Source organism: Nocardioides halotolerans DSM 19273, assembly GCF_000422805.1.
Classification (GTDB): domain Bacteria; phylum Actinomycetota; class Actinomycetes; order Propionibacteriales; family Nocardioidaceae; genus Nocardioides; species Nocardioides halotolerans.
This window is the reverse complement of the sequence record NZ_AUGT01000009.1, coordinates 1-57,185: the sequence shown is the minus strand read 5'-3', so window position 1 is coordinate 57,185 and position 57,185 is coordinate 1. Positions and strand designations below refer to the sequence as shown.

Sequence of the window (57,185 nt, the reverse complement as noted above, 5' to 3'; positions counted from 1 at the left end):
ACGCCGTGATGAACGACTGGGCGTCGTTCGAGGGGGCGATGCGCGCCAAGTCGGGGGCGCCGGCCGACTACGACCCGACCCAGTTCGGCGAGGGCAACGTCTACTACGGCCCTGCACTGATGTGGCACGAGCTGCGCAAGCGGATCGGCGACGACGCGTTCTGGACGCTCGTGCGCGACTGGCCGGCCCGCGCGCCGGAGACCAACGTGTCGCGCGAGGAGTACCTCGACTGGCTGGTCGACCGGACCCACGTCGACCGCTCGTTCTTCGACGACTGGCTGCTCAGCCCCACCACGCCGCCCCGCTCCTGACGCTCGCCGCGTTCTGCCCTCGGCTGATCGAGGCGCCGAAAGGTTGTGCTGACCCGTCCGAGGAGTGTGGGGTGGCTGGCATGCGACTCCTGGTGCTGGGTGGGACGGTCTTCCTGTCGAGGGCGGTGGCGGCCGACGCCGTCGCTCGGGGGCACGAGGTGACCTGTGCGGCGCGCGGGACCTCGGGCTCGGTGCCCGACGGTGCGCGCCTGGTCGCGCTCGACCGCACCCAGCCGCTGGACGCGTCCACCCTCGGCGAGTTCGACGCGGTCGTCGACGTGGCGCGGCACCCCTCGTGGGTGCGCAACGCCGTCGCGGCGTACGCCGACGCGCACTGGGTGTTCGTCTCGACCGTCAACGTGTACGCCGACGACACCACGCCGGGCGGCACGCCCGCGACGCTCCCGCTCGTGGACGCGATCGAGGAGGACGTCGACCTCAAGGAGACGCCGGAGGCGTACGGCCCGATGAAGGTGGCGTGCGAGCGTGCGGTGCTCGACGGGGCGGCGTCGGCGATGGTCATGCGGCCGGGGCTGATCGTCGGCCCGGGCGACCCGACCGGGCGGTTCAGCTACTGGCCGCGCCGGCTCGCGCACGGCGGTGAGCTGCTGGCGCCGGGCGACCCCGGCGACGTCATGCAGGTCGCCGACGTCCGCGACCTCGCCGCGTGGGCGGTGACGGCGTGCGAGCAGCGCACCACCGGTGTCTTCGACGGCGTGGGCACGCCGCTGCCGATGGCCGACCTGCTGGCCCAGTGCGCCGAGGGGGTCGAGCCCGAGGTGACGTGGACCTGGGTCGACCAGGGCTTCCTCGGCGAGCACGAGGTGGAGCCGTGGTCGGGTCCGGCGTCGATCCCGCTGTGGCTGCCGCGACCGGAGTACGACGGCCTGGGCTCACACGACGTGGGACCCTCCCTCGACGCCGGGCTCACGATCCGCCCGCTGGCCGACACCACCCGCGACACGCTCGCCTGGCTCGACGCCACCCCCGACGCCGTCGTCGGCGGCATCGGCCTCGACCGCGAGCAGGAGCTCCTGAGCGCCTGGCACGCTCAGGTCTCGGGATAGTCCCAGACGTTCCCGCCGCGAGGCACGCTCGGGCGACGTCGAGAACGTCTGGGACTATCCCGCCCCGGCTACCCGCCGAGGTCCGGGCCGCTCACGGCGGTCCCGAGGTCGACCTGGTGGGGCTGGGGACGAGCGCCGGGCTCGTCGTTCGGCGTCCCGACACCGACAGGTGGGCCTGCCTCCTGCGGGTGGGGGTTGGGCGGCTGCGCCTCCGGGCCGGGCTGCTCCGCCTCGACGTGGACGGCGGGAGCGCCGGGTGGTGGCTGCGCCTCGGCGCCGGGCTGCTCGGCCTCCACGTGGACGGCGGGGGCGCCGGGTGGCGGCTGACCGCTGTCCCCGCCGGAGACCGACGCCGCAACGGCCGGCACCGCCCCCAGCAGACCGAGCGCGAGCACCGCGCCCGCAACGGTGATGGGTCGAGGCCTCATGGTCAGCACACCACCACGAGGTGGAAGGCCCGGTTGGCCAGCGCGCCGGCGAAGTCGCGGGTGGTCACGAAGAACGCCTCCGCGTTGCCCGACCGGTCGGTGGCCGCGGTGACCGCGCCTCCGGCGCCACCGATCCCGGCCTCACCCTGGGTGACCACAGGGGTGCAGAACGAGACGTTCAGCCCGAAGTCGACCTCGTAGGTCCCCGTGCCCAGGGAGATGCTGCTGACGCCCCCGGAGCTGTTCGCGAGCGTGCCGTCCGCGTTCACCTGCGCGGTCAGCACCCCGATGTCCTGGTTTGTCAGGCCGAAGTCCACGATCTCACCGCTGTCGATCGAGCTGTCGGCGATCTCCGTGGCCGCCACACCGTCGGTCTGGATCTCAGCCTGGCCGACGGAGTTGCTCGCCAGGTCGGCGTCGGTCAGCGAGTCCGGGGCGACCTCGTCCGTGCCGACCGCGTTGGTGCCGATGTCGGCGGCGGTGATCGTCCCGTCCACGATCTTCGCCGACGTCACCGAATTGTCGCCCACGCCACCGCTGAAGATCCCGGGGGCGAGCTCGGCGGCACCGATGCTGCCGTCCTGGAGGTCGGCGCCCGTCAGGGCGCCGTCCTTGACGTCGACGCCCTTGATGGTGCTGTTCTTGATGTTCTTGCTGGTGATCTGCTTGGCGGCGTACGCCGACCCCGATCCCAGGACCAGCGCGACCGCGAGCACCGCGACGACATGGGCCAGGCTGAGCCTGTGGAGGATTCTCTTCACCTGTTGCTCCAGTGGTAGACCCCGGGGGTCCGACGCCCGGAGGGAGGATGATGTCTCTCGACGTTAGGGACCGGAGCGGGCCATATGGTATGGCCCCATGGAGCGATTGCTTTTGGTGGTCAACCTGTGCTTGGTGGTGGCCGTCCTCGGGGTGGGGCTCGTGGTCGTCAGGGCCGCGGACGAGGCCGACCGGGACCGCGCCGAGCTGGCCTGCCTGCAGCGGGCGCAGTCGACGGCGACCATCGCACTACTCGCTCCGGAGGCCAACGTCGACGCCCAGGGTCGGCTCGACGCCATCAAGACCCTCAGTGGCCAGGTCGACGACTGCTGAGGCGAGCGGCACCGGATCGCCGAACCGCGCGCCGAAGGCCAGGTCGGGCACGGGACGCCGGGTGCGCGGCACGAGGTCGGACTCGACGGCGAGGCCGACCGCGAGGCCCGTCGTGACCCGCCAGTGGGGCGGGACGCCGGCGAGCGCGGTCAGGCCGTCGTGGTCGAACGCCGCGAACTGGTGCACGCCCAGCCCGAGCGCAGCCGCCTGGACGGTCAGGTGCGCGACCGCCTGGCCGAGGTCGTACTGCGCGTAGTCGGAGTAGCCGAGCGCATCGTCCTCCGGTCCGGACGCGACCTGGTTGAGGGTGAAGACCAGCGCCGACGCCGCGGGCGCCCAGCGCCGCACCGAGGGCGCGAGCAGCTCGACGAACGCCGCGTGTGCGTCATCGCCGCGGCGGCCGACGAGGAACGCCCACGGCTGGGAGTTGCCGGCGGACGGCGCCCACCGGGCGGCCTCGAGGAGCACCGCGAGCTCGTCGTCGGCGAGCACGTGCGTGTCGTCGTACACGCGGATGCTGCGGCGCTCGCGCAGCAGCGGCAGGAGCTCGGCCATGCGGGGGCAACAGCCGGCGCGGCGGCGTTCATCCCGGACCTCGCGGTCAGACCAGGTTGGTGCGAGGAGCGTCCTTCCACACCCGCCGGCGCCAGCCGAAGAAGCCGAGCACGAACACCCACCAGAACGCCTCGATGAAGACCACCTGGGTCGCCCGCACCGACTGCACCAGCGCGTCGCCGGTCTCCTCGACCGCCCAGTGGGTGCCCCGCGAGCGGCAGCCAGACGGGTTGGGGTCCAGCGGGCTGCACACCGGCGTGAAGCCGGTCGCGTCGTCCGCGAGCAGCGCCGCCCTCGCGGGTTGCGCCTCCATGGGCTCGGCAGCGGGATCGTCGGCGTCCTCCTCGGGGGCGTCGACCGGCAGGGTGGGGTGCGCCGCCAGCCAGCGCTCGAACGTCTCGAGCATCGCCTGGTGGCCGCGCTCGTTGGGGTGCAGGCTGTTGTGCGACCAGTTCGCGGGGTTGAACCGCTGCTCCGCGAGCCCGGAGACCGAGCGCAGGCCGATGAAGTTCAGCCCCGGCCGGCCGTTGTTCGCGGGGTCGCACAGCTGCAGGCCGGCGTCCTTCAACGAGCTCTTCATCTCCTCGAGGTAGTAGAAGTGGTGCGCCACGGCGACCTCGCGGACCGTCTCGTTGAGCTGCTCGAGGAACCCCGCGACGAACGCCCGCTCCTCGGGACGCAGCGCGACCTGCGAGCAGCGCCGCAGCACGTCGTCGGCCGACGCCGGGGCGAGCTCGCCCTTGCCGCGGTAGATCGGGTCGGGGTAGGCCGTCACCACGACCGGCGTGCCCGGGAACGCGTCGCGCACCTGGGTGTACGTCGCGTCCAGCGACCTGCGCACGTCCGCGAGCCCGCCGGTCCACCAGTGGCCCTTCTCCGCGCAGTTGCCGGGCACCAGGCACATCACGCCGATCGTGGAGAACCCTGCGTCGTTCCCGCCGATGCTCAGCACCACCAGCTCGGGGGTGAACTTCTCCGACGCCGCGAGCTCCCGGTAGTGCGCGAGCTGCGTCGCCCCCTCGCCGTCCTGGACGAAGACCTTCGGCAGGTCCGAGCCGTCGGGGTTCGAGGTGCGGATGTTGGCGGACTTGGCGCCCGAGCAGGCGAGGAAGACCGTGCCGTCGAACGGTGCCAGCCGGCCGGCCTGCATCGCCCACGCCGAGGGCGCGCGGCGGCAGGTGTCCTCGCCGGCCGTGTCGGTGCCGTCGTAGAAGATCGAGGCACCCTCACCGGACATGTAGGAGTCGCCGAGCGCGACCAGCACGTGCTTCTTGCCCGCGACCGACGGCGGCGTCCCCCCGTCGCCGGGCGTGAACCCCATGACCGCGAGCGCGACGATGATCAGCACGATGTCGGCGCGGGTGCTCGACGCGACCGACGCGGTGAGGATGCCGAGCGCGACGACGAGGAACACCATGAACCTCGAGTGGCCGCTGTCGACCCACATCCACCAGCCGCACGCCAGGGCACCGACCAGCCCGACACCCATCACCACCCACAGCACCGTGCTCGACCCCCACGAGGCGAGGAACGTCGTGCCCCGCTCCGACAGGAACGCCACGGCGACCGGCCAGCAGACCGCGAGCCCCAGGCCCAGCAACCCGGCGCCGACCCACAGCTGGTGGGTGTCGGTGCGGTGCAGCACCCAGTAGCCGACGAGGACCAGCAGCACCGCCAGCCCCGCGAGGATCACGCCGACCCGGCCGACCCACGTGCCGTTCTCGCGCCACACCGCGAGCCCGCCGCCGATCGCGAAGTAGGTGAGCACGAGGGCGCCGAGGAGCAGGCCGCTGCTGGCGACGTCGTTCGCCAGCAGGATCTTGTAGATGACCCCCAGTGCGATCGCGAGGACGAGCACAGCCGCGTAGACCCACCACCGGTCGACGGCAGGGGTCCCGGAGAGGTAGCCGGTGTACTGCCCGCGCAGCCACAGGCCCGACGCGACGAGGAAGACCGACAGCGCCAGCCCGAAGCCCAGCGACGGCGCCCCGCTACGGGCCACGGTCAGCAGCAGCACCACCGAGGCCGCGAAGAACAGCGTCCGGCGCTTGGCGACGTGGTCGGCCCCGGTGCCGAACATGACTCCTCGGACGACGTCGGTGACAGCCATGGCGGTCCCTCCTCCTGGATCGGATTCTGATCCGGTGCTCGTCAGGGAGCCATGACCCGATCGGTCCATTGACGGCTGCCGGCCGCCCGGCTCGGCACCGGCTCGTAACCAGCTCGTCGGGCCCACCGTTGACCCGGCGTGCTCCGTCCTCGCCACGTGACCGCCACCGCCGCAGTCGCCGTCCTGGCGCTCGGGCTCGGCCTCCCCGCGCCCGGGGCGGCGGTGCCGATCCCGTCGCTGCCGACCGACCTCCTGGTGCCGCAGTTCGTCGGCGCGCCGGCGGTGCCGCAACCCGTCGAGCACCGCCGGGTGCCGCAGCTGCCGATGCTGTCGGCCAACGGCACGAGCTCCATGCACGACGACGCCTACGCCTCCGACGCCTACGAGGTCAGCGGCCCGCTCGGCCGCGACCTCCAGGTCACCAGCGCGACGTACGGCGTGCGCGAGTGCGCGACCATCGCCTTCGACTCGCACGGCCGCGTCGTGGGGCTGTGCGGCGGGCTCGAGGGCTTCGGCCTCATGGTGATCGACCCGGTCACCCTGCAGCCGATCAGCGAGCTGCGGACCTCGCAGCGCGACCTCGCGAGCGGCAAGAACCCGCTCACCGACATCTGCGGCGGCACGTACTTCTTCCTCGACCGCTCCGACCGCGCCTACCCGACGACCGCCGCCCGCGAGATCTGGAAGGTCGCCGTGCACGCCGACGGCTCGCTCGCCAAGGAGCACGTGTGGTCGGTCGCGTCCGTCGTGCCCGACGGCGACTGCCTGATCGCGACGATGCCCGACTGGCGGGGCCGGATCTGGTTCTTCACCGAGCAGGGCGTGGTCGGCACGATCGCGCCGAGCAGCGGACGGATCCGCACCACGCACCTGCCCGCAGGCGAGCGCGTGACGAACTCGGTGTCGACCGACGAGTCCGGCGGGATGTACGTCGTCTCGACCCACGCGCTCTACCGCCTCGACGCGCGGCGGCGCGGAGCGGCGAAGGGCACCCCGCACGTGACCTGGCGGCGTACCTACGACCGAGGCAGCCGCACCAAGCCCGGCAACCTCTCGCAGGGCTCGGGCACGACACCGACGCTGGTCGGCAAGCGGTGGGTGGCGATCAACGACAACGCCGACCCCCGCACCCGGATCGTCGTGCTCGACCGGCGCCGGAACGTGCCGGGCCACCGGCGGCTGCACTGCGCGGTGCCGGTGCTCGCCCACGACGCCGGCACCACCGACAACAGTCTGGTCGCGGCCGGGCGGTCACTCGTCATCGAGAACAACTACGGCTACGGCGGTCCGACCACCACCCTCGGCGGCAGGTCGAGCACGCCCGGCCTCGCCAGCGTCGAGATCCGCAAGCGCGGCTGTCGGCTCCAGTGGACCAGCGACGAGACCGCGCCGAGCTCGGTGGCGAAGGCCTCGCTCGGCAACGGCCTGCTCTACGCCTACACCAAGCCGCCCCGGGCCGACGGCCTCGACGCGTGGTACGTCACCGCCATCGACCTGCGCACCGGCCAGACCCGCTGGAGCCGGCTCACCGGCACCGGCGTCCAGTGGAACAACCACTACTCCTCGATCTACCTCGGCCCCGACGGCACCCTCTACGTCGCCACCCTCGCCGGCCTGGTCCGGATGCGCGACGGCGGCTGACGCGACCCCGCCCTCAGACGTAGCTGCAGACCGTGTTGTGGAAGGCCGTCTCCTTCCTGAGCTTCTTCTTCATCCTCTTGAGGTCCTTCTTCAGCTTCTTGATGGTCCCGGCGGCGGCGTGGTTGACGATCGCCTGCCGGAGGCGCTTCTTGGCCTGGGCGACGGACTTCTTGAACTGCTTGACCAGCTTCGCGCTGTCCGCGCAGTCCATCGCCGCGCCCGCGTCGACCACGTAGAGCGTGAAGGCACCCGGGACCGCGCTGGACACCCGGACCGTCCTCTCGCCTCTTCCGTTGAAGCTGTAGTAGCGCATCGCCCCGCTGCCCCCGGGGCACTTCACCGCGGACAGGTCCCGGTAGAGCGGCGCGTTCACGGCCGGCGTGATCTCGACCCCCGGGGCGCCCAGGACCTGGACGGAGGGGCCGCTGAAGGGCTCGGCAACGGCGCCCACGGCGGACTCGACGCAGATGCCGGCGTACATGGTCCGGAGAGCGGTGACGCGGTACCAGACGGTGCCGGGGTTGGCGGACGCCGGCTCGCCCGGCTCGGTCGTCGCCTCCACGGTCGTGCCGCTCACCGGTCCGGTCGGGATGGTGTGCGCGGCCGCGGCGGCGAAGTCGTCGTTGCTCGGCGGGGCGGCCGCCGCGACGTCGGGCAGCAGGAGAGAGCTCGCGATCACCGCCGCAGCCAAGCCGCAGGCCGTGCGGGTACGTCGGACGGTGCGCTGGTGCATCGGGACTCCTTCGGTCGGGTCCCTCCCGCCCGTCAACCTAGCTCTCACGCCCCTCGAGCGCAGGCGAACGCGCTCAGCGGCCGCCGCCGTTCGAGCCGCCGAGCTGCAGCAGCGACCAGACGAGGAGGGCGACGCCGGCGACGGCGCTGAGGAGGTAGAGGAGCTCGACGCCGCGCTCGCGGGTGACGCCTGGTGAGGCCGACGCTGCGCCAGAAGCGGGCGGAGAAGCGCTGCGACCTCTGGAAGGCGGCGTACTCGACAGCGGCGACCACCACGCAGCCGGCGACCCAGCCCCAGTCACCCCAGAACAGCAGGGCGGCGACGACCGGTGCCGCGAGGAGGAGCAGGGCGACGAGCACGGTGACGAGGTACCCACGCCGAGACCGCACCGGCGGCCGCCTGCGACCCCTCTAGGGTGCGTGCGTGGACACGCGCACCTACGTCGTCAGCGGGGCCGCCTCGGGTATCGGCGCGGCGACCGCCGCGCTGCTGCGCGAGCAGGGCCACCGCGTGGTCACGGTCGACCTCCGCGACGCCGACGTGGTCGCCGACCTCTCGACGGCGCAGGGTCGGGGTGCCGCGGTCGCGGGGGTGCGCGAGCAGACCGACGTCGTGCACGGGGTGGTGCCGGCCGCCGGCATCGGCGGGTTCACTGGGACCGACCCGGCGCTGGTCGTGTCGGTCAACTTCTTCGGCGCTATCGCCCTGGTGGAGGGCCTGCGCGACCTGATGGCCGCCGCGGACGGCGCCGCCGTCGTGCTGCTGGCGTCGAACTCGATCACCGGCCAGCCCGGCTGGGCCGGTGACGTCGCGGTCGCGTGCCTGCGCGGCGACGAGGAGGCGGCCCGCGCGGCGGCCTCCGCGCACGAGGCGGTGATGGTCTACCCCGCCAGCAAGGCCGCGCTGGCGTGGTGGGCGCGGCGCGAGGGCGTCACCGAGGCGTGGATCGGCGCGGGCATCCGGCTCAACTCCGTGGCGCCCGGCAAGATCGCGACGGCCATGACCGAGCAGCTCGCCGCCGACCCGGTCTTCGGCCCGCTGTCGGAGGCCTACCCCTCAGCGGTAGGCCGCGACGGCCGGGCCGAGGAGATCGCCGCGCCGATCGCGTTCCTGCTCTCCGACGCCGCCTCGCTGGTCGTCGGCTCGGTGCTGTACGTCGACGGCGGGACCGACGCGATCCTCCACCCACTCGCACCAGAGGGATGGGAGGTCGGGCCACTCTAGTGGGGCACTGGGTGTGACCCGAGCGGGCCATGGGCGGGGGTGCGTTCACCCTTTAGGGTGGCGGCCGTGTCCGTCCGAGACCTCAGCGACCTCGAGCTCAAGGCGCTCGCCTTCGTCGACGAGCGGGAGCTCGTGCGCGACCTGGTGGGCCTGGTCGGCGTGCCGTCGGTCAGCGGCTCCGACGCGGAGTGCGAGGTGCAGCACCTGCTGGCCAAGCAGCTCAGCCACCTCGACCTCGACCTCGACCTGTGGCCGCTCGACCTGGCCGAGCTGACCGCCGACCCGGCGTTCCCGGGTTGGGAGGCCGAGCGCACCGAGGCGTGGGGCCTGGTCGCCAGCACGTCGTCCGGCGAGGAGGCCGGTCTGGTGCTCCAGGGCCACGTCGACGTCGTGCCACCCGGCGACCCGGCGCGCTGGTCGGGCGCGCCGTTCGTGCCGCGCGTGGTCGGCGGCCGGGTGCACGGCCGCGGCACCGTCGACATGAAGGCCGGCGTCGTCGCCAACCTCGCGGCGCTGCGCGCGGTGCGCGAGGCCGGCATCCCGCTGGCGCGGCCGGTCGCCCTGCACCTCGTCGTCGGCGAGGAGGACGGCGGGCTGGGCGCGTTCGCCACGCTCCGCCGCGGCCACCGCGGCGCCGCCTGCGTGATCTCAGAGCCGACCAGCGGCACCATCACGACCGCGAACGCCGGCGCCCTCACCTTCGAGATCGCGGTGCCCGGCGTGGCGACCCACGGCAGCACGTCGTACGCCGGCGTCAGCGCGATCGACGGCTACCTGCCCCTGCACGCCGCCCTGGCCGGCCTCGAGCTGGAACGCAACGCGGTGGTCGACCCGCTGATGGCCGAGTACCCGGTCGCCTACCCGCTCTCGGTCGGCAAGCTGCGCTGCGGCGACTGGGCCAGCAGCGTGCCCGACCTGCTCGTGGCCGAGGGGCGCCTCGGGGTCGCCGTCGGCGAGGACCCCGCCGACGCGCGCGTCGCGCTCGAGCAGGCCGTCGCCGCGGCGGCGGGCCGGGACGCGTTCCTCCGCGACCACCCGCCGGTGGTGACGTGGTCGGGTGGCCAGTTCGGCAGCGGGCGCTACGCCGGCGACGGCGGCGCGCTGCGCGACCTCGTGGGCGCGGCGCACGCCGACGTCACGGGTGGCCCGGCGCCGCGCGAGCGCGGTGCGCCGTACGGCAGCGACCTGAGGCTGTACGCCGAGGCCGGCATCCCGACCCTGCACTACGGCCCCGGCGACGTCCGCCTCGCGCACGGGCCCGACGAATCGGTGCCGGTCGACGAGCTGGTCACCGTGACTGAGGCGCTGGTGCTGACCATCCTGCGCACCTGCATCTGAGCGGGGGCCGGTCGGTCTGCGTCGAGTGACCCATCTGGCAGGTTTGGGAGCGCTCCACACCTGCGGATCAGGTCACTCGACGCGGAAAGGCGAGCTCAGAACAGCAGCGACGACGCAGGGTCCTCCACCATGCCGGCGACGTCGGCGAGGAAGCGCGAGCCGGACTCGCCGTCGATGTGCCGGTGGTCGAATGACAGGGCCAGCGTGGTCACGTGGCGCACCACGATCTCGTCGGTGCCACCCTCGGAGACCACCCACGGCTGCTTCCGGATCGCGCCGAAGCACAGGATCGCGGACTCGCCGGGGTTGATGATCGGCGTGCCGGCGTCGACGCCGAAGACGCCGACATTGGTGATCGTGAACGTGCCGCCGCTCATCTCGGCCGGCTGCGTCTTCCCCTCCCGGGCCACCGCAGTGAGGTCGCCGAGCGCGGCCGCCAGCTCGAGCAGGGAGAGGTCCTGGGCGTCCTTGATGTTGGGCACGACCAGGCCGCGCGGGGTGGCCGCGGCGATGCCGAGGTTGACGTAGCGCTTGAGCACGACCTCCTGGGCGGACTCGTCCCAGAACGAGTTGACCACCGGCGTGCGGCGCATCGCGAGCATCGCCGCCCGCGCGAGCACCAGCAACGGCGAGACCTTCACGTCGCGGAACTCGCGGCGGGTGCGCAGCCGCTCCACGAACTCCACGGTGCGGGTCGCGTCGACGGTCACCCACTCGGTGACGTGGGGCGCGCTGAACGCCGACTGCACCATCGCGCCGGCCATCATCTTGCGCACGCCCTTGATCGGCTCGCGCACCTCGCGCTCACCGGTCGAGGTCGACACCCCCGGGATCGAGTGGGCCGACGACGAGGTCTCCTCGACGTAGACGCCGGGGTAGGCCGCCTCGACGTCGCCGCGGGTGATCGTGCCGTTGGGACCGGTCGCCGTGATCGTCGCGAGGTCGACGCCGAGGTCCTTCGCGAGCTTGCGCACCGGCGGCTTGGCCAGCACGCGCAGCGCGGCCGGCTCGAGCGGCGCGGCGGACGACGCAGGCACCGCGGGCTCGGGCTCGGCGGCCTCGACCATGGGTGAGGCGAGACCGGTCTCGAACGACGCCTGCGCCTGGATGTGGGTGGCGAGCGTGCCGGACGACACCTTGCGCGGGCGGCGGGTCGGGCCGCGGTCGGCCTTCATGCGGCCGACCAGGCTCTCGCCCTCGCCCGACCCGGACGCCGCGGGGTTGGAGAGGTCGATCTCCATCTCGGGCTCGGGAGCGGCGGGAGCCGGCGCACCGGCGCCGGCCTCGGCGGGCGCGTCGGCTCCGATCGCGATGATCGGGGTGCCGACCGGGATCGTCTCGCCCTCAGGCGCGAGGATCGCCGAGACCACGCCGGCGTAGGGAGACGGCAGCTCGACGATCGACTTCGCGGTCTCGATCTCGCAGACGATGTCGTTGATCGCGACGGTGTCGCCGACCTTGACCTTCCAGGACACGATCTCGGCCTCGGTCAGGCCCTCGCCGACGTCGGGGAGGAGGTACTCAGGCATCTGTCAGGGCTCCTAGAAGGACAGGGTCCGGTCGACGGCGTCGAGCACCCGGTCGAGGTCGGGCAGCCACTCCTCCTCGATGCGCGAGGCGGGGTAGGGGGTGTCGAACCCGCCCACCCGCAGCACCGGCGCCTCGAGGTTGTAGAAGCACTGCTCGGTGATCCGGGCGGCGAGCTCGGCGCCCATGCCGAGGTTGACGTGCGCCTCGTGGACGACGACCGCGCGGCCGGTGCGCCGCACCGAGTCGAGCACCGGGCCCATGTCGAGCGGCGAGAGCGTGCGCAGGTCGATGACCTCGAGCGAGCGTCCCTCGCCGGAGGCCGCCTCGGCGGCCTTCATCGCGGTCTTCACCGTCGGGCCGTAGGCGAGCAGCGTGACGTCCTGGCCGGGGCGGACGACGCGCGAGGTGAACAGCGGCTCGGGCGTCGCGGTCTCGTCGAGCTCGGCCTTGTCGGCGTGGTACTGGCGCTTGGGCTCGAGGAAGATCACCGGGTCGTCGCACGCGATGGCCTGCTGGATCATCCAGTAGCCGTCGACGGGGTTGGAGCACGCGACCACCTTGAGGCCCGGGGTGTGCGCGAACTGCGCCTCCGGCGACTCGCTGTGGTGCTCGACCGCGCCGATGCCGCCGCCGAAGGGAATCCGGATGACGATCGGCATCTTGATCCGGCCCTTGGACCGGAAGTGGATCTTCGCGACCTGGCAGACGATCTGGTCGTAGGCCGGGTAGACGAAGCCGTCGAACTGGATCTCGACGACCGGACGGTAGCCGCGCATCGCCATGCCGACCGCGGTGCCGACGATGCCGGATTCCGCGAGCGGGCTGTCGATGACGCGGTCCTCGCCGAAGTCCTTCTGCAGGCCGTCGGTGATGCGGAAGACGCCGCCGAGCTTGCCGACGTCCTCGCCCATGACCAGCACCTTGGAGTCGGCCTCCATCGCCTGGCGCAGGCCCATGTTGAGGCCCTTGGCGAGGGTGATCTTCTGGGACTGCTCGCTCATGCGTGGCTCCCCTCAAAGCTGTCGAGGTACGCCGCGAACTCGTCGTGCTGCTCGCGCAGCTCGTCGGTGGTCTCGTCGTAGACGGCGTCGAAGATGTCGAGCGGCCGGGGGTCGGGCAGCGCCTTCACCCCGTCGCGCAGCCGGGCACCGAGGTCGTCGGCCTCGCCGGCGACCTCCCCGAAGAACGCCGAGTCGGCCAGGCCGTTGCGGCGCAGGTAGGCCTCGACCCGCGAGATCGGGTCCTTCAGCTTCCACGACTCGACGTCGCCGGAGAGCCGGTAGCGGGTCGGGTCGTCGGTCGTGGTGTGCGCGCCCATGCGGTAGGTGTAGGCCTCGACGAACGTCGGGCCCTGGCCGTCGCGGGCCCGCTGGAGCGCGGCCTGCGTCACGGCGTACGTCGCGAGCACGTCGTTGCCGTCGACGCGCACGCCCGGGAAGCCGAAGCCGAGCGCGCGCTGGTAGAGCGGGATGCGGGTCTGCCGCTCGATCGGCTCGGAGATCGCCCACTGGTTGTTCTGGCAGAAGAACACGACCGGGGCGTTGTAGGACGCCGCGAAGATGAACGCCTCGTTGACGTCGCCCTGGCTGGAGGCGCCGTCACCGAAGTGCGCGATCACCGCCGCGTCGCGCTCGGGGTCGCCGGTGCCGACCGCGCCGTCGCGCTGCATGCCCATGGCGTAGCCGGTGGCGTGCAGGGTCTGGGCGCCGATGACGATCGTGTAGAGGCCGAAGTTGTACTCCTCGGGGTCCCAGTCGCCGTGGTCGACGCCGCGGAACAGGCCGAGCAGCTTGAGCGGGTCGAGCCCGCGGCACCACGCGACGCCGTGCTCGCGGTAGGTCGGGAACACGAAGTCCTGGGGCCGCAGCGCGCGGCCGGCGCCGACCTGGGCCGCCTCCTGGCCGAGCAGCTGGGCCCAGATGCCGAGCTCGCCGTGGCGCTGCAGCGCGGTCGACTCGGTGTCGATGCGGCGCACCATGACCATGTCGCGGTAGAAGCCGCGCAGCTGCTCCGGCGTGAACTCCATGTCGAAGTCCGGGTGGTGGACCCGCTCGCCCTCGGGCGTGAGCAGCTGGATGAGCTCGGGGCCGCCGTCCTGCTGCGAGGGACCGAACACCTCCGCGAGATCGGGGCCGAAGCCACTGCCGGTCTGAGGGGGTGCGGGGGCAGCTGCGCTGTCCGTTGGGTCGCTCACGGGTCTCCTCGGGAGGTCACGGCCGGGTCGGGGTCTCCGCCACGGTGGGAGGTGTCCTGGTCACCGCGTCGCGGGGGTGGTGCGGGCTGTGAGCCGGGTCACGATCGTGCAGCGCCAATGTATCGGTGCAGGTCGGGAGTGCCCAACCCGGCGTTCGCACAGGGCGAGGCCCGCGCCCTGTCGGACGCGGGCCTCTGGTGTGCACCCTCGCGGGCGGGCGCTACAGCGCGGCTCCGATCGCGACGAACGCGGTGCAGAGCACGAGCAGGATCCCGATCAGCGGCAGCACGAACTTGAGGTACTGGTCGTAGCGGACCTTCGCCAGCGCGAGCCCGCCCATCACGACCGCCGAGGTGGGCGTGATCAGGTTCACGATGCCCGACGCCGACTGGTACGCCGTGATGACCATGGCCCGGGGGACGCCGGCGAAGTCGGCCAGCGGCGCGAGGATGGGCATCGCCAGCGCGGCGTGGCCCGAGGTCGACGGCACCAGGAACGCCAGCGGGATGTTCACCAGGAACATCGCGGCGCCGAACATGCCGTTCGAGGTGTCGCTGACGACGTTCTCCATCGAGTGGAGGATCGTCCCGGTGATCTCGGAGTTGTTCATGATCACGGTGACCCCGCGGGCCAGGACGATGATCAGGCCCACGCCGATGAAGTCGCCGGCGCCCCTGACCAGGGTGTCGGTCATGCCCTTCTCCCCCAGGCCGCCGACGAGGCCGACGACGAGGGCCATCACGACGAACAGCGCCGCGAGCTCGGGGAAGTACCAGTCGATCTGCCAGCCGTAGCTCGCCGCGTCCGGGCCGTTGACGACCTGCGCCCACGGCACGATCGCGAAGATCATGAACGCGAAGGTGACGCCGACGATCGACAGGACGGTCTTCTCCCGACCTGTGAGCGCGGCGGCCTCACGCAGTCCCTGGGCCCGCAGCTGGTCGTCGCCCTCGACGTCGCCGACCCGCGAGGCGGAGGGGTCGGCGTGCACCTTGCGGGCGTAGCGCAGCACCCACCAGACCCCCACCGGCACCAGGACGAGGTACATCAGGAAGCGGAAGCCGATGCCGTCACCGATGGAGACGCCGGCGGCGTCCGACGCGACGCCCGTGGCGAACGGGTTGACCGTCGAGGCGAGGACGCCGACGCCCGCGCCGATGAGGATGGTCGCCGCGGCGACGAGCCGGTCGTAGCCGAGCGCGAGCATCAGCGGGATGAGCAGCGCGTAGAAGCCGAGGGTCTCCTCGGCCATGCCCTCGGTGGTGCCGCCGACGGAGAAGAGCACCATCAAAACGGCGATGAGGACGGTGCCCCGCCCGCTCATCCGGGTGGCGATCCGGGCGACGCCGTTGTCGATGGCGCCGGTCTTCATGGCCATGGTGATGAACGCGCCGATGGCGAGCACGAACAGGAAGACGCCGGCGGCGCCGTAGAGCTCGCCGGACTCGTAGGGACCGATGAACCCGTCGGTGTTCATCACGCCGTAGAGCCCGTTGATCGGGGCCAGGAACAGGTCCATGAGCCGGTCGCCGAACGAGAGCGCGCTGTCGGTGCCCTCGTAGCTGCCCGGCACGGGCGCGCCCGACTCCGGGTCGGTGGCGTACTTGCCGGTCGGGACGACGAACGCGAGGACCCAGACGGCGATCGTCACCGCGAACAGGACGGTGAAGGCGCTGGGGAACCGGAACGAGCGCGGGGTCCTGGACGGCCGGGTTGCGGCGTCGCGCCGACCCTGCGGCGGCGAGGTGGTGGTGTGAGCGGCCATGACGGCCCCCTTCTGACGAGTTGGTTCTGCTGCTTCCAAGCAACCAGTTGCGGGGTGCCGCGAGAGGTGCCCCGAGCCACCTCTCGGGAGGACCTTCGGCCCTCCGCTGCGCCGGGCAGCGGGGCAAGGCTGGAGCCAACTCCGAACAGAGCGAGGAAACATGACACTGCACGTGGACTCGGAGGTCGGCCGCCTGCGGCAGGCGATCCTCCACCGGCCCGATCTCGAGCTGAAGCGGCTCACGCCGACCAACCACGACGAGTACCTCTTCGACGACGTGCTCTGGGTCAAGCACGCGAAGCAGGAGCACGACGCGTTCGCCGAGACGCTGCGCGACCAGGGCGTGCGCGTGCACCTGCTGCACGAGCTGCTCGCCGAGACCGTCACCATCCCCGAGGCGCGCCAGTACGTCCTCGACAAGACCTTCGACGAGCGCGTCTACGGCCCGATGGCCCTCGATGCCCTCCACGCCGTCTTCAGCGGTCTCCCCGACGACGACCTCGCGACCTACCTCATCGGCGGCATGACCAAGCGCGAGCTGCTCGAGCGGGCGCCCGAGCCCGCGTCGGTGGTCGTCCAAGCGCTCGCGCTCGACGACCTGCTGCTGCCCCCGCTGCCCAACCACCTGTTCACGCGCGACACCTCCGCCTGGATCTTCGACGGGGTGTCGGTCAACTCGATGCGCAAGCGCGCCCGGATGCGCGAGACGATCCACTACGAGGCGATCTACCGCTGGCACCCCGCCTTCGCCGATGCCGACTTCCGCCGCTGGTCCGACGGATCCGCGAGCGGGATGGCGACGACCGAGGGCGGCGACATGCTCGTCCTCGGTCGCGGCTCCGTGCTCGTCGGCATGAGCGAGCGCACCACCCCGCAGGGGGTCGAGCGGCTCGCGCGCCGGCTCTTCGACGCCGGCAGCGCACAGCGGATCGTGGCGCTGTCGATGCCGCAGAAGCGCGCGTTCATGCACCTCGACACCGTGATGACCATGGTCGACGAGGAGACCTTCACCAAGTACGTCGGCCTCGGGATGCTGCCGTCGTACACGATCGAGCCGGGCGACACCGAGAAGGAGCTCAAGGTCACGCCCCACCCGGCCGAGCGGATGCACGACGCGATCGCCGCCGCCCTCGGGCTGTCGTCGATCAAGGTCCTCACCGCCACCCAGGACGTGCACGCGGCCGAGCGTGAGCAGTGGGACGACGGCTGCAACGTGCTCGCCGTGCGGCCCGGCGTCGTCGTGGCCTACGAGCGCAACGTCACCACCAACACCTACCTCCGCCGGAACGGCGTCGAGGTGATCACCATCCAGGGCAACGAGCTCGGACGGGGCCGCGGCGGTCCGCGGTGCATGACCTGCCCGATCGAGCGAGAAGGGATCTGACCGGCATGGCCTTCAACCTGCGCAACCGCAGCTTCGTCAAGGAGCTCGACTTCTCCCCGAAGGAGTGGCGCTTCCTCCTCGACCTCGCCGCCGACCTCAAGGCGGCGAAGTACGCCGGCTCCGAGCAGCCGCGGCTGACCGGCAAGAACATCGCGCTGATCTTCGAGAAGACCTCGACCCGCACCCGGTGTGCCTTCGAGGTCGCGGCGTTCGACCAGGGCGCCCGGGTGACCTACCTCGACCCGAGCGGGTCGCAGATCGGCCACAAGGAGTCGATGGCGGACACCGCGCGCGTGCTCGGCCGGATGTACGACGGCATCGAGTACCGCGGATCCGCACAGGCCAACGTCGAGACGCTCGCGGAGCACGCCGGCGTGCCGGTGTGGAACGGGCTGACCGACGAGTGGCACCCGACCCAGATGCTCTGCGACATGCTGACGATGCGCGAGCACTGCGACAAGCACGACGGCGAGATCGCGTTCGCCTACCTCGGCGACGCCCGCAACAACGTCGGCAACTCGCTCCTGGTCGCGGGCGCGATGATGGGGATGGACGTCCGCATCGTGGCGCCGAGGTCGCTCTGGAACCACGCCGACGTGATCACGAAGGCGCTCGAGATCGCCACCGCGACGGGCGCCCGGATCACGCACACCGAGGACCTCGAGGAGGGTGTGCGCGGCGTGGACTTCCTCTACACCGACGTCTGGGTGTCGATGGGCGAGCCCGCCGAGACGTGGGACCAGCGCATCGAGCTGCTCGCGCCGTACCAGGTGAACATGAGCGTGGTGAAGGCGACCGGGAACCCCACGGTCAAGTTCATGCACTGCCTGCCGGCCTTCCACGACCGCCACACGAAGGTCGGGGAGGACCTGTTCCAGAGGACTGGGATGGATGCCCTCGAGGTCACCGACGAGGTCTTCGAGTCACCGCACTCGATCGTCTTCGACCAGGCCGAGAACCGCATGCACACCATCAAGGCCGTGCTCGTCGCCACCCTGGGCGCCTGAGGTGCGCGTCGTCGTCGCGCTGGGCGGCAACGCCCTGCTGCAGCGCGGCCAGAAGCCGGACGCCGAGGTCCAGGAGGCCAACGTCGCCCGCGCGGTCGCCGCGCTCGCGCCCATCGCGCACGAGCACGAGCTCGTGGTCACGCACGGCAACGGCCCGCAGGTCGGTGTGCTGGCGCTGCAGAGCGCCTCCGACCCGCACCTGAGCACGCCGTACCCGTTCGACGTGCTGGGCGCCCAGACCCAGGGCATGATCGGCTACTGGCTGCTGCAGGCGATGCAGAACAACCTGCCCCACCGCCAGGTCGCCGCGATCATCAACCAGACGCTGGTCGAGGCCGCCGACCCCGCGTTCGACGACCCCACGAAGTTCGTCGGTGAGGTCTACACGCAGGACGAGGCCACCCGGCTGGCGGCGGAGCGGGGCTGGGTGGTCAAGCCGGACGGCGCCGGCTGGCGCCGGGTCGTCGGGTCACCCCGCCCGCAGCGCGTGGTCGAGACGCGGCTGATCCGGCTGCTCCTGGAGAGCGGCGCGGTGGTCGTGTGCGCCGGCGGCGGCGGAGTCCCCGTCATCCGCGACCCCGCGGGCCGGTTGCGCGGCGTCGAGGCCGTCGTCGACAAGGACCTCACCAGCGCCGTGCTGGCCGAGGCGCTGGACGCCGACGTGCTCATGGTGCTCACCGACGTCCCGGCGGTCATGGAGGGCTTCGGCACCCCGGAGCAGCGGCCGGTGCGCGCCGCGACGCCCGCCGGACTCAGGGCCCTCGAGCCACCGGCGGGGTCGATGGGGCCGAAGGTCGATGCGGTGTGCCGCTTCGTCGAGCTCACCGGCGGTGTCGCGGCCATCGGCTCGCTGGACGACGCCGCCGCGATCCTGCACGGCCAGGCCGGGACGATCATCACGCCGGACGGGCACTTCGACGGCGGGGCCGCTCGGCGGTCGGTGCGGCCGCGGTCGCTCAGCGCGTAGCCGGCGCGGCGGCGCCGCTCGCGTCGCTCGACGCGACGATCGAGGTGACCACGCCCGGGAACGCCTCTTCGAGGTCGGCCAGCCGCAGGCGCTGGTGGGTCTGGCCGCCGACCGTGAGGCGCTCGGTCACGCCGGCCTCGCGCAGCACCTTGAAGTGGTGGCTAGCGGTGGACTTGCTGACGGAGTCGTAGAGGTCGGCGCAGGCGACCGGCGCGCCCTCGGCGGCGAGCCGGCGCACCATCTCGAGGCGCACCGGGTCGGACAGCGCCTCCAGCACCTCGCGCAGGGTGCCCATCGGGCTGATAGCGGGCAGCTGCTCCACGCCCTCTCCTCTCCTCCTCCGGGATCGCTGTGGCGGGGATCACCGGAAAACAAGTTCGACATCCATCGAACCGAGCGTACTGTGGCACAGGTTCGATGCACTTCGAACTTAGCACGCAGGAGGAACCATGAGCACCGTCACCAGCCAGCTCGCCAGCCGATTCGCCAGCCAGGCCCCCGCCACCCGAGCCGGCACCGCGACCACGTCGCGGGCGTCCGAGACCTCCGGGCAGACGTGGGCCTACCCGCTGCTCATCACCCTCCTCGCGGTCTCCCTCGGCGTCTCGAGCGCACCAGCACCGCTCTACGGCCTGTACGCCGAGCGCTGGGGCCTCGCCCCGATCACCACGACCCTGGTGTTCGCGGCCTACGTCCTCGGCGCGCTCGGCGCGGTGCTGGTCGCTGGCCAGGTCTCCGACCGCTTCGGTCGCAAGCCGCTGCTCGTGGGTGCGGCGGTCGGGATGCTCGTCGGGCTCGTGGCGTTCATGACCGCCTCGGGGCTGCCCGCGCTCTTCGTCGGCCGGACGATCCACGGCGCCGCGGTCGGCACCGCCGTTGTGGTCGGCAGCGCCGCGCTGCTGGACCTGCGACCCGAGCACGGAGCGCGCACCGGCCACCTGACCGGCGTGGTGTTCAACGTCGGCATCGCCGCGACGATCCTCGGCGCCGCCCTGCTCGCGCAGTTCGGGCCCGACCCGCTCGTGACGCCGTACGCCGTCGTCGCCGCGCTTGTGCTCGCCCTGCTGCTCGGGGTCCTGGCGATGGCCGAGCCGCACGCCGCGCGCGGCAGCACGCCGCTGCGCATCGCCCGGCCGTCGGTGCCGTCGTCGGTGAGCGCGGACTTCCGCTTCGCCGTGCTGGGCGTGATGGCGTCGTGGTCGGTGCTCGGTGTCTACCTGTCGCTGTTCCCGAGCTTCGCCGGCCAGTCGACCCACATCCACAGCCTGGTCTTCGGCGGGGTCGTCGTCGCCTCGATGGCGGGCTCGGCCGCGGTGAGCCAGTGGTTCGGCGGCCGGATCGCGGCCCGGCGCGCCGCGGTCGTCGGCGACTTCGGCACCGCCGCCGCCCTGCTGCTGAGCGTGGCGGCTCTCGACACCGGCCACGCCTCGGTCGTGCTCGGCGCCGCGGTGTTCATGGGGCTGACGTTCGGGCTCGCGTTCGGCGGCTCCCTGCGCCACCTGGGCCAGGCGGTGCCCGCCGGGCACCGCGGCGAGGTGATGTCGGCGTTCTACCTGCTCGCCTACAGCGCGATGGCGGTGCCCACGATCCTGGCCGGGTGGGCGGCCACCGAGTGGAGCCTGGCCGCGATCTTCCCGTGGTTCTCGCTCGCGACCGCGCTCGCCTGCCTCACCGCCGGGGTCCTCGGCGTGCGCTCGTCGGCAGCAGTCCCCGCCGTCGCCTAGTGGACCTCGCCGAGGTCCTCGTGCTCGCGGTGGGTGACGGGCTCGACCTGGAACGTCGCGTGGTGCACGTCGAAGTGCTCGGCCACGCACCTGCTCAGCTCGTCGAGCGTGGCGCCGACGCCGCGCTCGGCGAGGCAGGCGTCGGTCACGGTGACGTGGGCCGACAGTGACGGGATGCCGCTGGTGATCGTCCACGCGTGCAGGTCGTGGACGTCGGTGACGCCGGGCACCCCCAGGAGGTGCTCGCGCACGTCGTCGAGGTCGATGCCGCGCGGCGCGATCTCGAGCAGCACCACGGTCGCGTCGCGCGCGAGCGCGAACGACCTCGGCAGGATCAGCACGGCGATGAGCAGCGTCGCGACGGGGTCGGCGCGCGTGAACCCCGTGGTCCAGATGACGACGCCGGCGACCACCGCGAGCAGTGACCCGAGCAGGTCGGCGAGCACCTCGTTGACGGCGCCGCGCATGTTGAGCGAGCCGTGCTCGGCGCGCGACAGGACCCCCATCGAGATGCCGTTGGCGACCAGGCCGACGGCTGCGAACGCGACCATCGGCCCGGCGTCCACGTGCTCCGGCGACGACAGCCGGGTGACGCCGGCGTAGACCAGGTAGCCGCACACGACGAGCAGGACCACCGCGTTGACCAGCGCGGCGAGCACCTCGGCGCGGTGCAGGCCGAACGTCGACCGCGGCCCGCCCTTCAGCGTGGCGACGTACGACGCCCCGAGCGCGAGCACGACCGCGGCTGCGTCGGTGGCCAGGTGCCCCGCGTCGGCCAGCAGCGCGAGGGAACCGGTGACCCGCCACCCGACCACCTCGAGCACGAGCACGCAGACGGTGACACCGAGCACGATCCGCAGCCGGCCGCGGTCCTGCGCGCGACCCGCGGCGTGCCCGTGGTCGTGTCCCATGGCCTCAAGGCTAGGGCTGGTGCCTCCCCATCGCCCCGGGCCGGGGTAGTCCGTGACGAACGGGCCCCTGTCGTCCACAAGCAGGGGCCCGAACGTCACGGACTACCCCCCGCCCGGCACCGCCACCGGCTCGGTCCAGCCGGACAGGTCCGGGCCGCGCGGGACGATCCCGGTGGGGTTGATGCCGCTGTGCACGAGGTAGTAGTGCTGCTTGATCTGGTCGAAGTCGACGGTGTCGCCGAAGCCGGCGAGCTGGAACACCTCACGCGCGTAGCGCCACAGTGACGGCAGCTCCGTCAGCTTCTGGCGGTTGCACTTGAAGTGGCCGTGGTAGACCGCGTCGAAGCGCACCAGCGTGGTGAACAACCGGACGTCGGCCTCGGTCACCGCCTCGCCCATGAGGAACCGTCGCGTGCCCAGTCGCTCCTCGAGCCAGTCGAGTGCCACCCACAGCCGGTCGTACGCCGCGTCGTAGGCCTCCTGCGAGCTGGCGAAGCCGCAGCGGTAGACGCCGTTGTTGACCTCGGTGTAGACGCGCTCCATGACCTCCTCCATCTCCTCGCGGAGGTCGGTCGGCCACAGGTCCGGCGCGTCGGGGCGGTGGTGCTCGCGCCACTCGTGGAACAGGTCGTGGGTGATCCACGGGAAGTCGTTGGTGACCACCTGGCCGGTCGGGACGTCGACCATGGCCGGGACGGTGATGCCCTTGTCGTAGGCGGGGAAGCGCGCGAAGTAGGCCTGCTGGAGCCGCTCGATGCCGAGCACGGGGTCGACGCCGCCGGGGTCGAGGTCGAAGGTCCAGCTCCGCACGTCGTGGGTCGGGCCGCACAGGCCGAGCGAGATCACGTCCTGAAGCCCGAGCAGCTCGCGCACGACGATCGCCCGGCTGGCCCAGGGGCACGCGCGCGCCGCCACGAGCCGGTAACGACCGGGCTCGACGGGCCACAGCCGGACGTCGGCCGGCCCGTGCTCGGGCGTCCGGCCGCCGGCGGTGATCCGGTCGGAGACGTAGTCGGTGTCGCGCTGGAACTCGCCGCCGGTCTCCTTGCTGTCGTCCTCGTTCACGGGGCGGCGGTACCCCGAGCCCCGACGCCGGCGTCGCGGCACGCGAGCGCCCTGCGGGAAATCAATCGCAAAGACCTGTTTGCAAACGGTCCTTTGCAGTCGTAGCGTGTCCTCCGTGGACACCACCTCGATCACCCCGAGCCCGCAGCAGCTGAAGGCCCTGACCCATCCCACCCGGTTGCGCATGCTCGGCATGCTGCGCGTCGACGGCCCGGCCACGGCCACGGCGCTCGCCGCCCGGCTCGGCCTCAACACCGGTGCGACGTCCTACCACCTGCGCCAGCTCGCCCAGCACGGCTTCGTCGTCGACGACCCGTCGCAGGGCAACGGCCGCGAGCGGTGGTGGAAGGCCGCCCACCGCTCGACGACCACCGAGGTGAGCGCCATCGAGGACCCCGAGGCGCGCGAGACCACCGAGGCCTATCTCCAGTCCGTCGCGGTGGTCATGACCGAGCTGCTGCAGCGGGCCATCGAGGAGCTGCCACTGGTCCCGCCGGAGTGGGGTGACGCCTCGACCTTCAGCGACTGGGTCGTCAAGCTGACCCCCGGGCGGGCCAGGGCCCTGGTCGACGCCGTGGTGGCGGCGATCGAGTCCGAGGATCCCGACGAGGAGTCGCCGGACGCCGAGGACTTCGTGATCCAGGTGGCGGCCTACCCCTACCCCGGCCGCGTGGGCGGTGCGTCGTGAGGCGGTCGCTCTACGGCTGGCTCGCCGCCGCGGGCATCTCGCTGGTCGGCACCCGCGTCTCGATGATCGCGCTGCCGTTCTTCGTGCTCACCACGACGGGCAGTCCGGAGAAGACCGGCCTGGTCGCCGTCGCGGAGATGCTGCCCCTGGTGGTGCTCAAGGTCCTCGGCGGACCGATCATCGACCGGCTCGGCCCGCGCCGGGTCGCCCTCACCTGCGACTGGGCGTCGCTCTTCGTGGTGGGCCTGATCCCGCTGTGCCACGAGGCGGGCCACCTGTCCTTCGCCGGCTTCCTCGCGCTCGTCGCGGTCGCCGGGGCGCTCCGCGGCCCGGGCGACGCCGCGAAGCACGCCATGACGCCGGCACTGGCCGCCTCGGCCGGGGTCTCGCTCGAGCGCGCCACCGGCCTGAGCTCGACCGTCGAGCGGACCGCCTCGATGATGGGCGCCGCCCTCGCGGGCGCGCTCGTGGCGGTGATCGGGCCGGCCAACGCCCTGGTCGTCGACGCGGCGTCGTTCGGCCTCGCGGCGCTGCTGCTGGGCTGGGCCGTCCCGCGCCAGTCCGCCACCCGCACGGTGTCCCCCACGTCCGGGGGCGAGCCCGACGCGGACGCGGGGGACGACGACGCCGAGCCCGGGTCCTACCTCGACCAGCTCCGCGAGGGCTGGCGGTTCCTCCGCGGCGACCGGATCCTCGTCGGCATCACGGTGATGGTCGCGCTCACGAACCTCCTCGACCTGGCGTGGTCGGCGGTGCTGGTCCCCGTCTGGGGCGTCGAGCAGGGTGGCGGCGCGGCGGCGGTCGGGCTGCTGTTCGCGACGTTCTCGGGCGCCTCGGCGATCGGCTCGCTGCTCGCCGCGGCGTACGCCGAGCGGCTGCCGCGCTACGCGACCTACCTCGTCTGCTTCCTCGTGACCGGCCTCCCCCGCTACGCGGTGATGGCGTTCGACACCCCGCTCTGGGGCGTCCTCGCGCTCGCGGTCGGCGCCGGCTTCGCGTCGGGCTTCCTCAACCCGATCCTGGGCGCGGTGATCTACGAGCGGGTGCCCGCGCACCTGCTGGGCCGGGTCAGCTCGCTGTCAGACGCGGCGTGCTTCGCCCTGATGCCGCTGGGCGGCCTGGTCGGCGGGTTCCTCGTCGGCGGCGCCGGGCTGGGCGTGGCGATGATGTCGTGCGGCGTGGCGTACTTCTTCGTGACCATGTTCCCCGCGGTCGACCGCCGGTGGCGCGAGATCGACCGCCGGCCGGACCCAACCGACCAGCGACACGCCCCGTCCTACAGCTGAAGTGTTCAGCGCACGACCGGAGGACCCGATGAAGCCACGTTCTGCCTTCGCGACCCTGACTGCGCTCGCCGCGGCCACCGCGAGTCTCCTCGCCGCCGCACCCGCCGAGGCCGCCGGCCCGGCAGCTGCGCGAACCACGATCACGCTGCTGCACAGCGGCAAGTTCCGCGTGGTCTCGGCCGGGGAGGCGCCACGCGGCGCCGCGGTCTACCTCCAGGACCGCTTCAACCGGCACCAGGTCTGGTCGACGGTGAAGGTCGGCCGCGCGTCGAAGCGCGGGACGTTCCGGCTGGTCACGACCACGCGCCGCAGCGGCGGAAGCTACCGCACCTGCGTCGCCCGCCCCGGCCGCGACGCGTGCACCCGCGGCGCCCGACCCGCAGTGGTCAAGCGGACGGGGAAGGTCACGCTGCTGACCACGCCGTCCGTCTTGACGCCGCTGGGCCAGCAGGTCGTCGGCGGCGAGGTCACCGGGTGGCTGCGCGACCAGCCGCTCCACCTGCAGTACCGCCACCCGGCGACACACAAGTGGACCTCGGTCGACGAGCAGAGCGTCGTGCTCCAGCGCCTCGCCGGCCCGAGCGGCTTCACGAGCCAGCCGTTCTCCGGCATCGGCGTCGGCGCGCTCGGGCTTCGGCTGCGGGTCACCACCGAGGGCGACAGGTTCCACGCGGAGGGGCGCTCGGCGCCGTTCACCGCGGACTCCTACCGCGACATCCCCTTGTCCGAGCTGCCGGTCGTGTCAGGTTCGCTCGACCACAAGGACAACGTCGTGGTCGAGCCGAGCTTCTACGTCAGCACCTACTCGCAGGGCACGGCTCCGTCCGGGTCCGGCCCGACCAACACCGCGGTCCTCTCGCTCGGCGAACACTGCTCGGCCGTGGTGGGTGGCGTGACCAACGATCACGGCATCTTCCAGTACCCCACTGCCGACTTCACGGCGTCCGTCGCGCTCGACGGCGTCACGGTCTTCTCGCACGCGTCGATGAGCGACCCGTTCGAGTTCAACCTCCCGGTGACGACGCAGCACCAGCTCTCGCTCACCGCTTCCTACGACCCCGCGACGCACTGGCTACGGCCCTGGTTCGTCAGGAACCTGAGCCCCAACGGCATCCCGGCGGCCGACCACGCGTCCGCTGTCTGTGCCCACTGACCGCACTCAACGCGGCCCGGCCACCCGGTCAGCCAGCGCGTCCAGCCGCGACAGCTCGTCGTCGGTGAGGCTGACGTCGAGCGCGCCGACGTTCTGCTCGAGGTAAGCGACCCGCTTGGTGCCGGGGATCGGTACGACGTCCGGTCCCTGCGCGTGCACCCAGGCCAGCGCCACCTGGCCGGGGAGGGCGTCCTGCGCCCGCGCGACCTCCGCGACCTCGTCGACGAGAGCCTCGTTGGCCGAGCGGTTGTCGCCGGTGAAGCGCGCGAGCGTCCCGCGGACGTCGCCCTCGGCGAAGGTGTGGCCGGCGAGGGCTCCGGTCAGGAAGCCGCGACCCAGCGGCGAGAACGGCACCAGCCCGATGCCGAGCCGCCGCGCCGTCGGGACCACGTCGGCCTCGAGCCCGCGGGTCCACAGCGACCACTCGCTCTGCAGGGCGGTGACCGGGTGCGTCGCGTGCGCGCGCTCGAGCTCGTCGGCCGTCACCTCCGAGACCCCGACGTGGCGGACCTTCCCGGCCTCGACGAGCCCGGCCATCGCGCCGATCGACTCCTCGATCGGCGTCTCCGGGTCGACGCGGTGCAGGTAGTAGAGGTCGATGCGGTCGGTGCCGAGCCTGGCCAGCGACTCGTCGCAGCGGCGGCGCACCTCGTCGGGCTTCGCGCTGAGGGTGAACCTCCGGGCCGAGGTCGCGGGCGCGGTGACGTCGATGCCGCCGATGCCCATCTTGGTGGCCAGGGTGACCTCGTCGCGGTGCTCGGCGAGCACCCTCGCGAGCAGCGTCTCGTTGGCGCCGAAGCCTCCCGCCCCGGTGGCGCCGTAGACGTTCGCGGTGTCCCAGAACGTCACGCCGAGCTCGAGGGCCCGGTGCAGCGTCGCGATCGACGAGGCCTCGTCGGCCTCGCCGTACGACTGGCTCATGCCCATGCAGCCGAGGCCCTGCACCGAGACGGTGAGGCCCTGTCCTCCGCGGGTCGTCCCGAGTGTCCGTGTCTCCATCCCGCCAACCTAGGAACTGGAGTGCGCTCCAGCGCAAGGAAGTAAAGGATGGGCCGCATGCCCGATGCCTCGACCCTCCTGCTGTTCGCCGGCGCCAGCCTGGCGCTGCTCGTGATCCCCGGCCCCGCCGTGCTGTTCCTCGTCACGCGCAGCGTCGACCAGGGCCGCCGCGCGGGCCTGGTCTCGATGCTCGGGGTCGAGACCGGCACCTTCGCCTACGCGGTGGCGGCCGCCGTCGGGCTGACCGGGCTCATCGCCGCCTCCGAGCTCGGCTTCACGGTGGTGAAGTACGCCGGCGCGGCGTACCTCTGCTACCTCGGCGTCCGCAAGCTGCTCGAGCCCGCCGACGCCGCGGTCCCGACCGGGCCGGCCCGGCGCTCGCGACTCTTCCTCGACGGCCTGCTGGTGCAGCTGCTGAACCCGAAGATCGCGGTGTTCTTCCTGGCCTTCCTGCCCCAGTTCGTGGACCCGTCGCGAGGGCACGTGGTCGTCCAGACGCTGCTGCTCGGCACGGTGTTCACGCTGCTGGCCGTGCTGAGCGACGGCGCCTGCGCGCTGCTGGCCGGCACGCTCGGCGGCTGGCTCCGCAGCCCGGGCCGGCGCCGCAGGCTCAACCGGGTCAGCGGCACCATCTACCTCGGCCTCGGCGTCACCGCCGCGCTCACGGGCCGGCCGGCCAGGGCCTGACCCCGGTCAGCGCGGGAAGGAGGCGGCCAGCCGGAGGAGCCGGTCGTTGGCCTCGTCCTCGCCGACCGACACGCGTGCGCCCTCGCCCGCGAACGGCCGCACGACGATGCCGAGCTCGTCGGCGGCCGCGGCGAACTCCGCGGTCCGCTCCCCCAGCTCGAACCACACGAAGTTGCCCTGTGGCTCGGGGACGTCCCAGCCCGCCTCGCGCAGGCCGGCGGTGACGCGCGCCCGCTCGGCGACCAGCGCGTCCACCCTCTCGAGCAGCGCGGGCTCGGCCTCGAGCGAGGCGATGGCCGCGGCCTGGGCGACCCCGGAGACGCCGAACGGCAGCGACACCGCACGCAGCGCCGTCGCGACGGCCTCGTGCGCCACGGCGTACCCCACCCGGAAGCCCGCGAGGCCATAGGCCTTCGAGAACGTGCGGAACAGCACGACGTTGGGGTGCGCCCGGTAGGTCGCGACGCCGTCGACCCTGTCGTCCATGCGGACGAACTCGACGTACGCCTCGTCGACGACGACGAGGACCTCCTCGGGCACCCGCGCGATCAGCGCGTCGAGCTCGGTCTGGGTGACCGAGGGCCCGGTCGGGTTGTTGGGGGTGCAGACCATGACGCAGCGCGTGCGCGGGCCGATCGCCGCGACCATCGCGTCGAGGTCGTGGCGCCCGTCCGCGGTGACAGGCACCGGCACCGAGGTGGCGGCCGCGGCGGCGATCGCGATCGGGTAGGCCTCGAACGAGCGCCACGCGTGCACGACCTCGTCGCCGGGCTCGCAGAACGCGTTGAGCAGCTGGTAGATCAGCGCGACCGAACCGGTCGCCACCGCGAGGTCGCCGACCGGCACCCGGAGCCGGGCGGACAGGGCGTCGTAGAGGGCGGCGCTGCCCATGTCGGGGTAGCGGTTCATCACCTCGACCGCGCGGTGCGCGGCCTCGACCACGCCCGGCAACGGCGGGTAGGGGTTCTCGTTGGAGGAGAGCTTGTACGACGTCATCCCCGGGCGCACCGTGGGCGGCTTGCCGGCGACGTAGGCGGGGATCGCCGCGACGTTGCGGCGAGGCTGCGGACCGGTCACCGACCCAACCTAGTCGTGCGTCTCCCCGACCGGTTCGGAGACCTCACGTCACACCGTGACGCCCCACGTCACGCCTCCCGGGTGACAGCACCACCACCTACCCGAGGAGGAACCGATGCCCAGTGCATCCCGCTCGACCACCCCGGTCGGGATCGACATGGACGTGATCGAGGGCCGCTACGCCGAGCTCGACGACCACACCGTCTCGTTCGAGACCTTCAAGCAGGACCTCGACGTGGCGCCGTACTTCCGCGGCCTGCCCGGCGACGCCTGCACGTGCCTGCACCTCGGCTACGTCACCGCCGGTCAGATCACCTTCCGCTGGCCCGACCACGAGGAGACCTACGTCGAGGGCGACGCGTACGTCGCGCCCCCCGGCCACCGGCCACTGATCGCCGCCGGCACCTCCACTGTCGAGTTCAGCCCGACCGCCGACCTCCAGGAGGTCATGGCGACGATCGGCCGCAACATCGAGGCGATGGCGGCGACCTCGTGACCGCGGTCCACGAGGCGGCCGGCGTCGGTGCAGTCGAGGGCGGCATGGCCGACCTCGCCGACGCGCTCGTCGCCTGGCTGGAGACCGGCGTACGTCCCGACGCGATGTTCGCCGAGGACGTCTTCGCCGACCTCACCGTCCCGCACTGGCGGCTCCAGGCCGAGGGCGTCGAGGGCGCGTTCGGCCTGCGGGAGGACAACCACCCGCAGCGAGGAGCCGTCCGGGTCGAGGCGTTCGACCGCACCTCGCGCGGGTTCCTGGTCCAGCTCGAGGAGCGGTGGGAGGCCGAGGGCCAGCAGTGGTACTGCCGCGAGCTGATGCACTGCGTCGTCACCGACGGCTGGATCAGCGAGCTCGTCATCTACTGCACGGGCGACTGGGACGAGGCCGTCCAGCGCCGGCACGCGGAGCAGGTGCGGCTGGTCCGGCCCTGACCGTAGCCTCACGACGATGGCGAACGACGCGGCCTCGGCGTCGTCGCTGCTGGCCCGGGCCGAGGTGGCCTGGGCCGGCGGCGACGGCGAGGCCGCCATGGCCTTCTACGGTCGCGCAGCCGACCTCGCCGAGGCCGACGGCGACCTCGGCACCCGCGTCGCCGCGGTGCTCGGTCTCGCCCGTGGCCAGGCCTTCAACCTCACCCCCGGGCTGCTCCCGGTGCGGCTGCACACGGCGTACGACGCAACGACCGAGCCCGCCCCACGCGCCCGGCTGGCCGCCGCCCTGGCGCGGTGCTGGTCCTACGCCAACGAGCCGGTCCGGGCGCGGCCCTTCGCGCTCGAGGCGCTGGACCTCGCCGACGGGCTCGACGACCCGCTGCTGGTCGCCGACGCGCTCGACGCCGCGCTGGCGGCGCACTGGGGGCCGGACGAGCTGGCCAGGCGGCGCGACTGGGCCGTGCGCCTCGACGACGCCGCCGCCCACCTGCGCGACCCCGACGCCCGGCTGCAGGCCCAGCTGTGGGGACTGACCGTGGCCTGGGAGGTCCTCGACCTGCCCCGGATGCACCGGTGCATGCGGGCCGTCGAGCTGCTGGCCGAGGAGTCGCCGAAGGCGCGGTTCTTCGCCGCGAGCCGCCGGCTGCCGCTCGAGCTGCTGCGCGGCAACCTCGGCGTCGCGCCGCTGCTCGTCGACTCCGCCGAGCGCGCCGCCGCGGAGGCGGTGATCCCCGACGTGGAGGGCGTGCTGCACAGCATGCGCGGCTACTCGGCCCTCACCGCCGGCGACGTGGCCACCTGCGCCGAGGAGGCCGGGGCCTTCGAGGCGTACGCCACGACCCACGGCGTGAGCACGGTCCGCGCCGAGGCCGCGACGATGTGGCTCGGCGCCCAGCGGCTCGACAAGGTGGCCGAGATGATCGGCGCATTCACGCGCGACGTCCTCGCGGGCCTGCCTCGCGACGCCGACTGGCTGCTCACGATGCAGTGCCTGCTGGAGGGCGCGCTGGGGGTGGGTGACCGCGACCTGGCTGCGGCGCTGGTCGAGCAGCTCGCGCCGTACGCCGGGCGCTCGGTCGTGAACGCCGGAGCGGTGATGTGGCACGGCGTCACCGACGACACGCTGGCCCGAGCCCACGCGCTGCTGGGCGACGCCGACGCGGCGGCCCGGCACCGCGCGGCGGCGCTCGCGACCTACGAACGGGTCGGCGCCCGCTGGTGGCGCGACCGGCTGGCCGGCGCCCTCGCCTCGCCGGCGGAGGACCGCAGCGAGCCCGTCGTGCACCTGCACGAGCAGCCCGGCGGCCTCTGGCTGGTCGGGCGCGAGGGCGCGACGTTCGTGCTGCCGCGCATGCGCGGCCTCGCGCACCTGCACCGGCTGCTCAGCGAGCCCGGACGCGACGTGCCGGCGACGGCGCTCGTCGGCGCCGAGGTGGTGGAGCAGCCGGGTCTCGAGCACCTCGACGAGGCGGCCCGGCACGCCTACCGCGCCCGGCTCGAACAGCTCGACCCGGACCGCCCCGCCGACGACGAGGAGCGCACCTGGCTGCTGGAGCAGCTCGGTGCGGCCACCGGGCTGGCCGGCCGCCGTCGCACCACCGGCTCGACCGACGAGCGCGCCCGGGTGGCGGTCCGCAAGGCGATCGTCGGCGCGCTGGCGCGGGTCGCCGAGACCGACCCGTGGCTGGGCCGCCACCTCCACGACCGGGTGCACACCGGCCTGGAGTGCCGCTACGAGCCCGACCCGGACCACCCGGTGCGCTGGCTGCTCAGGGGCTAGCGCGCAGCCGCCACGGCCGCACGACCGGCAGCAGCGCGATGCCGACCAGCGCACCGATCACCGCGCCGGTGACGTTGTCGATGATGTCGGTGACGTCGCACGCGCGGTCGATGCGCGCCGCCGCGAGCTGGGTGAGCTCGATGAGCGTGGAGTACGCCGCGAGCGCCGCCAGGCCGACCGGAACCGTGGCCCAGGCCCAGCGGCAGCGGGCCGCCACGAGCACCAGCAGCGCACCCGAGGGCGCGAACACCACGCCGTTGAGCAGCCGCTGCCCGCCGGGGAAGATCCAGAAGCCGTCGGGCGCCGGCCCGCCGATGTCCCACGAGCAGGTGGTCAGCCGGCCCTCGGCGGACACGATCCCGGGTGCGCCGTTCGCGGGGATCAGCGTGAGCACCGCGATGACCACGAGCGACCACAGCAGCAGCCCCGCGAGCACCGACCACATCCAGCCGAAGCGCCGCGCCAGGCCGGCCGTCACGACCGCGCAGACCAGCCCGGCGACCGCGATCAGGGCGAGCATGAAGCCCACGCCGCCGTAGGGGAACATGGCTCAGACGCTACGGCGGCGCCCCACCCGACGCCCCATCCGCGACGCGGCTCGGACCGGCTCGGACCGGCTCAGACCGGCGGGAGCACCACCGCGCCGCGCGGCACCTCGGGGACGTCGCGACCGACCTGGATGTCCACCGGGTTGGTCAGGCAGCGGATCGAGCCGCCGCCCTTGTGGAACTCCGAGACGTCGACGAGCTCGACGGCGAAGCCCCACTGCTCGAGCCGCTCGCGGACGTGGTCGGGTGCGGCCGGCATCACCACCGTCGCCGGACCCCCGGTGGCGGACGGCACGACGATCGAGTTGGCCGCGAACGTCGTGAGCGCCTCTTCCTCGGTCAGCACGAGCGGCTCCGGCACCAGGCTCATGAGCGCGTCGGCGGACGGGGCGTCGAGCGCGTCGGGGCAGACGATCGCGCGCCGGTCGTCGAGCGGGCAGAAGGCCAGGTCGAGGTGGTACATGCCCGGGTGGGTGATCCGCAGGCCGCGCACCCGCACGCCGAGGTCGAGGGCGAGGTGCTTGAGCCCGAGCTCCTCCGAGCGCGGCCCGTAGCCCGCGACCAGCGCGTCGCCGAACGGGAAGACGTCGCCCGCCTCGAGGTGCGCACCGACGCCGTGGCGACCGACGTAGGAGGTGGTGAAGCCGTGGTCGGAGAACCACGGCTGCGCGGACGCGGTCTCCATCCGCCGCTCCGCGAAGCGCATGTGCGACATGACGACGTGCGGCTCGAGGCCGCCGTCGCCGCGGCGGCGGGCGACCGCGAGGCCGAGGTTCATCGCGTAGACCATGTCGGGCGCGTCGGGCCGCTGCGGGATCACGTCGACGGTGCCGCCGAGGCGCTCGATGGTCTCGACGAGGTTGCGCCACTGCACCATCGCCAGGTCGCGGTCGGGCTGCTCGCTGGGATCCATGAAGGGGTTGATCACGTAGTCGATCCGGAAGTGGGTCGGCTCGACCATCACGTAGTGGCGGCCCCAGGCCAGCGACATGTCCCCTCCTCAGGGTGAGCAGGGGCCCTGGCCGCGTCGGCGACCAAGGCCCGAAGATTGTCAGACAATCTGACAGACCGCTAGTGTGACGCACGAGCGCGAGCCCGGCAAGCCGAATCATCAGGAGCGAGCCATGACCGAGCTGAAGCACGAGCCGTTCCGCACCCTGCACCTCGAGCACGCCTCGACCGTCGACCGGGTCGCCGACGAGCTGCGCCGGGCCGTGTTCGACGGCGAGCTCGAGTCGGGCACGCCGCTGCGCGAGCTCGCGATCGCCGCCTCGCTCGGCGTCTCGCGGCCCACGGTCCGCGAGGCGCTCACGGTGCTCGTCGCCGAGGGCCTGGCGATGCGCGAGCCCAACCGCGGGGTCTCGGTGGCGACACCGGAGGCCGACTCGGTGCGCGACGTGTGCGCGGCCCGCCTCGTGCTCGAGGGCGCCGGCATCCGCCAGTGGCGCTCCGCGACCGAGGAGCAGCAGGCGCTCGTCCGCAGCACCCTGGCCGCCTACATCGCGGCGATCGAGTCCGACGCTTCCTACCAGGAGCTCAACGAGCGCCACCTCGCGTTCCACGTCTCGCTGGTCGGCCTGACCGGCTCGCCCCGGCTGGTCGCGATGCAGGAGAACCTCGTCGTGGAGCTCAAGCTCGCGCTCGCCCAGGTCGACCGGATCCGGCGCAACGCCCACGACCAGGCCGACTCGCACGCGGCGCTGGTCAGGCTCCTCGAGCGCGACGACCTCGACGCCGCCTACGACTTCCTGGTGCGTCACCTGGCGGACGCCCAGGGCGAGATCGTCGAGGCGCTGGACCTCACCTGACAGACTCCATCGCGTGATGAGGTTCCTCAGCTGGCTGGTCACCACCGCCCTGGCGGTCGCGGCCGCCACGCTGCTCGTCGACGGCATCTACTTCGAGGGCCCGGTGCACGGCCAGGAGGAGATCGAGCACAAGCTGGTGCCGCTCCTGCTCGTGGCCCTGCTGCTCGGCGTCGTCACGTCGTTCGTGAAGCCGATCCTCACGATCCTGTCGATCCCGTTCATCGTGATCACGCTCGGGCTGTTCCTGCTCGTCATCAACGCCGCGATGCTCAAGCTCACCAGCTGGCTCGCCGACAAGCTCGACATCGGCTTCCACGTCGAACGGTTCTGGCCGGCGGTCGCCGGCGCCATCGTCATCACGGTCGTCACCTGGATCGTCGACGGCGTGATCGGCGAGGCCTAGACAGCACGATGGCTCCCCCGCTGCCGGCGCCCCGCGCACCCGGGCGCTACGCGATCGCGATGGTGTGCCTGGGCAACATCTGCCGCTCGCCGATGGCCGACGTCGTGCTGACGCAGCGGGTCGACGACGCCGGACTGGCCGGCCGGGTCGCGGTGGCCAGCTGTGGCACCGGCGACTGGCACGTCGGCAGCCCGATGGACGAGCGGGCGGCCGCCGTCCTGCGCGCCCACGACTACGACCCGTCGGCCCACCGCGCCCAGCAGCTGTCGGCCTCGTGGCTCTCGGCCAACGACCTCGTGCTCGCCATGGACGCCACGAACCTGGCCGACGTACGCCGCCTGGAGGCCGAGCCGGGCGAGGGAGCCGAGCCCGGCCGGGTGCGGTTGTTCGGCGACTTCGACCCCGTGCGACCCGGTGGCGAGGTGCCCGACCCGTACTACGGTGGGGAGCAAGGCTTCCAGGAGGTGCTCGCGATGGTGGAACGGACCTGCGCAGCGCTGGTCTCCGCCCTCCAGCAGCTCCCCGGCCTCCGCGAGCCGCACCCGTGACCCGCCAGCCGGTCATCGCCAGGCACGCCGAGGAGCTGCTCGGCTCTGCCGTCGTGGCCACGGCGCCGCTCGCCGGGGGCGACACCTCGTCGGCGACCAAGCTGCGCCTCTCCGACGGCACCACAGCGATCATGAAGACCCACGCCCGCCCCCCGGCCGGGTTCTTCGCGGCCGAGGCGCACGGGCTGCGCTGGCTCCGCGAGGCCGCGGACACCGGCGGTGTCGACGTGCCCGACGTGCTCGGTGTCGACGACGAGTGCCTGATCCTGCGTTGGGTCGAGCCCGGCAAGGCCTCGCCCGACGCGGCGACCGGCTTCGGTGCTGCCCTGGCCGCCACCCACGCGGCGGGGGCGGCGACGTTCGGCGGCGACGCGGACGGGTTCATCAGCAAGCTGCCGCTGCCCAACAGCCCGTGCGACACGTGGCCGGAGTTCTACGCCGTCCGCCGGGTGCTGCCCTACCTCAAGCTGGCCCGTGACCGCGGCGCCGTGAGCGACACCGAGGCCGTGCTCGTGGAGCGGGTGATCGGCCGGCTCGCCGCGCTGCTGCCGCAGGAGCCGCCCGCCCGGCTGCACGGCGACCTCTGGAACGGCAACGTGCTGTGGGGCCAGGAGAGCAGGGTCTGGCTGATCGACCCGGCGGCGTACGGCGGCCACCGCGAGCTCGACCTCGCCATGCTCGCGCTGTTCGGGCTGCCGCACCTGCCGCGGGTGCTCGAGGCCTACCAGGAGCGCACCCCGCTCGCGGAGGGCTGGGAGGAGCGCGTCGCGCTCCACCAGCTGTTCCCGCTGCTCGTGCACGCCGCGCTGTTCGGCGGCGGCTACGGCACCCGGGCGGCCGAGGCCGCCGCGCGCTACTCCTGAGCGCCTGAGCCGGTCAGCGTCGCCGCAGGCGGTGGTAGACCGCCTTGACCACCACGTCGTCCGCGCCGATGGTCAGGGTCAGCCTCGGCCGCTTGCGTGCCTTGCCCTTGACGCCCTTGACGCCCTTCCACTTCGCGAAGACGTAGCGGACGCCGTTCTTCTTGAACTGCTTCGGGGCCACCAGCTTCACCTTCGTGCCCGGGTCGAAAGACGTGCGGTAGGGCGCGCGGTGCCGCTTCCCGTCGACCTTGATCTTCACCTTCTTCGGCGTCGACCGCACGGTCAGGTCGGTGGCGCCGAGGTAGTCGATCCGGTGCAGGCCGCCGGAACCCGCGACGTAGTCGCCGCCCGCGAAGCTGCCGTAGTCGACGTAGAAGAGGTCGCCACCCGGGCCGTTGAGCAGGTCGGCCGGTGCACCGGCGGTCTGCGCGAAGACGCTCACCCTGCTCGGGTCGGGCTGCCCGTTGCCGTCCTTGGCGAGGCGCCAGATGCAGCCGCGGAGGAAGTCGGAGAAGAACAGCGCGTCCTGGTAGGCGGCCGGCCAGTCGGTGCCGAGCGGGGTGAACTCCACGCCGGAGAGCGACGACGACTTGACCGGGCAGCTCTCGCCCGGCGTGATCGGGGTGGCGCCGGTGCGGGTGCGGTAGGCGTAGTAGGGCGCGTCGACGGCGCCCGGCCCGGCTGTGTAGAGGCCGTCGCAGATCGGCTTGTGCAGCGCGAACCACTGGTCGTTGACCTCGGAGTGGCCGGTCGTGCCCTCGTAGCAGGGCCACCCGCGGTTCTTCAGGCTCGTGCTCGGCGCGTCGGCGAGGACGTTGATCTCCTCCCAGTTGCTCGAGCCGACGTCGACGCTCCAGAGCTGCTCCTTGCCCTGGCGGAAGGTGAGCCGCCACGGGTTCCGCTGACCCATGGCGACCAGCCACTGGCCCGGGTCGTCGGTCGCGGGGTTCAGCCCGGTGTCGGGGTTCATCCGGAAGATCGTCCCGTCGATCCCGAGCGGGTCGCCGGGCCCAGACGTCCGCTGGTCCTGCGCGCGGAGCGAGCCTCCCTCGTTGACGGGGTCGCCGGGGCAGGCCGCACCCTGCGGGTAGCCCGCGTTGTTCGCCTGGCCGTAGTCCTGGCCGAGGAAGCTGGCTCCGTCGCCGGCCGACGCGTAGAGCTTGCCGTCGGGCCCGAACAGGACGTCGCCCGAGGAGTGGCTGGAGAACTGTGCGCACCCGTCCTGCACGAGCACGTGCTCCCCGCCGGGTGCGAGCACCCAGCCGAGCGCGGTGTGCGTCGCCGTGAGCCGCGAGACGCGGTCCATGACCGGGCAGCCGCGCTTCGGCGGCGCGAGGGTCGCCTCGTCGGCGTCGTTCGGTCCGCAGTTGTCGTAGACCTGCCCCGGCGTGCCCCAGGCCGGGAACGTGTCGGGGTGCTGCGGGTCGGCGTTGTAGGTGTAGTTGACGTAGACGAAGGGCCGGGCCGGGAACTGCGGGTCGACCGCGATGCCGGTCAGTCCCCGGTCGCCGTAGTTGCTCACCTGGACCGAGAGGTCCGCGAAGTCGGTGGCTGTCGCCGCCCCTTCGAAGCGCCCGCTCGCGGCGTTGTAGTCGAAGGACTTGATGATCCCGGTCTGCAGCCCGATGAACGCCGTGCCGTCCGGAGCGAAGGCAGCGGCGACCGGCTGGGACAGCCCGGCGATCGCGGTGCCGTCGTCGAAGCCGGCCGGCATGGTGGCCTTCGGCGCGATCGGGGACATCGCCGGCTGCTCGCCCGCCGCTGCGCTGCCGCCGTGCGGGGCGAGCCCGAGCGAGGAGGCGACGAGCGCGACGCCCGCCACCAGCACCGCATGCCTACGACGTGCCATCAGAGATCCCCCGTGCCTGCTCGTGGACAGTGAATCCTAGTGCCCCGCGGCGCGGGCTGCGGCCGAACGCTCGCGCCGGTCAACGGTGCCTCCGGGCCTTGCGGTAGACCGCCTTGACCGTCGTCGCGGGGTTCCACGCGGTGAGGTCGTGGACGCGGGCGCCGCCGTCTGACCAGCGCACGAACACCCAGCGCGCGCCGTGGCGGCGCTGCGACCGGGGCGCGACCAGCCGGACCGTCGAGCCCATCACGAGCTGCCGGCTCCACGTCCCCGGCGTCGAGGCGCCGGCGACCGTCAGCCGCAGGCGCTTGGTCGCCCTCACGGTCAGCGACACGGGACGGGGGTCGATGCGGACCTCGCTGCGGTCGCTCGCGCCGTGGACGTCGGTGGCCGTCGCGACGAGGAAGAGGTGCGAGGGGTAGGGCATCGGCGGCACGACGAACTGCCCGCTGGCGACGCCGGTCCAGGTCTGCACCGGCACCCGTGGGCAGCCGGAGGCGCAGTCCTGGCGCTCCATGGTGAACGAGAACGCCGTTGGGGGGACGACCTGCTCGGGATCGGTCGCCGCCGCGTCGAAGCCGAGCGCCTGGCCGACGTAGTAGCCACCCGAGGGATAGGTCGTCACCCGGGTGATCGTCGGCGGGGTGTTGGGCGCGGCGACGGCGACGGTGACCGACGCTGCGTCGGTCGCCCCACGCGCGTCGGTCGCGAGGACCTTCACGACCGGCGACCCGGCCGAGGCGTAGGAGCGGGTCTGGGTCGTGCCGGTGCCGTCGTCGTACTGCCCGTCGCCGTCGAGGTCCCACGCGAAGGCGAAGCCCCCGCTGGCGCCGGGTGCGTTGGTCGCGCCGGCGGTGTAGGTGACCTGGAGCGGAGCGGTGCCGGAGGTCGGGCTGGCCGAGAGCGACGCGGTCGGCCGCGTGTACGACGCCGTGAGGGTCGTCGGCGTCGCGGGCGGGGTGATCGTGTGCGACCGCGCCCCGCCGTCCGACCAGCTGCTGAACGCCGCGATGCTGGCGCCGGTGCCCGTCGTCGCCGCCGCCGTGACGGTGACCGGAGCGCCCTGGATGAACGTCTCGGTGTCGGGCGTCACCGTGTCGACCTCGCCGATCGTCACGCCGGCGCCGGAGGGCGAGCTGGCGAAGGTCAGGTCGACCGTCTTCGGGTCGAGCTGGACCGTGCGACTGTCGGTGAGCCCGCCGCTGTCGGTGACGGTCACGGTGAGCAGGAGGTGCGAGGGGTACTCGTGCGGCGGCGCGGTGAAGCTGCCGGTCGCGCCCGCGAAGGTGCCGAACGGGTGGGTGTGGCAGATGCCGCTCGGGCAGTGCCGGATCTCGAGCTGCCAGCTGAAGGCGCTGGACGGCATCGCGCCCTGCTGCTGGTCGGTCGCCGTGGCGGCGTAGCCGATCTGGTCGCCCGCCGCCCACGTGAGGGACGCGCCCGGGGTCACCGTGCCGAGGACCGGTGCGGTGTTGCCGGCCTGGATCTGCTGCGTGGCGGTCGCCGTGTGCCCGTGACCGTCGTTGACCTCGAGCCTCGCCGTCCAGGTGCCGGTGGCGTAGGTGTGGGTCGTCGTCACCCCGCTGGGCTGGTCCCAGGTGCCGTTGTTGTCGAAGTCCCACCGGTAGGTCAGCGGGTCACCGTCGGGATCGGTCGAGGTGGCCCCGCTGAAGCTGACCGCGAGGGGCGCGGCGCCGGACGCCGGGGTGGCGGTGATCCGGGCGGTCGGGACGCCGTTGCTGCCGGTGTAGACGATCCGGTGCACACCGGCGATGCCCTGACCCACGGTGCCGTCGGGCTTGATGCCGTAGTCGACGTAGTAGAGGTCGCCTCCGGGCCCGGTGAGCAGGTCGACCGGTGTCGCGGCCGCCTGCACGAACGTCTGGATGAGGGCGGGGTTCGGTTCGCCGTCGGCCTTCTTCCCGAGCGACCAGATGCAGGAGCGGGCGAAGTCGGAGAAGAACAGCGCGCCCTTGTACGCCGCCGGGTAGTTGCTCTGCGCCGTGCCGAACGCGATGCCCGAGACCGACGAGGTCTCGTGGGCGCAGTCCTCGCCGGCGACGAGCGGGCCGCCGTCGCGGGTCTGGTAGCTGAACACCGGCTTCTGCACGGCGCCCTGGCCCTGCGGGTAGAGCGTCTCGCAGAGCGGCTTGTTGAGGGCGTCCCAGGCGGGTTGCACCTGCGACTGCGTGTAGTCGCCCTCATAGCAGGGCCAGCCCCGGTTCACCGGCGCCGTCACGGCGGTGACGTCGGGGATGCGGTTGACCTCCTCGGCCTTGCTCGCGCCTACGTCGGCGGACCACAGCTCGTTGGACGTGCCGCTGCCGTCCGCCTTGGGCCGGAAGGACAGCCGCCACGGGTTGCGCTGGCCGTAGGCGACCAGCCACTGGCCGGCGTTCGCCTGGGTCGGCGCCACCCCGGTGTCGGGGTCCATCCGGAAGACGCTCCCGTCCACGCCGAGCGCGTCGGCCGACGTCCGGTAGTCCTGGGAGCGCAGCGAACCGCCCTCGTCGGCCGGGTCGCCCGGACACGGGCTGGCGTACTGGCCGTAGTCCTGGTCGAGGAAGCTCGCGCCCTCGCCCGACGAGGCGTAGAGCTCGCCGTCGGGTCCGAAGGCCACGTCGCCGGAGGCGTGGCTGCTGAACTGGTAGCAGCCGCCGACCAGCAGCTCCTTCTCCGGGCCGGACATCACCCAGTTGGCGCCGGCCTTCACCGCGGTCAGCCGGGTGACGCGGTCCTGGACGATGCAGCCCGCGATGCCCGGGTCGGCCTCGGTCGCGGGCGTCGGGCAGTTGTCGTACGCCGTGCCGACCCCCCACTTCGGCACCGTGCCGCCGGCGCCGTCGCGAGGGTCCTTGTCGTAGGTGTAGTTGACGTAGACGTAGGGCCGGGTCGGGAACTGCGGGTCAACGGCGATGCCGGTCAGCCCGCGGTCGCCGTAGTTGTTGACGTTGGTCTGCAGGTCGGCGAAGTCCGTGACGGCCGACCATGTGGAGGACGCGCTGTTGTAGTTGGCGACCTTGACCTGGCCGGTCTTGAGGGCGATGAACGCCGTGCCGTTCGGCGCGAAGTCGGCCGAGACCGCCTCGCTCATGCCGGTGATCACCATCTGGTCGGAGAACCCGGTCGGGAGCGTCGAGGCAGCGGGCGGCGGGCCGTCCGCCTCGCGCGCGAGGTGGGCGGCCTCGAGGACGGAGTTCTGGAACGTGCCGGTCGGGTGGTCGTGCGCGGCGTGTGCAGCCAGCTCGGCGCCGGCGTCGGCGCCCGCGGGCGCACGGTGCTCGCCGGACGCTGTGGCGGCGGGCACCACGACCCCGAGCCCGGCGAGCAGTGCGAGCGCAGCGGTGACGGCAGCGCGACGGCGTCCCATGCTTCTCCCCCCAGAGACCGACCGGAGACCGGCCGGGACCTCGGCAGGATATGCCACGCCCGCTGCGCCCAGCGCCTCCCGAGCCCCGGCTGGTCCAGAGCGCTGATCCCGGCCGTCCGGCGCGGACACGCGGCGCGACCTGCGTGCTCTCAGCACCGGTTCAGGCGCGACTGGCACAGTGAGACCGTGAGCAGCCCTGTGGCAGGTGGCGGCACCGGCGGCCCCGCCGGAGGCGTCAGGCAGCGCGTCCTGGTCGTCGACGACGACAAGGCCGTGCGCGAGTCGCTGCGCCGTTCGCTGGAGTTCAACGGGTACGACGTGTCGGTCGCCTCCGACGGCGCCGAGGCGCTGGCCGGGCTGAGCGCCGCGGGCGTCGCCGCCGCTCCCGACGTCGTGGTGATGGACGTGATGATGCCCCGGCTCGACGGCATCGAGACCACGCGGGCGCTGCGGGCCGCCGGCAACGACGTGCCGATCCTGGTGCTCACCGCGCGCGACGCCGTGGGTGACCGGGTCGAGGGCCTCGACGCCGGCGCCGACGACTACCTCACCAAGCCGTTCGCGCTGCAGGAGCTGCTCGCGAGGCTGCGCGCGCTGCTGCGGCGGGCGACGGCGCCCGCGGGCGAGGAGGAGGAGGTCCTCACCTTCGCCGACCTCTCGATGGACCTCGCCACGCGCGAGGTCCGCCGCGGTGCCCGTCCGATCGAGCTGACCCGCACCGAGTTCACGCTCCTCGAGATGTTCCTGCGCCGGCCGCGGCGGGTGCTCGAGCGCAGCTTCATCCTCGAGGAGGTCTGGGGCTACGACTTCCCGACGACCGCGAACTCGCTCGAGGTCTACGTCGGCTACCTGCGGCGCAAGACCGAGGCCGAGGGCGAGCCGCGGCTGATCCACACCGTGCGCGGCGTCGGCTACGTGCTGAAGGAAACGTGATCCCGACCCCGCCCCACCCCGGCGAGGGTCGCTGGCACTACCGCCGGTCCCTGGCCAGCCGGGTCACCCTGCTCACGACCATGGCCGTCGGCCTGGCGGTGACGATCGTCGCGCTCGGCGCGTTCATCACCGTCCGCAACCAGCTGCAGTCCTCGCTCGACGACACGCTCGTCGACCGGGCCAACGCCGCCTCCGGCCAGATCGCGCAGGTCACCGACGACTACACCGTGCCGGCTGCGGTGCTCGGCGCCTCGGACGTCCGGATCGGCTTCGTCTACCCCGACGGCCGGGTCCGGTTCCTCGACCGCCAGGCCGTCATCCGGCTCGGCCCGGCCGAGTTCGCGGTCGCGTCCGGCGACGCCGACCAGAGCCTGCGGACGATCCGGGCGGGCGGCGTCGACTACCGCGTGGTCACCGTCCCGAGCGAGCGCCAGGGCGAGGCGCTGGTCCTGGCGCAGTCGCTCGAGCCGCAGCAGCACCTGCTCACCAAGCTCGGCCTGGTGACCCTGCTCTTCGGCATCGCCGGCATCATCGCCGCGGGCGTGGCCGGCTGGGGCGTCGCGCGCAACGGCCTGCGCCCCGTGCGCCGCCTCACCGCGGCCGCGGAGGACATCGCGCGCACCGAGCGACTCGCCCCGATCCAGGTCGAGGGCGACGACGAGGTCGCGCGGCTCGCCTCGGCGTTCAACCAGATGCTCGCCTCGCTGGCCGCCTCGCGCGACCGCCAGCGCCGCCTGGTCGCCGACGCCGGGCACGAGCTGCGCACGCCCCTCACCTCGCTGACCACGAACATCGACCTGCTCACCCAGGCGGGCGCGTCGCTGCCCGACCAGGCGCGGTCGGAGCTGCTCGCCGACGTCCGCGCGCAGCTGGAGGAGCTGTCGACGCTGGTCGGCGACCTCGTCGAGCTCGCCCGCGACGAGCCCGCACCCCAGGTCATCGCCACCGTCGAGGTGCACGAGGTCCTCGACCACGCCGTCGCGCGGGTCCGGCGCCGGGCGCCGTCGCTGTCGTTCGAAGTGGCTGCGGACCCGTGGTACGTCGAGGGAGACTCCGCGGCCCTCGAGCGGGCGCTGACCAACCTGCTCGACAACGCCGCCAAGTGGAGCCCGCCCGGCGGCACCGTCCAGGTCGCGCTTCACAACGGCGCGGTGGTCGTGGACGACGAGGGCCCCGGCATCGCGGACGACGACCTGCCGCACGTCTTCGAGCGCTTCTACCGCTCCACCGACTCGCGCTCGCTGCCCGGGTCGGGCCTCGGCCTCTCGATCGTCGCGCAGGTCGCCGAGCGCCACGCCGGCAACGTCGAGGCCGGCCGCTCGCCCTCGGGCGGCACCCGCATGACCTTCCGCCTCCCCGGCGCCTCCTCGCCGAAGCCCGCCGCGCCGCCTGCGATCGCGCGGAGCTCGGAGACCCTGATCGTCTGAGGGCAGCGCGCCACCACCCCAGCGGTCAGCCGGCAACCCCGCACCGTCAGGGCTCGGGCGCGCCCCGGAGAGCCCGAGCGACTACTGACCGACGGAGTTGGGGTCGCGCCACGACCGCTCGAACGGCAGCCGCCAGGCGTGGGGTGCGACGAGCTGGTGGATGGCGTTGGGTCCCCACGACCCGGGCGCGTAGGCGCGCACCGGCGGCGGGCTCTGGAGCAGCGGGATCGACTTCTCCCACAGCGTCTCGATGCCGTCGGCGGTGGTGAACAGCGTGTGGTCGCCGCGCATCGCGTCGAGGATGAGCCGCTCGTAGGCCTCGAGGACGCCGGTCGCCGAGGCCGTCTCGTGGGTGGCGAACTGCATGGAGAGCTTCTCGAGCTGCATCCCGGGGCCTGGCCTCTTGCCGTAGAACGACAGCGACATCCGGGACTGGTCGGCGAGGTCGAAGGTCAGGTGGTCGGGCCCCTGCATGCCGGCGTTCGACCCGGCCGGGAACATCGAGAGCGGCGGCTCCTTGAACGCGATCGAGATGATCCGCGCGCCCTCGGCGAGCTTCTTGCCGGTGCGCAGGAAGAACGGCACGCCCGCCCACCGCCAGTTGTCGATCTCGATGCGCAGCGCGATGAAGGTCTCGGTGTCGGAGTACTCCGCGACCTCCTCCTTGCCGCGGTAGCCGCTGTACTGGCCACGGACCACGTCGTGCGGCTCGATCGGCTTCATCGAGCGGAAGACCTTGAGCTTCTCGTCGCTGATCGGACCGGGCGCCAGCGACGTCGGCGGCTCCATCGCCATGAACGCGAGCACCTGCATCAGGTGGGTGACGACCATGTCGCGGTAGGCGCCGGTGGTCTCGTAGAACGACGTACGGCCCTCCAGCCCGAGCGTCTCCGGCACGTCGATCTGCACGTGCTGGATGAAGTTGCGGTTCCAGATCGGCTCGAAGAGACCGTTGGCGAACCGGAAGGCGAGGATGTTCTGCGCCGCCTCCTTGCCCAGGAAGTGGTCGATCCGGAAGATCTGCTCCTCGTCGAAGACCTGGTGCAGCTCGCGGTTGAGCGCGACCGCGGACTCGAGGTCGGTTCCGAACGGCTTCTCCATCACCACCCGTGAGCGGTCGACGAGACCCGCCTCGTCGAGCTGGTGGATCACGCTGAGCGCGGCCTTGGGCGGCACCGACAGGTAGTGCAGGAAGCGGACGTCGCCGTCGGCGCCCAGGTCGGCCTCGGCCTTGTGCACGGCCTCGGCGAGCTCCTCGGGCCCCTTGCTCTGGGAGACGTAGCTGAGGACGGAGGCGAACCGCTGCCACGCCTCGGAGGACATGTCGCAGCGGCCGAACTCCTGGCACGCGTCGTGGGCGCGGCGGACGAACTCCTCGGTGTCCATCTCCTCGAGCGAGGTGCCGACGATGCGTGCCTCGGGCAGCAGGCCGGCCTGGGTGAGGCGCAGCAGCCCGGGGAGCAGCTTGCGACGCGACAGGTCGCCGGTCGCGCCGAAGAGCACGATGACGTAGGGCGCGCGGACGCCGTCCGCATTGACTGCCACGCCAGCAACGGTATTACGGCGACCCGAGCGTCGACAGTGCGGTGAGCAGCCGCTCGGCCTTGACCAGCGACTCGGCGTACTCGCTCTCGATGTCGGAGTGCACCGTGATCCCGCCGCCGGTGCCGAGCCGGTAGGTCCCGTCGCCGATGGTCGTGAGGGTCCGGATGACCACGCCGAGGTCGGCGCGGCCGTCGGCGGCGAGCCAGCCGAAGGCGCCGGCGTACGCGCCACGCGCGGTCTCCTCGACCTCGGCGATGACCTCCATCGTGCGCAGCTTGGGCGCGCCGGTCATCGACCCGGCCGGGAACAGCGCCCGCAGCGCGCCGACCGTCGTGACGTCGTCGCGCAGCCGGCCGCGGACCGTCGAGACGAGCTGGTGCACGGTCGGGTAGGACTCGACCTTGAGCAGCGCCGGCACCTCGACGCTGCCGACCTCGCAGACCATCGCGAGGTCGTTGCGGAGCAGGTCGGTGATCATCAGGTTCTCCGCACGGAAGCGCGGCTCGGTCGCGAGCGCGCGCCGCAGCTCCTCGTCCTCCTCGGGCGTCGCCCCGCGGGGCGTGGTGCCCTTGATCGGCTTCGTCTCGATCGTGCGGTCGCCGTCCTCGTCCCTGGTGACGAGCGCGTACCGCTCCGGCGACGAGCTGAGCAGCCACCCGCGTGCGCCCCCGCCGACCGGCCCGACGTCGTGCTGGAGGAAACCGGCGTACGGCGCGGGGTTGAGCATGCGCAGGCGGAGGTAGGCAGCCACGGGGTCGAGGTCGCTGACGGTCTCGCGCCGGTAGGTCAGGTTGACCTCGTAGCTGTTGCCGGCGTGCAGTGCCTCCTGGACCTGGGCGAACGCCTCGGCGTATCCGGCGGGGGCGGTTTCACCGGGTACCCGGTGAAACTGGCCCTGACCGTGTGGAGCTCCAGCCGGGAAGCGGGAGTTCCGTGCGGGCAGTGCGTGCTCGAAGAGGCGGACGTGGCTCGGCCGCATCCACACGGCGTCCGGTACGCCGCCGCCGTCGACGAGCGCCGGCAGGTCCGGCCGGCACGCGTAGCCGAGGTAGCCGAACCACTGGTCGCGGTGCGAGCCGGCGGCCAGCTCGTCCTCCAGCACCGCGAACACGTCGGACCCGACCACCTCCGACTCCCCGTCGACGTGTCGGGTGACCTCGCGCCGGGCGGCGGAGTAGGTCAGCGAGACGTCGTCGGGCTCGAGGATGCCGATCAGCGAGCGGTGGCCCGACCACTCCCGGGCGCCGCCGCCGTCGAGCCAGAAGCAGCGCTGGTGCGCGGCGGCCGCCTCGCGGAAGGCGCGGACCGCGTTGCCCTCGCTCACGACGGCCCGCTCACGACGGCCCGCTCACGACGGCCCGCTCACGACGGCCCGGCCAGGAAGTTCGCCACCAGCTCGGCGCCGTGCTCGGACAGGATCGACTCGGGGTGGAACTGCACGCCCTCCTGCGGCAGCGCCACGTGCCGCACGCCCATCACCACGTCGCCGCCGGCGTCGGACGCCGACACCACGAGCTCGTCGGGCAGCGACAGCGCGGCGAGCGAGTGGTAGCGCACCGCCGCGAACAGCTGCGGCAGCCCGCCGAAGACCCCCTCACCGTCGTGCCGGATCCGCTCGACGACGCCGTGCGCGGGCGCGATCCGGTCGACCGTGCCGCCGTACGCCGTCACCAGCCCCTGCATGCCGAGGCAGACGCCGAGCACCGGCCGGCGGCCGTCGAGCAGCACCTCGCGGCCGACCGCGAAGTCGGCGGCCACCGCGGGCGTGCCCGGCCCGGGCGACAGCACCACGTGCGAGTGCCGGAGCACCTCCTCCGGCGTCACCTCGTCGTGCTGGACGACGGTCGGCAGCACGCCGGTGACCGACGCGACGAGGTGGACGAGGTTCCACGTGTAGGAGTCGTGGTGGTCCACCACCACGACGTCCGGGGGACTCACGTCGTCACGATAGGGGCACCCAGGCGCCGCGGCGCATCACGCGGTCGACCTCGAGGTCGTCGGACAGCTCGACGAGGTCGGCGTACGCGCCGGGCGCGATCACCCCGACGTCGGTGAGCCCGAGCATCGCGGCCGGGGTGGACGTGATCGCCGCGAGCGCGTCGGGCAGGGGGATGCCGGCCACCGACACGGCGTAGGTCAGCGACGAGGCCAGCGTCGCGGTCGACGCCGCGATCGCACCCGTCGTGGGCAGCCGGGCCACGCCGTCGCGCACCTCGACGGTGAGCGAGCCGAGCCGGTAGTCGCCGTCGGCCGCCCCGGCCGCGGCCATCGCGTCGGTGACCAGCGCGGTCCGGCCGTCGCGCCACGCGAGCGCGAGCACCGAGGGGTGCACGTGGACGCCGTCGGCGACCAGCTCGACGTACGCCGACGACTCGAGGAGCGCGGTCACCGGCCCGGGCTCGCGGTGGTGCAGGGGCGGCATGGCGTTGAACAGGTGCGTGCCCGCCGTGGCGCCCGCGTGGAGGGCGGCGCGCGTCTCGTCGTAGGTCGCGTCGGTGTGGCCGATCGCGACCACGACCCCCGCCGCCACGAGCTCGGGGATCGCGACCAGCGCGCCCGGCAGCTCGGGCGCCAGGGTAACCATCCGCAGGTGGCCGCGCGACGCCTCGACCAGCCGGTCGACCGCCTCGAGGGTCGGCGGCAGCAGCAGGGACGGCTCGTGCGCCCCGGCCCGGCGCGGGCTCAGCCACGGCCCCTCGAGGTGGATCCCCGCGACGACCCCCTCCTCGGCCAGCGCCGCGAGACCGGCGCACGACGCGGCGAGCGCGTCGACCGAGGCGGTGACGAGGCTTGCCACCATCGTGGTGGTGCCGTGCTCGAGGTGGGTGCGCACGACGCGCTCGACGTCGCTGCGCACGCCGCCGTCGAACGATGCCCCGCCTCCGCCGTGCACGTGCACGTCGACGAAGCCGGGGACCACGAGGCCGGGCACCGACCACGAGGGGCGCTCGGGCGGGGTGCCGCCACCGGCAGCGAGCACCCGCTCGCCGTCGATGACGACCCACCCGTCGACCACGATGCCGGTGGGCAGCGCCAGGGCGCCGGCCGTGAGCACCCGAGCCCCGAGGGGCAGTGGGCTCGACTGCGTCATGGAGGGAGTATCGGGCACTGCTGTCGCCCGCCTCCCCCTCGGTCCTCGCGACCCGGCGTCGTGTGGATCCACCATCCACGAGGCCGGCGAGGTGCTCTACGAGGTCGAGACGGCATGAGCGGGCCCGATGGCGCTGGGGGGCAGTCGCCATCGGGCCCGGACCCATTCGACCAAACTTCACGGGGTTGCGCAGCCAAAACCGGCGGACCGTCTCGAAAAGCGTCAGGCCGGGCTGGCGGGCCTCACCCGTTCGGGTGAAGCCCGTCGAGGAGCAGGTCGGACATCAGCCGGTGCAGGAGGTCGTAGCCGTGCTCGGTGAGGATCGACTCCGCGTGGAACTGGATGCCGCGGTAGTGCGGCCCGTGGACCGCGTGCAGGTCGCCCGTGTCGGGGTCGGCCTCGACGCGAACGCCGGGGGGCAGCACGGTGTCCGGCCCCAGGCGCCCGACGAAGGTGTTGTAGAAGCCGACACGCTCCGTGCGCCCGTCGATCTCCACCGCTGACTGCGTGCCCTGGAACACGATGTCCTTGTAGGCCAGCGGGATCCCGAGCTCGTGGCAGAGCGCCTGGTGGCCCAGACAGACCGCGAAGAACGGCCGCTCGGCGGCCAGCAGCGCCGCGGTCGCCGCCCGCAGCGTGAGCATCTTGGGGTCGGTGTCGTCGCGCGGGTCGCCCGGCCCGGGGCCGACGATGACGAGGTCGTAGCCGTCGAGGCAGCCCTCGACGTACTCGTCGTAGCGCACGACGGTGCTGGTCAGGCCGAGCACGCCGAGCACGTGCCGCAGCATGTTGACGAAGGCGTCCTCGCCGTCGAGCACGACGACGCTCTTGCCGCGCAGGCGTGGGTCGGGGGTCGCGCCCGCCTGGTCGGTCAGCCAGAACGACGACAGCCGCCGGTTGCGCTGGTTGAGGGTGAGCAGGACGTCCTCGTCGTTGACCAGCTCGGTCACGTTGGCCGTCGTCGGCGGCGCGGGCGGCACCAGCCCGAACGCGCTGAGGATGCCGCCTGCCTTCGCGTGCGTCTCGGCGACCTCGTGGGCGGCGTCGGAGTCGCGCACGAGCGTGGCCCCGGCCGTCACGGTCAGCCGCCCCTCGAGGTCGACGTCCGCCGTCCGGATCACGATCGGGCTGTCGACGACCGGGCCGCCCTGCGCGTCCCGGCCGAGCACGGCCAGCGCGGCGCCGTAGTAGCCGCGGCCCTCCGTCTCGTACTGCTTGATCAGCCGGCAGGCGTTCTCGACCGGCGACCCGGTGACCGTGGCGGCGTACATCGTGTCGCGGAGCACCTCGCGCGGGTCGCGGTCGGTGCGGCCGGCGAGGAGGTACTCGGTGTGGATCAGCCGGCTCATCGGCTTGAGGAACGGGCCGAGCACCTGACCACCCTCGTGGCAGATGTCGCACATCATCTTGAGCTCCTCGTCGACGACCATGAAGAGCTCGTAGATCTCCTTCTCGTCGTGGAGGAACTCCAGCAGCCGGCCGCCGAGGTCGCCGACCTCCTCGCCGGCCTTGGGGAGCCGGAAGGTGCCGCTGATGGGGTTCATCCGCACGTCGCCGTTGTGGATCGACACGTGCCGCTCGGGGCTGGCCCCGACGAGGTAGCGGTCGCCGGTGAAGAACAGGAAGGTCCAGTAGGCGCCGCGCTCGCGCTCGAGCAGCCGCCTGAGGACGGTCAGTGCCTTGTCGGCACCCCAGTCGGCGACGGTCGCGCGGTAGTGGCGCCCGATGACGAGGTTGGCGCCCTCGCCCTGCCCGATCTCGTCCTCGATGATCGCGTGGACGAGCTTGGCGTACTCCTCGTCGTCCGTGTCGAACCCGCCGCGGTCGGCGAACTCCACCCCGGTGTCGTCGATCGCGGCGACGACCTCCTCGACCGAGAACTCCAGCTCCGTCTCGACGTCGACCACCACCAGCGGCGTGCCGTCGTCGTGCGCCTCGAACCCGCGCTCGCGGACCTGCCGGAACGGCACCGCGAGCAGCCGGTCGGCGATGTGTCCCTCGGCGGGGCTGCCGGTCTCCAGGGGTACGTCGAGCAGCGACTCGACCACGCGGCGCCTCCCGCCGACCAGCCCCACGGTGTCGCGGTCACCCGCCCGCGTCGACCTCCGGATGATCGCCCACGCCTCGTGCCCCTGGAGCGCGTCGATCGCGGCCCGGGCATCGGTCGTGGCGGTCATGTGCGAAGCCTAAGGGCGCCTCGGCGACCGACCGCCCGGTGCCCACGAGCCGTCTCGCGTGTTCAGAACCAGCGCAATCGCGCCGGATCTGCTCGGTTCACGCGTGAAACAAGACCAAATCGGCGCAAAGGCGCCGAAAGTGCGCCCGCGCTACAGCCCGAGGTGCCGCGCGCAGTCGCCCCAGGCGCGGACGACGTAGCGCGCGTACCAGCCCTCGTGGGTGGCATCGGGGTGCTCGCCGTCGACGAGGTTGGAGAGGTGCGAGGAGGCGATCTTCGGCCAGTCGGAGAGGCAGGTGAGCGGCCGGTCGGCGGCCAGCTCTCGCATCCAGCGGGCGTACTTCTTGGTGGCGGCGACCGGGCCGGCGTTGTCGCCGTTCGGCTTGCGGTAGGGCAGCAGGAAGAGCACCGGCGTGGTCGCCGGGAGCGACGCCATCGTGTCGCGGAAGTCGCCCTGGTTGAAACCCTTGCGGCGGTTGGTGCCGAGCTGCACGATCACCTGGTCGGGCTCGCCGTGGTCGGCGCGGAACCACGCCAGCCGGCCAGGAAGCTCGTCGAGCCGGCGTCCGGGGCGCAGGTCGAGGATCCAGCCGCCCTGGCGCTGCGCGAGCTCGTTGTCGGCGCGCCAGCTCACCGAGTCGCCGACCATGTAGAACCCGCCCTGCTGCGAGGCCGGCACCGGTCCCTCGCGCTTCACGCACAGCCCGCCCCGCATGACCCAGCCGCCGCGGTAGGAGCAGTTGAACCGGTTGCGGTCCAGTGCCGTCTGGTTGAGCGACTGGTGGCTGCGCTGCGCGATCCGGCGCAGCTTGTCGAAACGACCGGGGCTGACGCACTCGTCGTAGCGGCCCTCGACCTCGCCGTGGTTGACGTAGACCTGGCCGGCGCCGCGGCACTGGGGCGCGTTGGTCACGACGAACCGCGCCCGGTTGGGGTTGGAGGCGCAGGAGTTGATCTCGCCGATCCAGATCCGCCCGAGCTCGGCGCAGCGGCGTGAGCTGATCGGCCGGGCGAACTCCGCGCCCTTGCGGCCCTGGAGCTGGCAGAGCTCGGCGTCGTGGCCCTCCTTGAACATGGTCGCGCCCTTGACGCAGTGGTGACGGGCGCAGCCGCGGCCGGGGATCCACACCCGGCCGGTGAGCGCGCACTGCCCCTGGCCGAGCCGGTGGTCGACCGACGGCGCGGCGTCCGCGGGCTGCCCGGACACCACCGACAGCGCGGCGACCGTGGCGAGCACGGCGAGGAGGACGGCGAGGGCGCGGCGCACGGAGCAGAACTGTGCCACGGGCGACCGGACCACCAGAAAACGCGAGCGGGTCAGGAGATCGTGGTCAGGAGCTGGGTCGCGCGGGTGAGCACGACGTAGAGCGTGGCGCGGCCGGTGACCGACTCCGCCTCGATCTCCTCGGGCCGGACCACGACGATCGCGTCGAACTCCAGGCCCTTGGTGTCGAGGCCGGTCAGCACGACGGCCCGGTCGTCGCCCGAGGGCGTCACCGAGGAGTCGATCGCGGCGCGGGCGTTGGGTGCGTCGGCGGCCAGCTCGGGCCACGACGCGAGCCAGGCGTTGACCTCGGAACGGCGCGCGACGGGCACCACGACCCCGACGGTGCCGGCGACGCGGCCGGCGACGTCGACCACGGCCTCGCGCGTGGCGGCCTCGAGGTCGGTGACGCCGGTGACCTCCTGCGGCTCGACACCCGTCGAGCGGACGGCGGTGGGCAGGTCGGCGTCGAGCCCGACCCGGCGGGCGTACGCCGCGGCGTACTCGTAGATCTCGGAGGAGTTGCGGTAGTTGGTCGAGAGGTGGAACTCGTGCCGCTCCTTGCCCTCCAGTGCGGTCGCCCGCGCCTCGGCCGACTCGGCCGGGTCGGGCCACGACGACTGCGCGGGGTCGCCGACGATCGTCCACGAGGCGGTCTTGCCGCGGCGGCCGACCATCCGCCACTGCATGGGCGTGAGGTCCTGCGCCTCGTCGACCAGGACGTGGGAGAACGGGTCGTCCTCGAGCCGGTGGGTGGGCGGCGTCCAGGCGCGGCCGGACGGGGCGTACTCGCGCTCGGAGGCCGTCATCAGCTCCTGCACGTCGAGGCCGCCCTCGAGCAGGGAGGTCTCGTCGAGGTCGCGCTCGTCGTCGGTGCGCTGGGGCACGTCGCCCAGCGCGTAGCGCAGCTCGTCGACCAGCGGCACGTCCTCGACCGAGAGCGCGATGTCCTCGTCGCTGCCGCTGGCGCCCCACGACTTGGTCAGGAGCCGCTGCTCCTCGTGGCTGAGCAGCCCGTCGGACACCTGGGCGAGCAGCTCGGGCTCGCGCAGCCAGCCGAGCACGGTGCGGGCGTCGAGCGGCGGCCACCACTGCACGACGAAGTCGAGGAAGGCGTCGTCACCGAGCAGGTCGTCGTCGAACGCCTCGCGCCCGCGGTCGAGGCCGCGCTCGCCGCGGACCTGGCTCCACAGGGCGTCGAGCAGCGCGCCGGCCACGCGCGGGAGCTGCCGGTTGCGGCGGCCCTGCGACATCAGCTGGCGACGGATCCGGCCGAGCTGGCCGCGCTCCAGCGTGAGCACGTCGTCGCGCCAGAACGTGCGGAAGTGGTCGGGGCTGCCCGGCGCCTGGAGCCGCGCGGCCCGGCGGAGCAGCGTCGCCATCCGGGCCGAGCCCTTGATGTCGGCGACTGCGGGCTCGTCGTGCCGGGTCGCGCGCAGGCCGTCGACGACCTCGCCGAGCGAGCGGAGAGCGACCGCGGCCTCGCCGAGGCTCGGGAGCACCCGCTCGATGTAGCGCATGAAGACGCCGCTCGGGCCGACGACCAGGACGCCGCCGGTCTCGTAGCGCCGCCGGTCGGTGTAGAGCAGGTAGGCGACGCGGTGCAGCGCCACCACGGTCTTGCCGGTGCCGGGGCCGCCGCTGATCGAGACGACGCCGCGGCTCGGGGCGCGGATCGCGAGGTCCTGCTCGGCCTGGATGGTCGCCACGATCGAGTGCATCGTGCGGTCGCGGGCGCGGGAGAGCTGCGCCATCAGCGCGCCCTCGCCGACGATCGGCAGCTCGACGCCGTCGGCCTCGAGCTCGGCGAGCGCCTCCGCGTCGAGCAGCTCGTCCTCCACCCCGACGACCCTCGGCCCGGTCGAGCGCAGCACCCGGCGGCGCACGACCTGGCGCGGCTCGGCCGCCGTGGCCTGGTAGAACACCGCCGCCGCGGGGGCGCGCCAGTCGATCAGCAGGGAGTCGCGGCGCTCGTCACGCAGGCCGATCCGGCCGATGTAGCGCGGTTGGCGGTCGACGCTGTGCTGCAGGTCGAGCCGCCCGAAGACCAGCCCCTCGTGGGCCGCGTCGAGCTGTGCGATCCGCCGCGCGGCCTGGTAGACCATCGCGTCGCGCTCCACGAGCCCGCCCTCGTGCCCGAGCTTGCCGCGGTTCTGGCCCTCGCGCGCCAGCTGCTGGGCCTTGCGGGCGGACTCCTCCAGCTGGAGGTAGACCCGGTCGACGAAGGCCTGCTCGTGCGCCACCTCCCGTGCAACCAGGTCGTCTTCGACCGGCTTGTCGTTCAACGAGTCGTCCCCTCGGCCCATCCCGGTGGTCATCCAGCGCCCGCCACGGAAATGACGAGCCCCCAAGCCTAACTCGCCGAGGGGCGGGAGGCCTGATCCATTCGGGTCAGGAGACGGCTCAGCCCTTCCGGGTGAGGAAGGCGGTCATCGCCGCCTTCGCCTCCTCGGAGGCGAACAGCCGTGCGCTGAGCGCGGCCATCTCCTCGCCGTGGGCGTCGATGCGCTCGACGAGGTCGCGGTTGAGGATGCGCTTCGACTCGCGCAGGCCCTGGACCGCGCCGGTCGCGAGGCTCGCGCACGTCCGGCGTACCTCCTCGCCGAGGTCGTCGGCCGGGACGGCCTTGGTGACCAGTCCGTACGCCGCCGCCTCGGTGCCGCCGAACACCTCGCCGCCCAGCGTGGTCAGCGCCGCAGCCCGCGGACCCATCCGGTGGTGCACGGTCAGCGAGATGATCGCGGCGGCGAGACCGAGCTTGACCTCGGTGAGGGCGAACGTCGCGTCCTCGGCGGCGATCGCGATGTCGGACGAGGCGACGATGCCGATGCCGCCGGCCCGGACCGGCCCGCCGACCTCGACGACGACCGGCTTGCCCATCGTGGCGATCAGCCGCTGCAGCCGCACGATCTCCTTCGCGCCCTGCTCCATGCCGACCGTCGTCGCCTCGCTGAGGTCGGCCCCCGAGCAGAACACGCGGCCCGACGAGCGGACCAGCACGACCTTGACCGCGTCGTCCGCCTCGGCCGCCTCGAGCCGCGCGAACAGCTCGGTCACCAGCTGCCGCGAGAGCGCGTTGCGGTTGTGCGGGCTGTCGAGCGTGATCGTGGCGAGGGCGCCGTCGGTGTCGAGGTGGACGAGCTCGGTCGGGGCGTCGACGGGGGTGTCAGTCACAGGGTGAAGACTGCCGCACATGGGTTCGGCGTTCGACACCGTGCGGTTCGTGGAGGTGGCCGACGACGCCTCGATCGCCGACTGGCAGCGCATCCACAACGAGATCATCCCGACCGACCCGCTCTCGCTCGACGAGGTGCGCGAGCGGTCCGGGCGGCACCGGCTCGAGGTGGCGTACGCCGACGTCGACGGTGGACCGACCGCGGTCGGCAACTCCACGGTCCGGCGGCCGAGCGAGGAGTCCGGGGCGATGGTCATCGCGCGGGTGCTGGCGCCGTGCCGCCGTCGGGGCCTCGGCACCCGGCTCTTCGAGCGCGGCCTCGAGGTGGCGCGGGCCTGGGCGGACGAGCGACCGGTCGAGACGGTCGTGCTCGCCTCCAACGAGGACGGGCTCGCGTTCGCGCTGGCGCGGGGCTTCGTCGAGGTCGAGCGCTACACGCTGCCCGGCGCCACGGTCCCCTACGTGGCGCTCGTGCTGCGCTGAGCCGGCACGTCGTGGAGACCGGCCGCTGTCGGCGGCCGGTGCGATGATCCGGTCGTGGCCTACGACGAGGAGCTCGCCGAGCGGATCCGCGGGCTGCTGCCGGGCGTCCCGGTGACCGAGCAGCGGATGTTCGGCGGGCTCGCGTTCCTGGTCGGCGGGCACCTGGCGGTCGCGGCGAGCGGCAAGGGCGGGCTGATGCTGCGCTGCGACCCGGCCGACACCGAGCGGCTCGTCGGCGAGGCCGGCGCCAGCCGGATGGAGATGCGCGGCAAGGAGCTGGACGGCTGGCTGCGCGTCGCCACCGAGGCGGTCGCCGACGACGCCGACCTGCAGCGCTGGGTCTCCGTCGGCACGACCTTCGCCGCGAGCCTGCCGCCCTCGTAACCATCCGCGAGGGGTCCCGCTCCGAACACCGAGCATGCGAAGCCGCGCCGCGTACGCCCTGTTCGGGGTCCTCGCGACCCTCGTCGGCGTCGCGGCCGGCCATCTCGTCGCCGCGCTGCTCGACCCGGCCTCCTCCCCCGTCCTGGCCGTCGGCTCCCAGGTCATCGACCTGACGCCCACGCCGATGAAGGAGTGGGCGATCGAGCACTTCGGCAGCAACGACAAGCGGGTGCTCATCGGCTCGGTGATGGGCGGCGTCCTGGTGCTCGCCGCCGTCGCCGGGCTGCTCGCCCGTCGCCGCTTCGCGCTGGGTGCCGCCCTCCAGCTGGTGCTGGTGGGCGTGGCGGCGTTCACCGCCCTCCACCGACCGGCGGCCGAGCCGCGTGACGTGCTCCCCTCACTCGCCGCCGCGGCGGCCGGCGTCGGCGCGCTGTGGCTGCTCGCGCACCCCCGTCGCGACTCGTCCGAGGTGCCGAGCGCGGGAAGGCGTGCCGAACCGCAGCCGAACCAGGCGAGTCGCCGGGGGGTGCTGCTCGCGGCAGGTGGGCTCGCCGTGGCGGCGGCCGCGATGGGCGGCGCCGGCCGGTGGATCGCGCACTACCGCGCCCGCCTGACCGACATCGCGTTCCCGAGGCCTGCCGACCCCGCGCCGGCGTTCCCGGCCGGGATCGAGGCCGACTTCCCCGGCATCACGCCGCTGCGGGTCCCGACCGGGGACTTCTACCGCGTCGACACCCGGCTCGACGTCCCGATCGTCGACCGCGACGGCTGGTCGCTCACCCTCGACGGGATGGTCGACCAGGAGGTCGAGCTCACCTTCGACGACCTGCTGGCGCTGCCGCTCGTCGAGCGCGACATCACGCTCACCTGCGTCTCCAACAGCGTCGGCGGCCCGTACGTCGGCGGCGCGCGGTGGATCGGCGTCCGCCTGACCGACCTGCTCGACCTGGTCGGGGTCCAGGAGGGCGTCGACCAGATCTTCAGCACCGACGTCGACGGCATGACGATCGGCACGCCGTACGAGCTCGCCACCGACGGCCGCGACGCGATGATCGCGCTCGGCATGAACGGCGAGGCCCTCCCGCGTGAGCACGGCTACCCGGCGCGGATGGTCGTGCCGGGCCTCTACGGCTTCATCAGCGCCTGCAAGTGGATCGAGCGCATCACCCTGACGACGTACGCCGAGCAGGACTCCTACTGGACCAAGCGCGACTGGGCCACCCACGCCCCGATCAAGATCTCCAGCCGGATCGACACCCCCAAGGTGCTCGAGACGATCAAGGCCGGCGACACCTTCATCGGCGGCATCGCCTGGGCCCAGCAGCACGGCGGCGTCGCCAAGGTCCAGGTCCAGGTCGACGGCGGCCCCTGGCAGGACGCCGAGCTCGGCCCGTCGGCCGGCAACGACTACTGGCGCCAGTGGCACCTCCCCTGGACCGCCGAGCCCGGCTCCCACAACCTCAGCTGCCGCGTCATCGACGGCCAGGGCAACACCCAGTCCTCCGCCCGCATGGACCCCTTCCCGGAGGGCTCCAGCGGCATCCAGAACCTCATCGTGAAGGTCGCCTGACGCGCCACGCCGGGTCGACCGGGTGCCTCGGGCTGCGGAGATCTCGACAAGCTCGATGAGCGGTGAGCAAGTCCCCGCGCTGGTTGAGGAGGTTGCGCAGCA

Annotated in this window: 51 protein-coding genes (1 of these 51 running past the window's edge); 25 read left to right on the top strand and 26 right to left on the bottom strand. The window is 72.8% G+C overall.

The window, feature by feature from the left end; all coding sequences use genetic code 11:
* Both G514_RS23940 and G514_RS0100260 read left to right on the top strand, forming a co-directional pair.
* Positions 1-311 carry the final stretch of a M1 family metallopeptidase gene (locus G514_RS23940; RefSeq protein WP_051246315.1) on the top strand. It extends 1,198 nt beyond the left edge of the window, so the window shows 311 of its 1,509 coding nt (coding positions 1,199-1,509); its start codon lies beyond the left edge, outside the window; it ends in the stop codon at positions 309-311.
* 80 nt (positions 312-391) lie between these two features.
* Positions 392-1,378 (top strand): NAD-dependent epimerase/dehydratase family protein, encoded by a 987-nt coding sequence (locus G514_RS0100260; RefSeq protein ID WP_028650133.1) that lies wholly within the window; start codon positions 392-394, stop codon positions 1,376-1,378.
* Positions 1,379-1,446: 68 nt separating this feature from the next.
* On the opposite strand, the gene G514_RS0100255 is transcribed toward G514_RS0100260, so the two are convergent.
* The 4 genes from G514_RS0100255 to G514_RS0100240 all read right to left on the bottom strand — a co-directional run bounded on the left by G514_RS0100255 (position 1,447) and on the right by G514_RS0100240 (position 5,563).
* Positions 1,447-1,806: a superantigen-like protein SSL4 gene (locus G514_RS0100255; protein WP_157544519.1), complete on the bottom strand. Its 360-nt coding sequence runs from the start codon at positions 1,804-1,806 to the stop codon at positions 1,447-1,449.
* Between the two features lie 2 nt (positions 1,807-1,808).
* Positions 1,809-2,567 carry a hypothetical protein gene (locus tag G514_RS28775; RefSeq protein ID WP_157544518.1) on the bottom strand — a complete coding sequence of 253 codons (759 nt, stop codon included), beginning with the start codon at positions 2,565-2,567 and terminating at the stop codon, positions 1,809-1,811.
* A gap of 247 nt (positions 2,568-2,814) precedes the next feature.
* Positions 2,815-3,453, bottom strand: a complete 639-nt coding sequence (locus G514_RS23930) for a nitroreductase family protein (RefSeq protein ID WP_084151670.1) — start codon at positions 3,451-3,453, stop codon at positions 2,815-2,817.
* 46 nt (positions 3,454-3,499) lie between these two features.
* Entirely contained in the window at positions 3,500-5,563 is a 2,064-nt protein-coding gene (locus G514_RS0100240) for a GDSL-type esterase/lipase family protein (protein WP_028650131.1), read from the bottom strand.
* A gap of 156 nt (positions 5,564-5,719) precedes the next feature.
* Here G514_RS0100240 and G514_RS0100235 point away from each other — a divergent pair, with 156 nt between their 5' ends.
* On the top strand, positions 5,720-7,204 hold the full coding sequence (locus tag G514_RS0100235; RefSeq protein WP_051246313.1) for a hypothetical protein: 1,485 nt from the start codon (positions 5,720-5,722) through the stop codon (positions 7,202-7,204).
* Between the two features lie 13 nt (positions 7,205-7,217).
* Here G514_RS0100235 and G514_RS0100230 read toward each other — a convergent pair whose 3' ends face one another.
* The gene (locus tag G514_RS0100230) at positions 7,218-7,883 is read right to left on the bottom strand and encodes a hypothetical protein (RefSeq protein ID WP_028650129.1); all 666 of its coding nucleotides are present in this window, start codon (positions 7,881-7,883) and stop codon (positions 7,218-7,220) included.
* A gap of 477 nt (positions 7,884-8,360) precedes the next feature.
* Between G514_RS0100230 and G514_RS0100220 the strand changes: the two genes are divergently transcribed.
* Together G514_RS0100220 and G514_RS0100215 are read left to right on the top strand one after the other, a co-directional pair.
* Entirely contained in the window at positions 8,361-9,161 is an 801-nt protein-coding gene (locus G514_RS0100220) for an SDR family oxidoreductase (RefSeq protein WP_028650127.1), read from the top strand.
* 66 nt (positions 9,162-9,227) lie between these two features.
* On the top strand, positions 9,228-10,499 hold the full coding sequence (locus tag G514_RS0100215) for an ArgE/DapE family deacylase (RefSeq protein ID WP_036563216.1): 1,272 nt from the start codon (positions 9,228-9,230) through the stop codon (positions 10,497-10,499).
* A 95-nt stretch (positions 10,500-10,594) separates the two neighbouring features.
* Here the strand turns inward: G514_RS0100215 and G514_RS0100210 are convergent, their stop codons facing one another.
* The 4 genes from G514_RS0100210 to G514_RS23920 form a co-directional block, all read right to left on the bottom strand.
* Positions 10,595-12,028: a dihydrolipoamide acetyltransferase family protein gene (locus G514_RS0100210; RefSeq protein WP_028650125.1), complete on the bottom strand. Its 1,434-nt coding sequence runs from the start codon at positions 12,026-12,028 to the stop codon at positions 10,595-10,597.
* A gap of 12 nt (positions 12,029-12,040) precedes the next feature.
* Positions 12,041-13,030: an alpha-ketoacid dehydrogenase subunit beta gene (locus G514_RS0100205; protein WP_028650124.1), complete on the bottom strand. Its 990-nt coding sequence runs from the start codon at positions 13,028-13,030 to the stop codon at positions 12,041-12,043.
* Positions 13,027-14,145 carry a pyruvate dehydrogenase (acetyl-transferring) E1 component subunit alpha gene (pdhA, locus tag G514_RS23925; protein WP_036563152.1) on the bottom strand — a complete coding sequence of 373 codons (1,119 nt, stop codon included), beginning with the start codon at positions 14,143-14,145 and terminating at the stop codon, positions 13,027-13,029. Before pdhA ends, G514_RS0100205 begins: the two co-directional genes overlap by 4 nt.
* A 298-nt stretch (positions 14,146-14,443) precedes the next feature.
* On the bottom strand, positions 14,444-15,988 hold the full coding sequence (locus G514_RS23920; RefSeq protein WP_051246312.1) for a YfcC family protein: 1,545 nt from the start codon (positions 15,986-15,988) through the stop codon (positions 14,444-14,446).
* 160 nt (positions 15,989-16,148) lie between these two features.
* On the opposite strand from G514_RS23920, the gene G514_RS0100190 reads away from it, so the two are divergent.
* From G514_RS0100190 to arcC, 3 genes are read left to right on the top strand one after another with little or no spacing between them, the layout of a single operon-like run.
* On the top strand, positions 16,149-17,372 hold the full coding sequence (locus tag G514_RS0100190) for an arginine deiminase (RefSeq protein WP_028650123.1): 1,224 nt from the start codon (positions 16,149-16,151) through the stop codon (positions 17,370-17,372).
* Between the two features lie 5 nt (positions 17,373-17,377).
* Entirely contained in the window at positions 17,378-18,379 is a 1,002-nt protein-coding gene (argF, locus tag G514_RS0100185; RefSeq protein WP_028650122.1) for an ornithine carbamoyltransferase, read from the top strand.
* Position 18,380: 1 nt separating this feature from the next.
* Complete coding sequence (gene arcC / locus G514_RS23915) at positions 18,381-19,346, top strand: carbamate kinase (protein WP_051246311.1); 966 nt, start codon at positions 18,381-18,383, stop codon at positions 19,344-19,346.
* Here arcC and G514_RS0100175 read toward each other — a convergent pair.
* Positions 19,336-19,668: an ArsR/SmtB family transcription factor gene (locus tag G514_RS0100175; RefSeq protein WP_245582050.1), complete on the bottom strand. Its 333-nt coding sequence runs from the start codon at positions 19,666-19,668 to the stop codon at positions 19,336-19,338. The genes arcC and G514_RS0100175 overlap by 11 nt on opposite strands.
* A 127-nt stretch (positions 19,669-19,795) precedes the next feature.
* On the opposite strand from G514_RS0100175, the gene G514_RS23910 reads away from it, so the two are divergent.
* Complete coding sequence (locus tag G514_RS23910; RefSeq protein WP_084151668.1) at positions 19,796-21,070, top strand: MFS transporter; 1,275 nt, start codon at positions 19,796-19,798, stop codon at positions 21,068-21,070.
* Here G514_RS23910 and G514_RS0100165 read toward each other — a convergent pair.
* Together G514_RS0100165 and G514_RS23905 are read right to left on the bottom strand one after the other, a co-directional pair.
* Complete coding sequence (locus G514_RS0100165) at positions 21,067-21,981, bottom strand: cation diffusion facilitator family transporter (protein WP_028650120.1); 915 nt, start codon at positions 21,979-21,981, stop codon at positions 21,067-21,069. The two genes, G514_RS23910 and G514_RS0100165, sit on opposite strands and share 4 nt — an antisense overlap.
* A gap of 102 nt (positions 21,982-22,083) precedes the next feature.
* Positions 22,084-23,046, bottom strand: coding sequence for a glutathione S-transferase C-terminal domain-containing protein (locus tag G514_RS23905; RefSeq protein ID WP_036563151.1), 963 nt, complete (start codon positions 23,044-23,046; stop codon positions 22,084-22,086).
* A 115-nt stretch (positions 23,047-23,161) separates the two neighbouring features.
* Here G514_RS23905 and G514_RS0100155 point away from each other — a divergent pair, with 115 nt between their 5' ends.
* Genes G514_RS0100155 through G514_RS0100145 form a run of 3 tightly spaced genes read left to right on the top strand, consistent with a single transcriptional unit; the run spans position 23,162 to position 26,173 of the window.
* Positions 23,162-23,734, top strand: coding sequence for an ArsR/SmtB family transcription factor (locus G514_RS0100155; RefSeq protein ID WP_051246310.1), 573 nt, complete (start codon positions 23,162-23,164; stop codon positions 23,732-23,734).
* Positions 23,731-25,020: an MFS transporter gene (locus G514_RS0100150; protein ID WP_028650118.1), complete on the top strand. Its 1,290-nt coding sequence runs from the start codon at positions 23,731-23,733 to the stop codon at positions 25,018-25,020. The genes G514_RS0100155 and G514_RS0100150 overlap by 4 nt, the downstream gene beginning before the upstream one ends.
* Positions 25,021-25,048: 28 nt before the next feature.
* Complete coding sequence (locus G514_RS0100145; protein WP_028650117.1) at positions 25,049-26,173, top strand: hypothetical protein; 1,125 nt, start codon at positions 25,049-25,051, stop codon at positions 26,171-26,173.
* Between the two features lie 6 nt (positions 26,174-26,179).
* On the opposite strand, the gene G514_RS0100140 is transcribed toward G514_RS0100145, so the two are convergent.
* Positions 26,180-27,172 (bottom strand): aldo/keto reductase, encoded by a 993-nt coding sequence (locus tag G514_RS0100140; RefSeq protein WP_028650116.1) that lies wholly within the window; start codon positions 27,170-27,172, stop codon positions 26,180-26,182.
* A gap of 57 nt (positions 27,173-27,229) precedes the next feature.
* Here G514_RS0100140 and G514_RS0100135 point away from each other — a divergent pair, with 57 nt between their 5' ends.
* Entirely contained in the window at positions 27,230-27,859 is a 630-nt protein-coding gene (locus G514_RS0100135) for a LysE family translocator (RefSeq protein WP_157544516.1), read from the top strand.
* A 6-nt stretch (positions 27,860-27,865) separates the two neighbouring features.
* Here the strand turns inward: G514_RS0100135 and hisC are convergent, their stop codons facing one another.
* The gene (hisC, locus tag G514_RS0100130) at positions 27,866-28,936 is read right to left on the bottom strand and encodes a histidinol-phosphate transaminase (RefSeq protein WP_028650114.1); all 1,071 of its coding nucleotides are present in this window, start codon (positions 28,934-28,936) and stop codon (positions 27,866-27,868) included.
* A 115-nt stretch (positions 28,937-29,051) separates the two neighbouring features.
* Between hisC and G514_RS0100125 the strand changes: the two genes are divergently transcribed.
* From G514_RS0100125 to G514_RS0100115, 3 genes are read left to right on the top strand one after another with little or no spacing between them, the layout of a single operon-like run.
* Positions 29,052-29,432: a cupin domain-containing protein gene (locus tag G514_RS0100125; protein WP_028650113.1), complete on the top strand. Its 381-nt coding sequence runs from the start codon at positions 29,052-29,054 to the stop codon at positions 29,430-29,432.
* The gene (locus G514_RS0100120) at positions 29,429-29,866 is read left to right on the top strand and encodes a hypothetical protein (protein WP_028650112.1); all 438 of its coding nucleotides are present in this window, start codon (positions 29,429-29,431) and stop codon (positions 29,864-29,866) included. Before G514_RS0100125 ends, G514_RS0100120 begins: the two co-directional genes overlap by 4 nt.
* Before the next feature lie 16 nt (positions 29,867-29,882).
* Entirely contained in the window at positions 29,883-31,646 is a 1,764-nt protein-coding gene (locus G514_RS0100115; RefSeq protein ID WP_028650111.1) for an ATP-binding protein, read from the top strand.
* On the opposite strand, the gene G514_RS0100110 is transcribed toward G514_RS0100115, so the two are convergent.
* Both G514_RS0100110 and G514_RS0100105 read right to left on the bottom strand, forming a co-directional pair.
* Positions 31,636-32,193, bottom strand: a complete 558-nt coding sequence (locus G514_RS0100110; RefSeq protein ID WP_028650110.1) for a VanZ family protein — start codon at positions 32,191-32,193, stop codon at positions 31,636-31,638. The genes G514_RS0100115 and G514_RS0100110 overlap by 11 nt on opposite strands.
* A 71-nt stretch (positions 32,194-32,264) precedes the next feature.
* The gene (locus G514_RS0100105; RefSeq protein ID WP_028650109.1) at positions 32,265-33,185 is read right to left on the bottom strand and encodes a dimethylarginine dimethylaminohydrolase family protein; all 921 of its coding nucleotides are present in this window, start codon (positions 33,183-33,185) and stop codon (positions 32,265-32,267) included.
* A 133-nt stretch (positions 33,186-33,318) separates the two neighbouring features.
* On the opposite strand from G514_RS0100105, the gene G514_RS0100100 reads away from it, so the two are divergent.
* The 4 genes from G514_RS0100100 to G514_RS0100085 are packed head-to-tail and all read left to right on the top strand — an operon-like array spanning position 33,319 to position 35,816.
* Positions 33,319-34,002, top strand: coding sequence for a GntR family transcriptional regulator (locus G514_RS0100100; RefSeq protein ID WP_036563149.1), 684 nt, complete (start codon positions 33,319-33,321; stop codon positions 34,000-34,002).
* Between the two features lie 16 nt (positions 34,003-34,018).
* A complete protein-coding gene (locus G514_RS0100095) occupies positions 34,019-34,405 on the top strand; it encodes a phage holin family protein (RefSeq protein WP_036563148.1) in 387 nt (128 codons plus the stop codon).
* 8 nt (positions 34,406-34,413) lie between these two features.
* Positions 34,414-34,953: a low molecular weight protein-tyrosine-phosphatase gene (locus G514_RS0100090; RefSeq protein ID WP_028650106.1), complete on the top strand. Its 540-nt coding sequence runs from the start codon at positions 34,414-34,416 to the stop codon at positions 34,951-34,953.
* A complete protein-coding gene (locus tag G514_RS0100085) occupies positions 34,950-35,816 on the top strand; it encodes a fructosamine kinase family protein (protein ID WP_028650105.1) in 867 nt (288 codons plus the stop codon). The genes G514_RS0100090 and G514_RS0100085 overlap by 4 nt, the downstream gene beginning before the upstream one ends.
* A gap of 13 nt (positions 35,817-35,829) precedes the next feature.
* On the opposite strand, the gene G514_RS23900 is transcribed toward G514_RS0100085, so the two are convergent.
* Positions 35,830-37,665: a PQQ-dependent sugar dehydrogenase gene (locus G514_RS23900; RefSeq protein ID WP_084151667.1), complete on the bottom strand. Its 1,836-nt coding sequence runs from the start codon at positions 37,663-37,665 to the stop codon at positions 35,830-35,832.
* Positions 37,666-37,744: 79 nt separating this feature from the next.
* Positions 37,745-41,035, bottom strand: coding sequence for a PQQ-dependent sugar dehydrogenase (locus G514_RS23895; protein WP_051246308.1), 3,291 nt, complete (start codon positions 41,033-41,035; stop codon positions 37,745-37,747).
* 186 nt (positions 41,036-41,221) lie between these two features.
* Here G514_RS23895 and G514_RS0100070 point away from each other — a divergent pair, with 186 nt between their 5' ends.
* Together G514_RS0100070 and G514_RS23890 are read left to right on the top strand one after the other, a co-directional pair.
* Entirely contained in the window at positions 41,222-41,968 is a 747-nt protein-coding gene (locus G514_RS0100070; protein WP_245582049.1) for a response regulator transcription factor, read from the top strand.
* Positions 41,965-43,395 carry a HAMP domain-containing sensor histidine kinase gene (locus G514_RS23890; RefSeq protein WP_051246306.1) on the top strand — a complete coding sequence of 477 codons (1,431 nt, stop codon included), beginning with the start codon at positions 41,965-41,967 and terminating at the stop codon, positions 43,393-43,395. Before G514_RS0100070 ends, G514_RS23890 begins: the two co-directional genes overlap by 4 nt.
* A gap of 81 nt (positions 43,396-43,476) precedes the next feature.
* Here the strand turns inward: G514_RS23890 and zwf are convergent, their stop codons facing one another.
* The 8 genes from zwf to G514_RS0100025 form a co-directional block, all read right to left on the bottom strand.
* Positions 43,477-44,940, bottom strand: a complete 1,464-nt coding sequence (zwf, locus tag G514_RS0100060; RefSeq protein WP_028650103.1) for a glucose-6-phosphate dehydrogenase — start codon at positions 44,938-44,940, stop codon at positions 43,477-43,479.
* Between the two features lie 13 nt (positions 44,941-44,953).
* Positions 44,954-46,264 (bottom strand): anthranilate synthase component I family protein, encoded by a 1,311-nt coding sequence (locus tag G514_RS0100055; RefSeq protein ID WP_028650102.1) that lies wholly within the window; start codon positions 46,262-46,264, stop codon positions 44,954-44,956.
* Positions 46,265-46,302: 38 nt separating this feature from the next.
* Positions 46,303-46,878 carry an anthranilate synthase component II gene (locus G514_RS0100050; RefSeq protein WP_028650101.1) on the bottom strand — a complete coding sequence of 192 codons (576 nt, stop codon included), beginning with the start codon at positions 46,876-46,878 and terminating at the stop codon, positions 46,303-46,305.
* A 4-nt stretch (positions 46,879-46,882) separates the two neighbouring features.
* Positions 46,883-48,031, bottom strand: coding sequence for an N-acetylglucosamine-6-phosphate deacetylase (gene nagA / locus G514_RS0100045; protein WP_036563147.1), 1,149 nt, complete (start codon positions 48,029-48,031; stop codon positions 46,883-46,885).
* Positions 48,032-48,273: 242 nt separating this feature from the next.
* Positions 48,274-50,208: an anthranilate synthase family protein gene (locus tag G514_RS0100040; protein WP_028650099.1), complete on the bottom strand. Its 1,935-nt coding sequence runs from the start codon at positions 50,206-50,208 to the stop codon at positions 48,274-48,276.
* A gap of 150 nt (positions 50,209-50,358) precedes the next feature.
* The gene (locus G514_RS0100035) at positions 50,359-51,474 is read right to left on the bottom strand and encodes an SGNH/GDSL hydrolase family protein (protein ID WP_157544515.1); all 1,116 of its coding nucleotides are present in this window, start codon (positions 51,472-51,474) and stop codon (positions 50,359-50,361) included.
* Positions 51,475-51,524: 50 nt separating this feature from the next.
* Positions 51,525-53,777: a HelD family protein gene (locus tag G514_RS0100030; RefSeq protein ID WP_051246305.1), complete on the bottom strand. Its 2,253-nt coding sequence runs from the start codon at positions 53,775-53,777 to the stop codon at positions 51,525-51,527.
* A gap of 97 nt (positions 53,778-53,874) precedes the next feature.
* Positions 53,875-54,645, bottom strand: a complete 771-nt coding sequence (locus G514_RS0100025; protein ID WP_028650096.1) for an enoyl-CoA hydratase-related protein — start codon at positions 54,643-54,645, stop codon at positions 53,875-53,877.
* Positions 54,646-54,664: 19 nt separating this feature from the next.
* Here G514_RS0100025 and G514_RS0100020 point away from each other — a divergent pair, with 19 nt between their 5' ends.
* Genes G514_RS0100020 through G514_RS0100010 form a run of 3 tightly spaced genes read left to right on the top strand, consistent with a single transcriptional unit; the run spans position 54,665 to position 57,083 of the window.
* On the top strand, positions 54,665-55,129 hold the full coding sequence (locus G514_RS0100020; RefSeq protein WP_051246303.1) for a GNAT family N-acetyltransferase: 465 nt from the start codon (positions 54,665-54,667) through the stop codon (positions 55,127-55,129).
* A gap of 54 nt (positions 55,130-55,183) precedes the next feature.
* Positions 55,184-55,513 carry a TfoX/Sxy family protein gene (locus G514_RS0100015; RefSeq protein WP_028650094.1) on the top strand — a complete coding sequence of 110 codons (330 nt, stop codon included), beginning with the start codon at positions 55,184-55,186 and terminating at the stop codon, positions 55,511-55,513.
* Between the two features lie 34 nt (positions 55,514-55,547).
* Complete coding sequence (locus G514_RS0100010; protein WP_028650093.1) at positions 55,548-57,083, top strand: molybdopterin-dependent oxidoreductase; 1,536 nt, start codon at positions 55,548-55,550, stop codon at positions 57,081-57,083.
* Positions 57,084-57,185 lie beyond the last annotated feature (102 nt).

Excerpts from the sequence above, each read along its gene's own strand:
- G514_RS0100260 (WP_028650133.1), top strand. The coding sequence starts at position 392 with ATGCGACTCCTGGTGCTGGGTGGGACGGTCTTCCTGTCGAGGGCGGTG.
- G514_RS0100255 (WP_157544519.1), bottom strand. The coding sequence starts at position 1,806 with ATGAGGCCTCGACCCATCACCGTTGCGGGCGCGGTGCTCGCGCTCGGT.
- G514_RS23930 (WP_084151670.1), bottom strand. The coding sequence starts at position 3,453 with ATGGCCGAGCTCCTGCCGCTGCTGCGCGAGCGCCGCAGCATCCGCGTG.
- G514_RS0100240 (WP_028650131.1), bottom strand. The coding sequence starts at position 5,563 with ATGGCTGTCACCGACGTCGTCCGAGGAGTCATGTTCGGCACCGGGGCC.
- G514_RS0100210 (WP_028650125.1), bottom strand. The coding sequence starts at position 12,028 with ATGCCTGAGTACCTCCTCCCCGACGTCGGCGAGGGCCTGACCGAGGCC.
- G514_RS0100205 (WP_028650124.1), bottom strand. The coding sequence starts at position 13,030 with ATGAGCGAGCAGTCCCAGAAGATCACCCTCGCCAAGGGCCTCAACATG.
- G514_RS23920 (WP_051246312.1), bottom strand. The coding sequence starts at position 15,988 with ATGGCCGCTCACACCACCACCTCGCCGCCGCAGGGTCGGCGCGACGCC.
- G514_RS0100190 (WP_028650123.1), top strand. The coding sequence starts at position 16,149 with ATGACACTGCACGTGGACTCGGAGGTCGGCCGCCTGCGGCAGGCGATC.
- argF (WP_028650122.1), top strand. The coding sequence starts at position 17,378 with ATGGCCTTCAACCTGCGCAACCGCAGCTTCGTCAAGGAGCTCGACTTC.
- G514_RS23910 (WP_084151668.1), top strand. The coding sequence starts at position 19,796 with ATGAGCACCGTCACCAGCCAGCTCGCCAGCCGATTCGCCAGCCAGGCC.
- G514_RS0100165 (WP_028650120.1), bottom strand. The coding sequence starts at position 21,981 with ATGGGACACGACCACGGGCACGCCGCGGGTCGCGCGCAGGACCGCGGC.
- G514_RS0100145 (WP_028650117.1), top strand. The coding sequence starts at position 25,049 with ATGAAGCCACGTTCTGCCTTCGCGACCCTGACTGCGCTCGCCGCGGCC.
- G514_RS0100140 (WP_028650116.1), bottom strand. The coding sequence starts at position 27,172 with ATGGAGACACGGACACTCGGGACGACCCGCGGAGGACAGGGCCTCACC.
- G514_RS0100135 (WP_157544516.1), top strand. The coding sequence starts at position 27,230 with ATGCCCGATGCCTCGACCCTCCTGCTGTTCGCCGGCGCCAGCCTGGCG.
- G514_RS0100125 (WP_028650113.1), top strand. The coding sequence starts at position 29,052 with ATGCCCAGTGCATCCCGCTCGACCACCCCGGTCGGGATCGACATGGAC.
- G514_RS0100115 (WP_028650111.1), top strand. The coding sequence starts at position 29,883 with ATGGCGAACGACGCGGCCTCGGCGTCGTCGCTGCTGGCCCGGGCCGAG.
- G514_RS0100110 (WP_028650110.1), bottom strand. The coding sequence starts at position 32,193 with ATGTTCCCCTACGGCGGCGTGGGCTTCATGCTCGCCCTGATCGCGGTC.
- G514_RS0100105 (WP_028650109.1), bottom strand. The coding sequence starts at position 33,185 with ATGTCGCTGGCCTGGGGCCGCCACTACGTGATGGTCGAGCCGACCCAC.
- G514_RS0100100 (WP_036563149.1), top strand. The coding sequence starts at position 33,319 with ATGACCGAGCTGAAGCACGAGCCGTTCCGCACCCTGCACCTCGAGCAC.
- G514_RS0100095 (WP_036563148.1), top strand. The coding sequence starts at position 34,019 with ATGAGGTTCCTCAGCTGGCTGGTCACCACCGCCCTGGCGGTCGCGGCC.
- G514_RS0100090 (WP_028650106.1), top strand. The coding sequence starts at position 34,414 with ATGGCTCCCCCGCTGCCGGCGCCCCGCGCACCCGGGCGCTACGCGATC.
- G514_RS23900 (WP_084151667.1), bottom strand. The coding sequence starts at position 37,665 with ATGGCACGTCGTAGGCATGCGGTGCTGGTGGCGGGCGTCGCGCTCGTC.
- G514_RS23895 (WP_051246308.1), bottom strand. The coding sequence starts at position 41,035 with ATGGGACGCCGTCGCGCTGCCGTCACCGCTGCGCTCGCACTGCTCGCC.
- nagA (WP_036563147.1), bottom strand. The coding sequence starts at position 48,031 with ATGACGCAGTCGAGCCCACTGCCCCTCGGGGCTCGGGTGCTCACGGCC.
- G514_RS0100040 (WP_028650099.1), bottom strand. The coding sequence starts at position 50,208 with ATGACCGCCACGACCGATGCCCGGGCCGCGATCGACGCGCTCCAGGGG.
- G514_RS0100030 (WP_051246305.1), bottom strand. The coding sequence starts at position 53,777 with ATGGGCCGAGGGGACGACTCGTTGAACGACAAGCCGGTCGAAGACGAC.
- G514_RS0100020 (WP_051246303.1), top strand. The coding sequence starts at position 54,665 with ATGGGTTCGGCGTTCGACACCGTGCGGTTCGTGGAGGTGGCCGACGAC.
- G514_RS0100010 (WP_028650093.1), top strand. The coding sequence starts at position 55,548 with ATGCGAAGCCGCGCCGCGTACGCCCTGTTCGGGGTCCTCGCGACCCTC.